The sequence below is a fragment of the Niabella aurantiaca DSM 17617 genome (genome assembly GCF_000374125.1).
Taxonomy (GTDB): domain Bacteria; phylum Bacteroidota; class Bacteroidia; order Chitinophagales; family Chitinophagaceae; genus Niabella; species Niabella aurantiaca.
Window position 1 is genome coordinate 461,372 of the sequence record NZ_KB893637.1, and the last position, 57,671, is coordinate 519,042.

At 50.4% G+C, this 57,671-nt stretch carries 41 protein-coding genes and 2 tRNA genes (2 of these 43 running past the window's edge); 28 read left to right on the forward strand and 15 right to left on the reverse strand.

What is annotated here, in order from left to right; all coding sequences use genetic code 11:
• The 10 genes from B160_RS0115610 to B160_RS0115665 form a co-directional block, all read left to right on the forward strand.
• Positions 1–52, forward strand: partial view of a condensation domain-containing protein gene (locus tag B160_RS0115610; RefSeq protein WP_040679931.1) — the end only. Its footprint begins 1,220 nt before the window's first position; the window shows 52 of its 1,272 coding nt (coding positions 1,221–1,272); the start codon falls outside the window, past its left edge; it ends in the stop codon at positions 50–52.
• 6 nt (positions 53–58) lie between these two features.
• A complete protein-coding gene (locus B160_RS0115615) occupies positions 59–586 on the forward strand; it encodes a hypothetical protein (RefSeq protein WP_040679933.1) in 528 nt (175 codons plus the stop codon).
• Positions 587–803: 217 nt separating this feature from the next.
• A complete protein-coding gene (locus B160_RS0115625; protein ID WP_018628873.1) occupies positions 804–1,370 on the forward strand; it encodes an RNA polymerase sigma-70 factor in 567 nt (188 codons plus the stop codon).
• A gap of 30 nt (positions 1,371–1,400) precedes the next feature.
• Positions 1,401–2,459, forward strand: a complete 1,059-nt coding sequence (locus B160_RS0115630) for a FecR family protein (RefSeq protein ID WP_018628874.1) — start codon at positions 1,401–1,403, stop codon at positions 2,457–2,459.
• A 227-nt stretch (positions 2,460–2,686) separates the two neighbouring features.
• Positions 2,687–6,127 carry a SusC/RagA family TonB-linked outer membrane protein gene (locus tag B160_RS0115635; protein WP_018628875.1) on the forward strand — a complete coding sequence of 1,147 codons (3,441 nt, stop codon included), beginning with the start codon at positions 2,687–2,689 and terminating at the stop codon, positions 6,125–6,127.
• Between the two features lie 21 nt (positions 6,128–6,148).
• Entirely contained in the window at positions 6,149–7,924 is a 1,776-nt protein-coding gene (locus B160_RS0115640; protein WP_018628876.1) for a RagB/SusD family nutrient uptake outer membrane protein, read from the forward strand.
• Positions 7,925–8,132: 208 nt separating this feature from the next.
• A complete protein-coding gene (locus B160_RS0115645; RefSeq protein ID WP_018628877.1) occupies positions 8,133–10,673 on the forward strand; it encodes a hypothetical protein in 2,541 nt (846 codons plus the stop codon).
• 72 nt (positions 10,674–10,745) lie between these two features.
• The gene (locus B160_RS0115650; protein ID WP_018628878.1) at positions 10,746–12,104 is read left to right on the forward strand and encodes an alpha-L-fucosidase; all 1,359 of its coding nucleotides are present in this window, start codon (positions 10,746–10,748) and stop codon (positions 12,102–12,104) included.
• A 559-nt stretch (positions 12,105–12,663) separates the two neighbouring features.
• The gene (locus B160_RS0115660) at positions 12,664–13,494 is read left to right on the forward strand and encodes a sialate O-acetylesterase (protein WP_018628880.1); all 831 of its coding nucleotides are present in this window, start codon (positions 12,664–12,666) and stop codon (positions 13,492–13,494) included.
• 23 nt (positions 13,495–13,517) lie between these two features.
• Positions 13,518–15,767: an alpha-N-acetylglucosaminidase gene (locus tag B160_RS0115665; RefSeq protein ID WP_026309809.1), complete on the forward strand. Its 2,250-nt coding sequence runs from the start codon at positions 13,518–13,520 to the stop codon at positions 15,765–15,767.
• A gap of 239 nt (positions 15,768–16,006) precedes the next feature.
• On the opposite strand, the gene B160_RS0115670 is transcribed toward B160_RS0115665, so the two are convergent.
• From B160_RS0115670 to B160_RS0115705, 7 genes are all read right to left on the reverse strand, one after another.
• A complete protein-coding gene (locus tag B160_RS0115670) occupies positions 16,007–17,347 on the reverse strand; it encodes a TolC family protein (RefSeq protein WP_018628882.1) in 1,341 nt (446 codons plus the stop codon).
• A gap of 88 nt (positions 17,348–17,435) precedes the next feature.
• Positions 17,436–20,540 carry an efflux RND transporter permease subunit gene (locus tag B160_RS0115675; protein WP_018628883.1) on the reverse strand — a complete coding sequence of 1,035 codons (3,105 nt, stop codon included), beginning with the start codon at positions 20,538–20,540 and terminating at the stop codon, positions 17,436–17,438.
• Positions 20,541–20,574: 34 nt separating this feature from the next.
• Entirely contained in the window at positions 20,575–21,618 is a 1,044-nt protein-coding gene (locus tag B160_RS0115680) for an efflux RND transporter periplasmic adaptor subunit (RefSeq protein ID WP_018628884.1), read from the reverse strand.
• A 128-nt stretch (positions 21,619–21,746) separates the two neighbouring features.
• Positions 21,747–23,426, reverse strand: a complete 1,680-nt coding sequence (locus B160_RS0115685; RefSeq protein ID WP_018628885.1) for a PNGase F N-terminal domain-containing protein — start codon at positions 23,424–23,426, stop codon at positions 21,747–21,749.
• Positions 23,427–23,639: 213 nt separating this feature from the next.
• Entirely contained in the window at positions 23,640–24,830 is a 1,191-nt protein-coding gene (locus B160_RS0115690; RefSeq protein WP_018628887.1) for a dipeptidase, read from the reverse strand.
• A gap of 216 nt (positions 24,831–25,046) precedes the next feature.
• Complete coding sequence (locus tag B160_RS0115700) at positions 25,047–27,431, reverse strand: TonB-dependent receptor (RefSeq protein WP_157558078.1); 2,385 nt, start codon at positions 27,429–27,431, stop codon at positions 25,047–25,049.
• Between the two features lie 136 nt (positions 27,432–27,567).
• Positions 27,568–29,127 (reverse strand): acyl-CoA mutase large subunit family protein, encoded by a 1,560-nt coding sequence (locus B160_RS0115705; RefSeq protein WP_018628890.1) that lies wholly within the window; start codon positions 29,125–29,127, stop codon positions 27,568–27,570.
• 182 nt (positions 29,128–29,309) lie between these two features.
• Here B160_RS0115705 and B160_RS0115710 point away from each other — a divergent pair, with 182 nt between their 5' ends.
• The 7 genes from B160_RS0115710 to B160_RS0115745 all read left to right on the forward strand — a co-directional run bounded on the left by B160_RS0115710 (position 29,310) and on the right by B160_RS0115745 (position 36,866).
• Entirely contained in the window at positions 29,310–30,464 is a 1,155-nt protein-coding gene (locus B160_RS0115710) for an acyl-CoA dehydrogenase family protein (RefSeq protein ID WP_018628891.1), read from the forward strand.
• A 650-nt stretch (positions 30,465–31,114) separates the two neighbouring features.
• Complete coding sequence (locus tag B160_RS0115720) at positions 31,115–32,701, forward strand: M60 family metallopeptidase (RefSeq protein ID WP_157558079.1); 1,587 nt, start codon at positions 31,115–31,117, stop codon at positions 32,699–32,701.
• Positions 32,702–32,887: 186 nt separating this feature from the next.
• Positions 32,888–34,108, forward strand: a complete 1,221-nt coding sequence (locus B160_RS0115725) for a glycoside hydrolase family 27 protein (RefSeq protein ID WP_018628894.1) — start codon at positions 32,888–32,890, stop codon at positions 34,106–34,108.
• 76 nt (positions 34,109–34,184) lie between these two features.
• Positions 34,185–34,853: a YggS family pyridoxal phosphate-dependent enzyme gene (locus tag B160_RS0115730; protein WP_018628895.1), complete on the forward strand. Its 669-nt coding sequence runs from the start codon at positions 34,185–34,187 to the stop codon at positions 34,851–34,853.
• Positions 34,854–35,087: 234 nt separating this feature from the next.
• Positions 35,088–36,020 carry an exonuclease/endonuclease/phosphatase family protein gene (locus B160_RS0115735; protein WP_018628896.1) on the forward strand — a complete coding sequence of 311 codons (933 nt, stop codon included), beginning with the start codon at positions 35,088–35,090 and terminating at the stop codon, positions 36,018–36,020.
• A gap of 129 nt (positions 36,021–36,149) precedes the next feature.
• Positions 36,150–36,599, forward strand: a complete 450-nt coding sequence (locus B160_RS0115740; RefSeq protein WP_018628897.1) for a DoxX family protein — start codon at positions 36,150–36,152, stop codon at positions 36,597–36,599.
• A gap of 123 nt (positions 36,600–36,722) precedes the next feature.
• Complete coding sequence (locus tag B160_RS0115745; RefSeq protein WP_157558080.1) at positions 36,723–36,866, forward strand: hypothetical protein; 144 nt, start codon at positions 36,723–36,725, stop codon at positions 36,864–36,866.
• A 132-nt stretch (positions 36,867–36,998) separates the two neighbouring features.
• On the opposite strand, the gene B160_RS0115750 is transcribed toward B160_RS0115745, so the two are convergent.
• The 4 genes from B160_RS0115750 to B160_RS0115780 all read right to left on the reverse strand — a co-directional run bounded on the left by B160_RS0115750 (position 36,999) and on the right by B160_RS0115780 (position 39,017).
• Complete coding sequence (locus B160_RS0115750) at positions 36,999–37,481, reverse strand: ribonuclease H-like YkuK family protein (RefSeq protein WP_018628899.1); 483 nt, start codon at positions 37,479–37,481, stop codon at positions 36,999–37,001.
• A gap of 39 nt (positions 37,482–37,520) precedes the next feature.
• Positions 37,521–37,591, reverse strand: a tRNA-Trp gene (locus tag B160_RS0115755).
• Positions 37,592–37,752: 161 nt separating this feature from the next.
• Positions 37,753–37,824: transfer RNA gene (locus B160_RS0115760), tRNA-His, on the reverse strand.
• Between the two features lie 647 nt (positions 37,825–38,471).
• Complete coding sequence (locus tag B160_RS0115780) at positions 38,472–39,017, reverse strand: YcxB family protein (protein ID WP_018628903.1); 546 nt, start codon at positions 39,015–39,017, stop codon at positions 38,472–38,474.
• A gap of 166 nt (positions 39,018–39,183) precedes the next feature.
• On the opposite strand from B160_RS0115780, the gene B160_RS0115790 reads away from it, so the two are divergent.
• A complete protein-coding gene (locus tag B160_RS0115790) occupies positions 39,184–39,612 on the forward strand; it encodes a GNAT family N-acetyltransferase (protein WP_026309811.1) in 429 nt (142 codons plus the stop codon).
• A gap of 152 nt (positions 39,613–39,764) precedes the next feature.
• Here B160_RS0115790 and B160_RS0115795 read toward each other — a convergent pair whose 3' ends face one another.
• Entirely contained in the window at positions 39,765–40,373 is a 609-nt protein-coding gene (locus B160_RS0115795; RefSeq protein WP_026309812.1) for a MiaE family protein, read from the reverse strand.
• A gap of 145 nt (positions 40,374–40,518) precedes the next feature.
• Between B160_RS0115795 and B160_RS0115800 the strand changes: the two genes are divergently transcribed.
• From B160_RS0115800 to B160_RS0115825, 6 genes are read left to right on the forward strand one after another with little or no spacing between them, the layout of a single operon-like run.
• A complete protein-coding gene (locus B160_RS0115800) occupies positions 40,519–40,926 on the forward strand; it encodes a hypothetical protein (protein ID WP_157558081.1) in 408 nt (135 codons plus the stop codon).
• A gap of 13 nt (positions 40,927–40,939) precedes the next feature.
• Positions 40,940–41,968: an HPr kinase/phosphorylase gene (locus tag B160_RS0115805; RefSeq protein WP_157558082.1), complete on the forward strand. Its 1,029-nt coding sequence runs from the start codon at positions 40,940–40,942 to the stop codon at positions 41,966–41,968.
• Positions 41,955–43,373, forward strand: coding sequence for a glycosyltransferase family 2 protein (locus B160_RS30725; RefSeq protein WP_018628909.1), 1,419 nt, complete (start codon positions 41,955–41,957; stop codon positions 43,371–43,373). The genes B160_RS0115805 and B160_RS30725 overlap by 14 nt, the downstream gene beginning before the upstream one ends.
• A complete protein-coding gene (locus B160_RS30730; RefSeq protein ID WP_018628910.1) occupies positions 43,370–44,047 on the forward strand; it encodes a glycosyltransferase family 2 protein in 678 nt (225 codons plus the stop codon). The genes B160_RS30725 and B160_RS30730 overlap by 4 nt, the downstream gene beginning before the upstream one ends.
• A gap of 5 nt (positions 44,048–44,052) precedes the next feature.
• A complete protein-coding gene (locus tag B160_RS0115820) occupies positions 44,053–45,684 on the forward strand; it encodes an ATP-binding cassette domain-containing protein (RefSeq protein ID WP_018628911.1) in 1,632 nt (543 codons plus the stop codon).
• Complete coding sequence (locus tag B160_RS0115825; protein ID WP_018628912.1) at positions 45,665–46,774, forward strand: nucleotidyltransferase family protein; 1,110 nt, start codon at positions 45,665–45,667, stop codon at positions 46,772–46,774. The genes B160_RS0115820 and B160_RS0115825 overlap by 20 nt, the downstream gene beginning before the upstream one ends.
• Before the next feature lie 332 nt (positions 46,775–47,106).
• Here B160_RS0115825 and B160_RS0115830 read toward each other — a convergent pair whose 3' ends face one another.
• Entirely contained in the window at positions 47,107–48,678 is a 1,572-nt protein-coding gene (locus B160_RS0115830) for a RagB/SusD family nutrient uptake outer membrane protein (RefSeq protein WP_018628913.1), read from the reverse strand.
• Between the two features lie 13 nt (positions 48,679–48,691).
• The gene (locus B160_RS0115835; protein ID WP_018628914.1) at positions 48,692–51,673 is read right to left on the reverse strand and encodes a SusC/RagA family TonB-linked outer membrane protein; all 2,982 of its coding nucleotides are present in this window, start codon (positions 51,671–51,673) and stop codon (positions 48,692–48,694) included.
• Between the two features lie 247 nt (positions 51,674–51,920).
• On the opposite strand from B160_RS0115835, the gene B160_RS29315 reads away from it, so the two are divergent.
• The 3 genes from B160_RS29315 (at position 51,921) to pnp (ending at position 55,369) form a co-directional block, all read left to right on the forward strand.
• Positions 51,921–52,250, forward strand: coding sequence for a hypothetical protein (locus tag B160_RS29315; RefSeq protein ID WP_026309813.1), 330 nt, complete (start codon positions 51,921–51,923; stop codon positions 52,248–52,250).
• A gap of 340 nt (positions 52,251–52,590) precedes the next feature.
• The gene (rpsO, locus tag B160_RS0115850) at positions 52,591–52,860 is read left to right on the forward strand and encodes a 30S ribosomal protein S15 (RefSeq protein ID WP_018628917.1); all 270 of its coding nucleotides are present in this window, start codon (positions 52,591–52,593) and stop codon (positions 52,858–52,860) included.
• Positions 52,861–53,185: 325 nt separating this feature from the next.
• On the forward strand, positions 53,186–55,369 hold the full coding sequence (pnp, locus tag B160_RS0115855) for a polyribonucleotide nucleotidyltransferase (protein WP_051107184.1): 2,184 nt from the start codon (positions 53,186–53,188) through the stop codon (positions 55,367–55,369).
• 218 nt (positions 55,370–55,587) lie between these two features.
• On the opposite strand, the gene B160_RS0115865 is transcribed toward pnp, so the two are convergent.
• Positions 55,588–56,016 (reverse strand): hotdog fold thioesterase, encoded by a 429-nt coding sequence (locus tag B160_RS0115865; protein ID WP_018628920.1) that lies wholly within the window; start codon positions 56,014–56,016, stop codon positions 55,588–55,590.
• Positions 56,017–56,200: 184 nt separating this feature from the next.
• Here B160_RS0115865 and mqo point away from each other — a divergent pair, with 184 nt between their 5' ends.
• A protein-coding gene (gene mqo, locus B160_RS0115870) for a malate dehydrogenase (quinone) (RefSeq protein WP_018628921.1) crosses the window boundary here: on the forward strand, positions 56,201–57,671 show its 5' portion. 62 nt of this gene lie beyond the right edge of the window; only the first 1,471 of its 1,533 coding nucleotides appear in the window; its start codon is at positions 56,201–56,203; the stop codon falls past the right edge of the window.

The window sequence follows — 57,671 nt, forward strand, 5'->3', positions numbered from 1 at the left end:
CCGGGATGCATTTATGTTCCAGTTGCAGCAGGCGGTGGCCGTTACCGGATGATTTTTTATGAACAATCTTTTTAAAGAAATAGCAGCATTGCCCGGGCAGGCCACGGTTGTGGAACCGCGGATATGGAAGCGCTTCCTGGTCAGGAATGCGGTGATCTATGCCTGTACGAATATCTGCTTCAACTCCATGATCCCTTATTTTAGTTTTGAGCAGCCCGCGGCCGTGCATCTTTTTAAAGGTGCGTATAGTATTGCGCGGTTTTTACTGCCGCTGGCGTTCATTATTCCCCTGCTTACCACCATAGACACCTGCAACAAAATGCGGGCATTGTTTCAAAAGCGCGCCACCTGCTTCTCATTTCCCGAAGGGTTCCGGTACAACCGGTTTTTGCTGAAGCAATCGTTGCTCAATGGCAGCCTTACCTTTGGGCTCACATTCGTGGTCATGACGGCCCTGCTGCTGGCTATGCCGGAAGGGTATACGTATAACGGGCTTGGAGCAAGCATTCTAATGGGCATCTATGCCGGGGCCCTGGCCTTATATTTTATGATGCGCGCCATCAACGGCTTTCTGAAGATCAAATGATCCATTTCCTGTAAACAGATGTTTTTGGCGCAGATGCGGACGCTGCTCCGGTCACTGGCGGACCCATCCGCTGAGGCATGTTATTTTGACACCGACCGGCGGTGCGGAAAAAAGGAACCGGGATCCGAAAAAAAGTTGTCGTTCTTTTAGGGGATTTTTCTAATTTTTGCCTCCTTGTTAATAGAGGCTGTTTCCTCTGTTTAACGATCCGCAGGCTTTGGAGCATGATATTAACATACAGATCTTACTGGAACAAATAGCGGTACTGGATGATAAAGTGGCGTTTGAACGGTTGTTCTATGCCTATTTCAAAAAGCTGCACCGGTTTGCAGATGCAATTGTAAAAGACCGGCATGCGGCGGAAGAAGTGGTATCGGATGTATTTATAAATCTTTGGAAGAACAGGAGCAGGCTGCTCGAGATAGAGAATCTGAATAACTATATCTATATCGCTACCAAGAATATTGCGATCCGGCGCAGGACAAAGTTAAGCGCCGCCCGGCAGTTTGGGATTGAAGAAATAACCATTGAGCCGGCGGTACTGGAAAGCAGCAGCCCGGAGCAGATCTTTCTGAATAAGGAGCTGGTAAGGCGGTATGAAGCTGTTGTAGATGCACTTCCCGCCCGGTGCCAGACCATTTACCGGCTTGCGCGGCAGGACGGACTACGGTATAAAGAAATAGCGGCCATTTTAAATATATCGGTAAAGACGATTGACGCCCAGATGGCTATTGCACTAAAAAAAATAACGCAGGCCGTCCGGTTTGTAACGGATGTAAAATAGCGCCGGGCGTTCTTTTAAAATAAAAGGTATATGTCGAGCTTTAGAATATGGCAATTAAGTGCGCGAAAGCTGACTCAGGATGCAACACTTGAGGAGCTGCAGGAGCTGGAGCAGCTGCTGCGGGATCATCCGGAGCTGGCATCTCAACTGGAGCTGCACGGCCTTTTTTTTAATGCTGGCCAGGGCACTGCTTCAACACAGGATCCGGAGGTAAAAGAGGCCTGGAGGCGCCAGCTGCGGGCCATGCGGGAAGCAGATCCCGGTACTTTTGTCAACACCCGGCAGAAGGGCAGGAGGCTTTGGTGGGCCGGGGCTGTTTTGGGAGTGGTTGTTTTAACCCTGGGTTATTTCTGGGCGCAGCAGCGCCCGGCTAAAGGAAAAGACATGCCGGATGTGCATGATATGGCCATTGAGTCCGGAAATACCCGGCACGAAGTAACCCTGCCCGATGGCTCCAGAGCAATATTGAACCAGAACAGCCATATCACCCTAAGCAAAGGGTTTGGCAAAACAAACCGGAACCTTCGCCTGGAGGGAGAAGTGTTTTTTGATGTGGTGCACGACGCGCAATTGCCATTTACGGTGCAGGCGGCAACCATACAGGTAAAGGTCCTGGGCACGGCCTTTAATGTGCGGGCGTATGAAGACGAGCACCTGGTGCAGACGGCGTTGATAAGAGGCGCCGTGGAAATAACCGATAAGATCAATAAGAAACTGCGGATCCGGTTGAAGCCCAATGAGAAAGTTTCCATACAAATAAACGATGCGAATAGCCGATCCGACCCGGCGGGCGATACCGGGATCCTGTTTAAAATGGAGCCGCTTCATAAAGAAGAGGCAACCGGTATGATCCCCGAAACTGCCTGGATACAGGATAAGCTCATGTTCAACAGTGAACCGCTGGCAGAAGTGGCCAAAAAACTGGAAAAGTGGTACAAAGTGTCCATTCTTATCGACAATGAGCGGCTTAAGGAGGAGCGGTTTACGGGAGTGTTTGAAAAAGAGACCATCGGGGAAGCGTTGACCGCCTTACAGGTTACCTACCCTTTTCAATACAGGATCACCGGTAAAACGGTGATCATTCAGTAAATGTGCATCAGCCGGTGCTACTGCTGTACCGGACGACATTTGCCCCTTATCGGTAACAATAACAAAAAAACAATAAATAACTAAAAAGGAGATGCGCCAACATCTCCTTTGAAGTAACAACGGAGAAACCATTATTACTCACTTTAACCATCATGCAAGTTATGCAAAAATCAGCACTTAGGAGAGGCAGTGCCTGCTGGCGGCCTCCTGTTAAATTGTTTTTAATTATGAAAATTGTTGTGGTCCTGCTAACCGTTGTTTGTTTACAGGCTTCCGCAAACGGGTACTCCCAGGAGCGGATCACCTTGTCGATGAAGGATGCCAGTTTTAAGGAAGTGCTTACGCAGATCCAGAAGCAGACCTCCTACCGGTTTATTTATCACGACAACGTGGAGCTCCGGAAAAAGGGCGCGGTAAACATTGACGTAGAAAATGTAACGCTGGGTTATGTAATGAATGCATTGCTGCGTAACTCCGGGTTTACCTATTCCGACCTTGGCAACGGGCTGATGGCCATATCAGCTGCCGGGAAACAGGACCGGCCGATTACCGGAACGGTCACCAACAGCAAGGGCGAAGCATTGGCCGGAGTGTCCATCCAGCTAAAAGGAAGCCCGGTAGGAACCATTACGGATGCAAACGGTCAGTTCAGTATGAATGTGCCGGAAGATGCAGTGCTGGTCCTGTCGGCGGTGGGCTATATTGCAAAAGAGGTTCCGGTTGGTACGGGAAACAATATCAATGTATTGCTGGAAGTTCAGGAAACCAGGATGGATGAAGTCGTGGTCGTAGCCTATGGGACGGAGTCGCGGCAAACACAGACCTCTGCGGTCTCCAGCATCAAGGCTTCTGCCATCCGCAACATTCCTTCTGCACAGCTGTCCACCAGCCTGGCCGGCAGGTTGCCGGGTGCCGTCATTATCCAGAATTCCGGCTTCGTGGGGGCAAACGCCTCTATTGCTGTACGGGGGTCGAGAACGGCAGCGCTCTATGTGGTGGATAATGTTGTTACAGACAAGGCCCAGTTTGATGTGCTGGACCCGGGAGAGATTGAATCCATCAGCATATTAAAAGATGCGGCCGCTGCGGCCATCTATGGCGCAAGGGCTTCCGGAGGGGTAGTGGTCGTAAAAACAAGATCGGGCAAAAAAGGGAAGACGGCTTTTCATTATCAGGGAATGCTTTCCACCAGTCGTACCATGTATCCCCTGCAGAACTGGACGCCGGAGCAGGAACTGATCTTCCGGAATGGAGTGGCCACTACCCAAAACCGGTTAAGTGCCAGTCCCAATCCTGATTTCAAAGTGCCGTTTAACCAGGAGGCGCTGGATTATGCAAAAACCATGCACCCCCAGAGCATTAATGATATTTTATGGAGAAACCCTTCTTCACAGCAGCACAGTATTGATGCTTCCGGCGGCAGCGACCATGTAAGCTATTTTTTCTCCGCCAATTATAGCGGCAATAAAGGCAGCTATGATAATACCAATTTTGATAAGTACACCCTCCGGGCAAAGGTAGATGCCCAGGTATCCAAAAACCTGAAAATAGGAACCAATCTCAGCTATAACCGGCGTTATACCGACCGTTTTTACTGGCCTTATGATGGCGATAACGGAGAGGGCTTTACCGTAGCAGATTTTTACAGGCCCACCTTTAACCTCTCCCGCCTGTATCCTTTTTATTCAAAGGCAGATGGTACGCCCACCACAGCAGAGGATCCGGATAGCTACGCCACCATTCAGCCCGGATGGGGCTTTAACCCGGCCCAAACGGTAAACTCGGTAAACTATCGCCATATCCTTTATAATACATTCAATGCAACGGTAACGGGCGAGTTAAAGATACCGCAGATCAAGGGCCTGTCGTTAAAAGTGCTGGGAAATTATCGCCAGGACAATTACTTCAGGAAAGATTTTGTGGGAGAATTCAATGTAAGCTACCGGGTACAGCCTGCAGGAGCTTCCGGCATCGATCTGTTAAAACTGAATCCATTGAAATTTGATGCGGCCAATACAGTGGTAAATAATTACGGCAAATCGTTTACGGGCATCGATGAATATATGTTTATGGATGAGCGCTACCAAACCAATGGCTTTTTGGATTATACCAGAAGTTTTGGCATGCATAATATCAGCGCCTTTGCAGGATTTGAGCAATACCAGTTCATGCGTAAAGCCGTAAACGGTACCGCGCAGGACCTGCTGACCTCCGGCATTGACCAGATCCTGGTAGCCAACACCGATGCGGCGCGCCGCAATTTTGGCGGCTCGGAGCTGAATCAGTCCCGCTTATCTTATTTTGGCCGCGCTAAATATGACTACGATGCGCGGTATATCGCCGAGTTCTCTTTCAGGGAAGACGGTTCTTATATTTTTCCGCAGGGAAAGCAGTTTGGCTTTTTTCCTTCAGTATCTGCCGGCTGGGTAGTGAGCAAGGAACGTTTTTTTGCAGTAAAGCCGATCAGCACTTTAAAACTAAGAGCCTCTTATGGTACTACGGGTTATGATGGGGTAGATGGTATCATCACCAATATTGCTCCTTACCAGTTTCAGAATAACTATAGTGTTAACAACGGGTATCTTTTTGCCGGTGGTAATATGCCGGGTTTAGCGCCGCAGAGCGTACTGCCCAATCCCGGTATTACCTGGCAGATCAACAAGACCATCAATGGTGGTATTGATGTCGGCTTTTTGAAGGACGCGCTCAGTATGAGCTTTGATTATTTTGTTACCAACAAATCCAAGGTGCTGGCATCAACCGTAGACCTGATCCCCGGTACGCTGGGTACAGGGTTGCCTACTACCAATATCGGGGAATTAAGATCAAACGGATTTGAGCTGGTACTGGGCTACGGCAACACCAGGGGCGACTTCAGCTATAATGTGGGCTTTAACATCAGCTATGCTATTGAAAAATACATCAGCTGGCCGCAGCTGTCTACACTTGCTGATTTTCAGAAACGCATCGGGCGGCCTACAGACGGGATCGTTACGGGCTATATATCTGAAGGCATCGTAAAAGACCAGTCGGTAATTGATGCGCTGCCTGCAGGGTATAAGCAATTTGGCAGACCCGTAATATTGGGTTCTGTGTTACTAAAGGACATCAACGGGGCAGGCTATGCGCCCGGACCCGACGGTAAGGTTGATAATAATGATGTGACCATATTGTCTACGAACTCCGTGCCGCGGACCACTTTTGGGATCCCGGTTGATCTGCGCTGGAGAAATTTCTCGTTAAATATGCTTTTCCAGGGAGTGGGCAAATATGATAAGTTTGTGCGGACCATTAACGGCATCGGGGCGTTTCAGCAGGCAGATCGTCCCTACTTCGATCTTTGGACCGATGCGTACTCACCGGATCTGAATCCCGATGGCAAATACCCAATGGCCAGCGGCTCCTTCAGCGATCCGGATCTGATGGGCGGTTCCTCTTCCTTCTGGATGCGGAACGGTGCTTATGGACGGCTGAAAAATGCGACACTCGCTTATTCCCTGCCGGAGAAACTGATCAGCAAAGCAGGGCTCACCGGTGTACAGCTGAGCTTTAACGCTACCAACCTGTTTACGATCAGTAAGTTTAAAGAGTATGACCCGGAACAATCGAGCCTCGATTCCTATCCCCTGTTCCGCTCCTATGCTTTTGGTTTGAATATATCCTTATAAATCTACATAATTACTATAGCTATGCAGCTTCATATACATAAAAAATATTTACTGCTTCCGGCCTTCATGGTGCTGATCCTTTCCTGCAACAGGAATGTGCTGGACGTTAAAAATTTAAACGCGGTAGAACCGAAACTTACATGGACCGATCCCAGGCTGGCCAATGCTTACCTGGCCAACCTGTACAACAGGATAATGCCCAACGGATGGCCGGCAGCCAGTAATGCATTATATGGCGGGTTACCGGTAGATGAAAGACGGGGCGTTATTAACAACACTACGATTCAGACGACCAGCCATCCCTGGTTAAGCTCATTTGAAGACAGCTATACCGATATCCGCCAGGTCAATATTCTCTTAAAGGAAATAGAATCCGGTACCCTGGATGTTACAATAAAGGACAAAATAGTAGGCCAGGCGCTGTTCCTGAGGGCCTTTAGTTATTTTCTTTTGGTAAGGGTCTATGGAGGTGTACCCCTGCTGCTGGAGCCACAAAGTTTAACGGATAGTTTAAGCGTGCCCCGGGCCGGTACTGCAGAGGTATTCAATGCCATCAATACCGACCTGGATAAAAGCATCCAGCTATTACAGGGACAAACCTTTGTAGACGGCGATAAAGGCCGGATCGGGCTGGGTGCTGCATTGGCGTTAAAAGGAAGAGTGGCCTTATACAAGGCAAGCCCGTTGTTTAACCCATCGCATCCCTATGATAATGCTTACTGGCAGGATGCCTATAATGCCAACCTTACCGCAAAAACACAGCTGGATGCAATGGGCTTTGGGCTGAACGCCGATTATGCAGGCATCTGGTCCACCGGTAACGAGGGAAACAAAGAAGCCGTTTTAACCGTTAAATTCACCGCTCCTACAAAAACAGACGGAAGGAATGAACGGGGCGCCCGGCCGCTTTCCCAGACAGCAAACGCAACAGGTGCTGATAACCCCGTATGGTCGATGGTAAAAGCCTACACCATGAAGGACGGGTATCCTGCCGGCAGCAGTCCTAAATATGCTTACAGCGATCAAACGTTCTGGCAGAACCGGGATCCCCGGTTTGATGCTTCCATTGTATGGAATGGCTCCATCTATGAAACGGGCGGTATTGCCGGAAGAAGGCAGTACGCCGACGATATACTGGCTACCGCCACCGATTCCTATTCCCCCAATCCTTCAACTGCTAACTGGAGCTTTACCGGGTTGTATGCCCGCAAGGGACTGCAACCGGAGCTAAAGGCCGCGGAAGTGGCGCAGAATTCCGTTGACTGGATTGAAATACGCTATGCAGAAGTATTGCTGAACCTGGCAGAAGCGGCCAATGAAACCGGTCATACTGCCGATGCGGTCGCATTGCTGCAGCAGATCCGGCAGCGGGCAGGGATCGAAGCAGGCGCGGGCAACAACTATGGCATTATCACTACAAACCGGGATGAAGTGCGGAAGCTGATTTACAACGAACGCTTCGTAGAATTTATTTTTGAAGGCCAGCGGTTCTGGGATCTGAAACGTTCGCGCACACTTTTAAATTTGAACGGCACCGTGCAGCAGGGGGTGGCTTCCACGCTGAAAGCCTCCAATTTGCCGGTGGATGATGACCGGAAAAATGCATATGGTTATCTGTCGGAAGACTTTAATTATACGGTCAATACGCTTTACAGGACTACGGTGGATAACGTTACATTTACAATAACAGATAATGAATATTTTGCACCCATACCCCTGGCGCAGATCCAGAAGAACCCCAATTTAAAACAAACGCAGGGATGGGGCGATGGCACCTTCAACCCTACGTTGGAATAACTTTGACGGTATCATACTCATCGCATAAACGGGCTAAAGGTTTTTAGCCGGGAAAGTGGCGCGGCGGCATGTCAGGATCAATTAAAAAACAATACCTTCCCGGCTAACTATTGGCTCGTAACTTTTCCGTCGGCCCATATTTTATTAGCGTGCGGCGAAAAGCTGCTATCGGCTGAAGCCTGAAGTAGTGCATAATAGTTTTTTGGTTATGAAAAAAATAGTCTTTGCTGTCATTATACTTTTCGGGGCCCTTGTGTCCAATGCGCAGGAATTACGTATTAAAAATAACAAAGTGCAGCGCGTGCTGCAGTACGATGGTGCCGTATGGCGCACCAAAAGGTTTTTGAGCCCCGATGGCCGTACGGTGCTGGAAGTCAAAAGCGATGAATTCCATATCCTGCCCATGAACAACAGCGAGGGACTGACCATATCCGGTTTTACAGCCGTTGCGGATCCAAAGCAATACCAGGCAGGCGATACCAGCTTTTGTGAAATTACCTACCGGCCCGGCGCCGCAGCTCTAAAGAACAGTGCCTGCCCGCAGCAGGTGATCATTATCTATTTTGCGGTGAAGGGGCAGCCGTTCACACGAAAAAAACTGCGGCTGCTATTTGACAGACCGGCAACGGTAGACCGGTTGGAGGTGGAACGGTTTATAAACGGGGATGAGCAGACCGGCGGCGGTCGCGGCGAGCCGGTGTTCATAAAAGATCAATGGTTTACCGGACTGGAATACCCGGCCGGGTACAGCCGCCGGGGCAACGGCAACCAGCCGGCGAGCTATGGCCGCTACTACGATTCGGTGGGCAATTACAGTTTTATAGACCTGGAAGGAAGGGATGTGGAGCCGCATCCGGCAAAAGGCATGGTACGCCTGATGCACTTCCCCGGTTACGCAGTAAGATCGGCAACCGGCTATGAAATCAACAGCAAGGTTTCCGTAACCGGCTATGCGGGAAAAAATACACCGGTGAAGCAGGCGTTTATGCAGTACCTGGCCACCATCTGGAAAAAACCGGTTTCTTTTCTCAACTATAATAACTGGTTCGATAGGTCGGCAAAGGACCTGAGCGGCGATCATTTTCTGAACGTTTACCGGAAATATAAAAAAGAGCTGGAGCCTTATGGCATCAAACTGGATGGCATGGTCCCGGACAACGGCTGGCAGAACCGGAAAAGCGTCTGGGAACCGTCCCCTGCTTATTTCCCTGGCGGAGACAATGACCTGGTTGCCCTCAGCAATAAACTAAAAAAAGAAGGAACGCACCTGGGGCTTTGGCTGTCGTTGAACGGGTACACCAATGATATGAAATGGGGGGCGGAAAATGGTTATGCCGTTGCCAAAAGCAATGCTTATTTTAAACAGTATGGCCGGTATTTCAGCCTCTCGGCAGACCGGTACAAAGCTGCCATCCTGAAGAGAGTGCCGGAGCTGGCACAAAAGGCAGACCTTATTTATTATAAGCATGATTTTAACGAGCTCTGTGATCCGGGCGAAGGCAATAATCATCCACCTACCGACCGTCATGGTCATGAAGCCAACCTGGATGTGGCGTTGCAGGTACTTACAGCAACCCGAAAGGCGCGGCCGGGTATTATACAGAACCTTACCAACTGGGTCTGGTTTTCTCCCTGGTGGCTGCAGTATGCAGACTATTTATGGATGCTTGCAGGCGATGACGGAAAGAACGGCAATACACCGGAGCTGTCGGAGAAAGCGTTATTTACCACGGACCGGGATACCTATATCTGGCGGATGTTTGGCAACCCGGCAGACCGGCCGCTGGTTCCCGTATCCCGTTTGATGACACATGGCATCCTGCAGACCTCGGTCAAGGAAAAAGACCTGCCGTTGCGCGACTGGGCGGATTACGTACTGATGCATTATGGTCGGGGCACATTGCTTAAAGAATGGTATATTTCCCTGGATGCCATGCGCCCGGAGCTGTGGTCGTCACTGGCAGGTATTTTAAAATGGGCCCGGCAGCATGAGCCACAGTTGAACAATGCCGTATTTGTCGGAGGCAGGCCCGATGAAGGAAACGCCTACGGCTACATCGGCTGGTATCAGGATAAAGCCGTATTAACGGCCCGCAATACGGCCCCGGTGCCGCAAAGGCTGGTCATTCCCTTTAACAGCGGAACCGGCTTTTACGGAGCTGCCGGCGCATCATACAGGGCGCGTATCACCTATCCCTATGAAGAGGACTACCCGGTTGCATTCATCGCAGGAAAAACCATTGAAGTGGTGCTGCCCGGCTATGCAACAATGGAGTTTGAAATTGAAAAAGGGCGGCCGGTAAAAAACAGCAGAACGGAGCCGGCAGCGATCCGCTTTCAGGTGCAGGAGCACCGGGGCGACAGTATGGTGAGGATAAAGCTGAAAGTGCCCGGGGATATTAGAGCGGGCAGCGAATTACAGGTGATCGGTTATCCGCATCTTCCGGACCTCTCCTTGAACGGTCAGGATGCCGCACCGCAGCGCAGCGCTGTTTCCCGGCTCAATCATTTCGCCAGCTATGCCGTTGCCGGGATGAAGAGCAAAAAAGCGGTTCCGTGGGGCATGGCCGGGTATTCTTTATTGCCTTATGCCGGGAAGGAGCTCGAACTTACATTCAGGAATGTATCGGGAACGTTTCATGCATATATTGCCGCCGAGCAGGAAGTGAAGGTATCAAAAACGGGCAGCGGAAAAAACCTGTTGCCGGTAGTGCAGGACCGGAGACGGCAAACCCTGCAATTGTATTAAAACAGGTGGCACTTTTCTTTTATATTGCCCAATCCCATTTTTATGTATCTGACTGAACGATTATTGATAACAATGAAAAGGCTGATTTTACCGGTAGCTATGGCGATCAGCAGCGTTGTGTTATTTGCCCAGCAGACAAAAAAAGTAGTGTTGCCTAATGCGCAGCAACTTCAATGGTCTGCTGCCGAGATCGGGGCTATCATTCATTTCGATTTGGTTAATTACGTGCCCGGTTATAACTGGCGCAACTGGGGCACGCACCCGTCTGCAAAGGTTTTTAATCCTTTAAAGCTCGATACAGACCAATGGGTACGTGCGGCAAAGGCCGCGGGCGCTACTTACGTACTGTTGGTTGCGAAGCATTGTTCGGGGTTCAGCCTGTGGCCCACCGGCGCTCATCCGTATAGTGTAAAAAACGCTCCCTGGAAAAACGGGAAGGGTGACATTGTAAAAGATTTTATGGCCAGTTGCAGGAAGTATCATGTGAAACCGGGTATTTATGCAAGCGCCTCGGCAAATGGATATTGCTATGTTGATAATCCCGGCCTGGTACAAAAAGGATCCCCCTTTACACAAGAACAGTATAATGCCATTGTAATAAAGCAGCTTACGGAGTTATGGAGTAATTATGGAAAATTATTTGAAATATGGTTTGATGGAGGTGTACTGCCAGTAGAAAAGGGGGGACCTCCAATTGCTGCATTGCTAAAGAAACTGCAACCGGACGCCATCGTATTTCAAGGGCCTGTAAAGGCAAAGAACCTGGTAAGATGGATTGGTAACGAGGAGGGGGCGGCGCCCTATCCTAACTGGAGCACGTCTGACGCCACCACATCCGCTACGGGAACAATAAAAGTGGATCATATGCAGGGGGATCCAAACGGAAAGATCTGGTGCCCCGGCGAAGCAGATTTTCCTTTACGCACAGGTTGGCAGGGGGGATGGTTCTGGAAGGCGGAGGGACAAAAAATGCTGTCCCTGCAGCAGCTGCTCAAAAACTACTATACCAGTGTAGGTCGCAATGCCAATATGCTTTTGGGCATTGTGGTAGATACGAGTGGCCAGGTGCCGGCGGAAGATGTGGAAAGACTTACCGAATTTGGCAATGCGGTTAAAGAAAGGTTTGCCCGTCCGGTATTTGCCGGCAAGGCAAAAGGAACAACAGTACTGCTGACCATTGCTCCCAGGCCTGTTACCCTTAACTGCATAGTGCTGCAGGAAGATATAGCACAGGGTGAGCGCATACGCCGGTATGCAGTAGACGCCTGGATAAACAATAGCTGGAAGCTGATTGCAGAAGGCAGTTCCATCGGGCATAAACGCATACAGGAATTCACGCCGGTTCATACAACTAAAATAAGGTGGCGGGTGACTGAAGCTGTTGCTCCCCCTGTTTTAAAGAACATTGCCCTGTATGACATTAAAATGTAGGTGTTGTTTAAACGTTCCGGATGGCAACAAACGGGCTGTGGTTGTATCAAAGGCCTTCTATTGGTGCTAAAAAGACCGGATCTTTTGATAGCAAACGGGGTGCGGCGTGCCGCAATCATTGTAACAAGAACTCCCGGAGCCTGCTCTTAGCCGCAGCGTGGCGGGAATCTTTTTGGGAAAGGTTTACATTACGGGTGCGCTGCACCTCCATGCATCTTGTGTTGGTTGCGAATAATACGAAAGTGAATGATAATTCAGGCCGATACCATCCCGTATAATGCCGATGTGATAGCCGTTCAGGCGAATGGAATGGGCCTATTACGGATATTCAATCGGTATAAGCGCAACGCCGCGCTGCAGCTTTGCTTTGACCATTGAATTCTTGAAATGAACCGGACGCACATGCGATCGCAATCGGGATTCCGGTATCTAAAAGAATGATCTGTCAACAGATCCCGAAACACCCGTCCGTCTGCTTGTAGGGGTGGGAGATTCGGTTTTAGAATGACTTTAGAAAACGCAGCTTCCTGATGCTGTTAAAAAATAAAAAAATAAGCAGATGAAACAATTGCATTCGGGGTTTCTTTTAGCTGTCATGTTGCTGCTCAGCTGCGAATCGCAAAGATCCACGCAACAGGGCGTTCCAAAACATAAAAATGATTTTCACATTTTTATATTGATGGGACAGTCGAATATGTCGGGATATGCCTACCTGCAACCGGGCGACAGCATACCCGTTCCGCATGTTTTCAAGCTGCCTACCATCTACTCCGGCAGATTGAGCTGGGAGCCTGCGGCGCATCCGTTGCACAACCGGTTACCATCGGACCGCTTTGGGTTGGGGCTGCCTTTTGCAACAGCATACCGGGCACATCACAGGAACGTTTCCGTTGGACTGATACCCCTTGCTTTTGGCGGGGCCGGGATTGACCAGTTGAAGAAAGGCACCCCGGTGTATGATGATTTTCTAAAAAAGCTGGCATTTGCCCGGGAATCCGGCATTATAGAAGGCTTGCTCTGGCACCAGGGTGAATCGGATACGGTAGATGAAGAAAAAGCGAATAGCTATGCGCATAAATTGCTTCAGTTGGTAAGGGACATAAGAAAAGAAGTGGGCAATGAGGGTTTGCCTGTTATAGTAGGTGACCTGGCGGAGTTTTATGGTACTTCCAAAGAGCACAATAAACCGGACCGGGTAGCAAGGATCAATAAAATACGGCAGGTGCTCCGGAGCCTGCCGCAAAAAATAACGAATGCCGCCTTTGTGGAAACCACCGGCTGCACTTCAATAGACGATCACTATGTACATTTTGACAGAGCGTCTTATATCCTGTTGGGTAAAAGATATTTTGAAGCTTTTTCTAAACTAAAATCATCACTCAATCCATGACCGGATATTTTAAAAACAGGAATATGTCATTCAGATTTAAAGTTCTTACGTTAATTGTTTTAAGTATAGTTGCCGTTGCGGTTGCTCCGGCCCGGGGTTTTGACACGCAGGCTGCGGAACGCCTGATCCGGCGGGTGGTGCCGGCTCATGCCCAACAATTTAGGGTGGCCGCCATACCTGCAGACAATGGGAAAGATGTGTTTGAAATTGAATCCGGTAAAGGGCGGATCGTGCTACGGGGCAATAGTCCTGTTGCAGTAGCGTCCGCGCTTAACTGGTATTTGAAGTACTATTGCCATGTGCAGCGCAGCTGGTGTGGCGATCAGATGCGTTTGCCGGCAAAGCTGCCGGTAGTTCCGGAAAAAGTGCGGCAGGTGACCCCCTATGCAAAAAGGTCATACCTGAACTATTGTACCTTTAATTATTCGATGAGCTGGTGGAACTGGGAGCGCTGGGAGCGGGAGATCGACTGGATGGCCATGCACGGGATCAATATGCCGCTGGCCGTTACGGGACAGGAAGCCGTATGGCAACGTACCCTGCGCCGGTTTGGAATGAGTGATGATGAAATACGCGCCTTCCTGGTAGGACCGGCATACCAGGCCTGGCAATGGATGACCAATATTGAAGGGGTTTACGGACCCCTGCCGCAGCAATGGATCAACCGGAGCATTGTACTGGGCAAAAAGATCCTGCAAAGGGAGCGGGACCTGGGTATGACGCCGATATTACAGGGCTTTACCGGTTATGTGCCCCGGGCATTGAAGCGGCACCAGCCGCAGGCCGACATTGTGGAAAAGCCGGTATGGTTTTTTGTAGGAGGTCCCACGGCGCAGTTGAACCCGGTGGATCCGCTGTTCAGCAAAATGGCAAAGGCCTTTATCGAAGAGCAGACACGGCTGTTTGGGACCGATCATATTTATGCGGCGGATCCCTTTCATGAAGGCAAACCGCCGGTGAGCGGTGATGATTATTTAACAGCCGTTGGGAAAAAGATCTATGAAGCCACTGCCGCCGCCGATCCGGAAGCCATCATAGCCATGCAAACCTGGAGCATGCGTAAACCCATTGTAGAGGCGATCCCGGCCGGCCGCATCATCATGCTGGACTTGAACAGCCAGAAATGGAAGGGGAGCCAGGCTTTTTGGGGGCGTCCCTGGCTGGCGGGTATCATCCATAATTTTGGAGGCAATACCGCCATGGGAGGCAATTTAAATGAAGTAATGGAGCGGTTTCCCCGGTTGCTGAACAATAAAAGTGAAACCCGCAATTTATCAGGCATCGGGATGTTCCCCGAAGCCATCGGGCATAACCCCGTTATTTATGAGGCCGCCAGTGAAATGGCCTGGCACGCCCGGCAGCCGGATACCAAAGAATGGCTGTACGGTTATCTCCGGGGCCGCTACGGCCGCCTGGATGATGCGGTGAAGAACGCCTGGGACCTGCTGCTGGAAACCGTTTACGGCCGGAAAACGGGGGTGGAGACCTTTCGCGAATCTGCCATTTGCGCCCGGCCGGCCCTGACGGTATATGGCGCTTCACCCAATGGCGCGCTCAACAGCCGGAAGAATTATCATTTTCAAACCCTGTGGACCGCTGTAAGATCCATGATGGCGGCTGGTGAAGTTACAAGGCGCACGGATACCTATAAATACGACCTGGTGGATCTGATGCGGCAATGCCTGGCCGATCTGGCGATACCCATACAGGCAAATATGGGAAATGCATACCGCAACAGCAAACGAGACAGCTTTGCTTTTTACAGCCACCAGTTTCTGGAGCTCATGGATGATTTTGATGGGCTCCTCGGCACCCGTAAAGAGTTTTTGCTGGGCAAATGGCTGTCCGATGCAAGAGCCATCGGTACTACCACCGCCGAAAAAGACCTTTATGAAAAAAATGCACGGGGCCTCATCACGATCTGGGGACCTTATGATTCCAGCGCGATCCAGTATGATTATTCCGCCCGTCAATGGAACGGGTTGGTCCGCACTTTTTATAAACCACGCTGGGAAAAATTCATCGCAATGCTTCAGGGCGAATTAAAAAAGCAGCCGGATCAGCGGTACCGGGAGGTCAATATTAACCACCGGTTCCGGCGGCCCCGCAATAACGCCAATGACTTTTACCGGATGATCTCGCAATGGGAATCCGACTGGGTTACCCGTCCGGGGGTGATCACACAAACGGCGGCTTCCGGCGGCGAGCTGAGAACGGTACAGCGCTTTTATCGCAAATGGCACCCCGTGGCATCGGCACTCTACCGGCCATAGTCCGCAGGCCGGCACGACTCCCGCGATATTCGTATTTAGAGTTTGATGTTTGGTGTCCGATGCGTATTTGTCCGCCCGGATTCTTAGCTGACTGCTGAAAGCTGAAGGCTGATCGCTGTTCCAGGTTTAAAGTTCCACGTTGGATTCCCGTTTGGGACCTGATGCGTATTTTTCCGTTCGGGGTTTTTAGCTGACTGCTAAAAGCTAAAAACATCTCATCGCTCAACGCTCGAATCTCATTACTTCCGCAACAATGCGCCTTTCAGCCGCATCAGTTCCGTTTCCGACAGCTTGGTATTGTACCGGGCCTCGATCAGCCGGTCGTAGGCCTGAGCCAGGCTGAGCTGGGCTTCGCGCAGCTGTACTAAAGTGGCCATGCCCAGCTTATAGGTCTGGAACACGATGTCCACATTCTCTTTTGCCAGCTCAATATTTTCTTCTTCCAGCTTCAGCGCCCGCTTTTGCTGATCGTAGTTCTTATAGGAATTGAGCACCTGCATATTGAGGAGGGAGCGTTGATTGTCGTAGTTGAGTTCTTCCATTTTCAGGCCCCACTGACTTTGCCGGATATTTCTCCTGGCGGATAGCTGGTTGAAGATGGGAATGCGGGCTGTGAGCCCATAGTTGTACCCGTGACTCTGATTGAACAGGGTAGAGAAGGGATTGATGACCTTCTTGTTTTCCGTACGGGTAAAATTATACATAGAGCTGAAGGAGATGGTCGGATAAAGATCCGCCCGGCTCTCTTTTACAGTATAATGGGCAATATCGATCCTTGCTTTTGCCAGTTGCAGCGTGGGGCTGCTTTGTTCAATGCCTTCCAGGACGCCCCCCAGCGAAAGATCATAATTGAGAGGGATGGTATCCGGGATGTCAAAGGCCGTACCGCGGATCTGGCTGTTCATGGCCTGAGCCAGCTGTTCTTTCAGTTGCGCTACCTGAACCTCCTGCTGCATCCGCAGGGCTTTCTGGCTGTTGAGATCAACCTTGCTTTGCAGCACATCCGGCTTGGCGCCCGTACCGATGTCGAGTTTGTTCTGCGCCAGTTTTGCCCGTTCGTTATTCAGCTTTATCTGTACTTCGGTTGCTTCCATCTGCTGCTTACCCCTTGCAATGGCGTAGTAATTGGTGATCACGGCGGCAATGGTGTTCATGACCTGTTCCCGGATGGTATATTCGCCGGCTTCCAGCAGCGCGGCTACCTTATCGCGGGTGGCAAACATTTTCAACCCGTCGAACAGTACCCAGTCAAGGGAAACGTTGGCCTGCACATTGTTGCTCCGGATATTATTGGATTTTCGCTGGGTGCCGTCGGCCAGTGTTTGCTTTTGACTGTTATTGGTATTGGTAAGGCCGGCGTTCCCGTTTACCGAGGGCAGGAATACCATGTTGCGGTAACTGTAATCGATGGCCGCAATAGTAGAGTCGTTCTTTGATAGTTGAATCTCGTAATTGTTGAGCAGGGCAGTTGCGATCGCTTCTTCCAATGTAAGCAGCCGCTGTGCACGAAGCGGCCCGGAAAATATCAATGCCACCACAATGATGCAGCATATCTTTCCTGTATAAAAATAGTTGTTCATGCGTTCAGGCATTTTGATTAATGAATGGCCACTGCGATCGTTACGCAAAGCGAGCGGTTGCGCACAACTTCCGGGTCTGAGCAACGGGTTATGCATTTGACGGAGCCTGTTTGCTTTCTTCTGACCGGAGTATTTCATCAAATTCTTTATTCTTTTTATTAGCCGACAGGTAGCTGTAGACGGCGGGGATCACATACAGCGTCAGGATCAGTGAAAAGATGATCCCGCCTACGATTACGATCCCGAGCGGAATACGGCTTGTGGCGGCGGCGCCCAGCGACAGGGCAATGGGCAGCGCACCCAGGGCCATGGTCATACTCGTCATGAGGATAGGCCGCAAACGCTGACCTGCTGCAAAGATCACCGCATCCGTCTTCTCCATATTCTTTTTACGGCTCTGGTTGGCAAATTCCACGATCAGGATCCCGTTCTTGGTTACCAGTCCGATGAGCATGATCATCCCGATCTCGGAGAAGATGTTGAGCGTGTGCCCGAAGATCCAGAGCGAGAGCAATGCGCCCGCCAGGGCCAGGGGAACGGTGATCATGATGATCAGCGGATCGATAAAGCTTTCAAATTGCGCGGCCAGGATCAGAAAGATCAGGCCCAGCGCCAGTAAAAAGGCAAAGCTTGTATTGCTGCTGCTTTCCGCAAAGTCGCGTGCTGAGCCGCTCAGGGAAGTGGTGAACGACTCGTCCAGCATTTTCTGGGCGATCCGGTTCATTTCCTTTACCCCGTCGCCCAGGGTATGCCCTTCGGTAAGGCCGGCGGATATCGTGGCGGATTTGTACCGGTTAAAATGGTAGATGGTGGGCGGCGTTGTGGACTCCACCGCATTGGTGATATTGTCCAGGCTGATCAGCTGCCCCTGCTCGTTGCGCACAAATATTTTCTTCAGGTCTTGCGGGTCGTCCCGGTCGATGCGGTCTACCTGCGCCATTACCTGGTATTGTTTGCCGCTCCGGGTAAAATATCCCAGTCGCTGGTTACTGTAGGCGGTCTGCAGGGCCTGCGATACATCGCTGACCGTTATTCCCAGCTGCGCGGCCTTTAGCCGGTCCACATAAATCCGTATCTCCGGTTTGTTGAATTTAAGGTCTGCATCCACCTGTTGCAGGATATTGCTTTTGTTGCATTCGTCCAGGAACTTGGGCAGCATTTCCGAGAGCTTTTCAAAGTCGTTGTTCTGGATCACGAATTGCACGTCCTGGCCTCCGCGGCGGTTTACCTGGATGGTCTGGTCCTGTATCGCAAATGCTCTTGCCTCACTGTATTTGGATACATGCCGGTTTACATAGTCCACGATTTCCTTTTGCGACCGGCTGCGTTCATTTTTGGGCACCAGGCGCACCCGTACCATACCCGAATTGGCACTGCCGCTTCTGCGGGAACCGGTGATGGAGAGCACGATCTCCTTTTCGGGAACGGAGTCGATCAGGAACTGCGATACCTTGTCTACGTATGTGTCCATGGCATAAAAGGAAGTGCCCTCCGGTGCCGTAAGGTTTAACCGGAACTGGCTTTTGTCTTCCATAGGGGCCAGTTCCGACTGTATGTTCCGGCCGATCAGTATAATAACGAAAAAGCACGCCACCACAATGATCCAGGACACCCAGCGTACCTTCATAAATGCTTTTAACGACCGCTCATAATACTGCTCCATCCCCCGGAAAAAAGGCTCCGTTTTGTTGTAGAACCAGGAGTGCTTATGAACATTTTTCTTGGTAAGAAACACGTTCAGTACAGGGGTCAGCGTAAGGGAAACGAAGGCCGAGATCAGCACCGCTCCGGCTACCACGATCCCGAACTCGCGGAACAGGCTGCCCACAAATCCCTGCAGGAAAATGATGGGGAGGAACACCACCGCCAGGGTAATGGAGGTGGCAATGACCGCAAAATAGATCTCTTTGGACCCTTCCAGCGCCGCTTTTCTTTTGCTCATGCCCTGCTCCAGCTTTTTAAAGATGTTCTCCGTAACAACAATGCCGTCATCGACCACCAGCCCGGTTGCCAGTACAATGGCCAGCAGGGAAAGTACGTTGACGGTGTACCCCATAATGTACATGATAAAGAAAGCGCCGATCAGGGAAACGGGGATATCGATCAGCGGACGTATGGACAGGATCCAGTCGCGGAAGAACAGGTAAATGATGATCACCACCAGCCCGATGGCGATAAAGAGTGTTTCCTCAACCTCTGTGATCGATTTTTTGATGTATTCGGTCTGGTCCAGTGCTATATTCAGTTTTATATCGGCTGGTACTTCTTTTTTAATCGTTTCCAGTCGTTTATAAAATTCATTTGAAATGGAAACATAGTTGGCACCGGGTTGCGGGATCACCGCCATGGCGATCATGGGGACGGCGCTTTCCTTTAAAGCAGATTCTTCGTTTTCGGGTCCCAGCACCACATTGGCCACATCCTTGACGCGGATATCGGCACCGCCTTCGTTCTTGATGATGATGTTTGCAAATTCTTCTTCGGTGTCGAGCCGTCCGAAAGTGCGGATGGTGAGCTCGGTATTTTCGCCGGTCAGTTTTCCGGAAGGCAGCTCTATGTTTTCCCGCTGCAGGGCCAGTCGTATGTCGGCGGCCGTAATATTGAAGGCGGCCATTTTATTCGGGTCCAGCCAGAGCCGCATTGCAAAGCGCTTTTCGCCCCAGGTGTCGATGCTGCTGACACCGGGGATGGTCTGCAGCCGGTCCACGAGGCTATTGATGGTATATTCGGTAAGTTCCAGCGGGTTTTTGGTGCTGCTTTGCACCGTCATTGCCAGGATCGGCTCCGCGCTGGCATCGGCCTTTGTAACGGCAGAAGGCTCTTCGAGGTCGGGCGGAAGCTGGCGCTGGGCGGCGGAAACCTTATCCCGCACGTCGTTGGCCGCGGTTTCGAGGTTGGCGCCTACTTCAAACTCCACATTGATGTTACTGCTGCCGTTGCTGCTGCTGGAAGTAATGTTCCGGATGCCGGCAATACCGTTGATGGCGTCCTCAAGAGGCTCGGTGATCTGGCTTTCAATGATGTCTGCATTGGCGCCGGGATAGCTGGTGCGCACGCTGATATTGGGCGGATCAATGGCCGGGTAATCGCGCACGCCCAGGAACTTAAAACCAATGAACCCAAATACGATGATCACCACGTTCATGACAATGGCCAGCACCGGTCTCCTCAAACTTAGCTCTGAAATATTCATCAATAAAGGGGTTGATGATGTTCAATCACCTTTTTCAGTTAACGATTTTATTTATGCTCACTTTTGAATGGGGTTTTGTTGCCATTACCCCGGTTACCAGAACGGTATCACCCGGTTTTAATCCCCCGGTGATCTCTACGCGGGCAGAGTCGCGGCTGCCGGTCTCCACATCGGAAAAAAGCGCTTTGCCGTTGTCAACCAGGATCACCTGCTTACCGCGGGCGGTGGGCATAATGGATTGCGTGGGAATAAAAATAGCATGATCCTTTTGGGCAAACCCGATCCGTACTTTGGCAAAGGCACCGGGGATCAATCCCTGTGTGGCTCCCGTTACCACGGCTCTTACGGTTAAGCTCCGGTTGGTGACGGATACGTTGGATTCGGTTGCCATTACTTTTGCGGAATAGGTTGCATTGTTCCCTTCCACCGTAAAGCCAACGATCTGCCCGGGCTTTATCTGGGTGGTATATTTTTCGGGTACTACAAAATCAATTTTGAGGGTACTGGTCTGGTTGATGGTGGCAATAACGGTTGCCGGTGTCACATAAGCGCCGGGGCTGATGGCCTTTAGGCCGATTTTCCCGTTAAAGGGGGCGCGGATCACGGTACGGGAAATTTCAGTGCGCACCAGGGCGATGTCTGCCTGGATGTTCTGAAGCGTAAGCAGGCTGTTATCATAATCCTGCTTGCTGATGCCCTGGATGCCAACCAGCTGCCGGGCGCGGTCTTCATTGGCCTTGGCAATATTGAGCTGGGCTTCCAGTTTTTTCAGTTGTGCCTGCAGGTCGCCATCATAAACTTTCGCAAGTACGGTTCCGCGCGGTACATACTGCCCTTCGCGGATGTTGAGCAGGGTAAGCCTGCCGGAAACTTCGGGATGGATCTCCGTCACTTCATTGGCTACAATGGTGCCGGGCGTTTCGATCGTTTCGGAAAAGGATTCGGTTTTGACAATAAATGCATCTACTTTGGCCGCAGTTCTTTTTTGACCGGCCGGTACTGATTTTTTCTTTTCATTGCAGGCCAGGGCGCTCCATACCGTCAGCAGCAGGAGTAAACAAGTTGGGATCCGGTTCAAACGAATGGTTTTTAGTTGAGTAATAAATAAGCTGTTTAAATTCTATAAGACTCTTTTACAGCGAAAACCTTGCGTAAAGAAAGGGTTTTTTCGTTCCTGTAAGAACGAATGTTCGGTATTTCCGGATATCAGTCTGCAACCAGTATGCCGGAAACATTCCAGGCGCTGAAGCTGGATCCCTCCGGCTTGCCCTGGGGGATCTTTACCTGAAGGGTATAATCGCCGGCTTCCAGATCGCCCAGATGGATCCTGAAGGGGTTGGTTACGGTTCCCGGGCACCAGTTGGAGCGGCTCAGATCAGAAGAGGAAAGCCCGTTGCTGAAGTTGCCGGAGGCCGGGTTGAACAACCGGTAGGAGCCACAATCGGCCCGCCAGGGCACCAGGTCAAAGATGACCCGTCCGTTGAGCAGGATCGTATTTTGTTTCGGCACAAATTCGTCGCCGTTGCCCCATCCTCCATGGCCGGTTGTGGTATAAAGCAGGGACGCGTTTTTTAAGGGCGCATCGATCCGGAAATGCACTTCCAATCCTTTTTCGCTGTCAAACATGGTGGCATATTCCTGCCCGGCCATTTCCATAATGTTCAGCGTATTGAACAGCGGCATGATTTGTTGTTTCGGTTTGTCGGGACCGCCCCTGTGAAGGGTGAGGTTGGCGGTTATTTTGTGCCCGCCCTTATCATAGTTCCCGATGAACACGCCAATATACACTTCCTTATTGCTGAGCGCTGCCGCAAAATCTGTAATGTCCTGGCGGTAGGGAACCGCCTCCTGCCATTGCTTTCCTTTAAGCTGTATATGGTTGAACTGTTTGATACCAAAAGGCGTGAAAAAGCGCATGAGCTCCAGCGGAGGCGTATAATCCGGCGTGGCCACCACACCCTGGTACGTTTTCCCGTTGCCATTGGTGTACGCGGGAAGGGTTTTGACCCCGTTCTTTAACCCATCAAGGAAGGATTGTTTTTTACCGGTGGGGATCAGGAATACGGTCCCTGTCCGGTCATAGGCATCGCCGTTGGACTGTTCTTTCAGGTCCAGGAACACACTCGAATTGCTGTCGATGGCCGGCATTTTTATTTTTTTTACCACGATGGTACCATTGGCAAACCGCAGTACATCTCCGGCTTGATTACCGGCATCTGAAAAATTGATGACCTGGCCGGTAAACAGGGGAATGGTGGTAAAGCGGCTGTTCCAGATGGCGTCCCGGTAGTTGAGCAGGTCGGTTTGTTGCGGCTTTAGCAACAGAAAGGCCGGCAGGCTGATCTTTTGTTTTTCGATCTTCTCTGCCCGGATGCTATTGTTGCCGTTCCTGACCTGCTCCAGCACCAGGCCCAGGTTTTGCCCCAGTATCGTTGGTGCGCCTTTTACCGGAAGCTGATCGGTGTACCACAGTTCAATCGTATTGGAGTTTACGATGATCTTTGCCTTTTTGCAGCGATAGCCCAATATATCTTTGGTCGCCGCCTGCAGCTCAAACTGCTGGGTCCGGAAAGCCGTATCTGAAGCCGTAATGCTTTCCCGCTCATTCAAAAAGGCATACAGCTCCTGCCGGTTGCGGGTGCGGTCTATAAGCGAAAGCTCAAAAGGATAGGCGGCCTTCCCCGTAAAATCCCGCTCGGTGGTGACCAGTGTTTGGCCGGGCGCTGCGAACACCCAGGTCTTGTTTTGCTTTTTCGGGGTCTTTCCGTTAAAGCTGGATCCGTAGGTGATCTTGTAAACGGGAACACCGGCAAATTTCACCTGGGCATGTCCGGCGATCTGCATACCGGTCAGTACTGTTAAAAGCAGAAATGGTTTTATTTTCATGATCATAAGATTCAGGGGTACAAAGATAGTTGCAGGGGGGCTTGGGTGCGTTCTAAAAAGTGCAGAACATTTTTTGCGGGGAGCAACGGCCGGCCTGCACGTCGTCCGGGATTAAAAGCAGATGTACCCGTCCGGATAAGGGACAAATATTTTATGCCACGAATAGGGGTAGCGGCGCCGGAAAGCCCTTTCACAGCACCTGTTTCATAGCGATCAAAAACTGGCGCGGATCACCCGTAGTATATTCCCGCCGAGTATTTTCCGGATCGATCTTTTTGTATAGCCCCGTTTCAGCAATTCGAGGGTGATGTTGGGATAGGTACTTACATCCTCCAGCCCAATGGGCACGGAGCCGATACCGTCATAATCCGATCCGATACCCACATAGTCATCACCCACCAGCTTTACGATATAGTCAATATGATCCACCACATCCGAAATGGTGGGGCGGACGGCTTCCAGTTCTTTTTTAGTATAGGTGTTCCATTGCCGGAGGGCCCGCAGGGAATCCCCGGTCTGCCGGGAAACGGAATCCACAAAGTGTTTTTTTGCCGGTTCTGAAAACGAAGTGAGCTTTTCATCAAATTTCCTGCTGATAAAACCCGAATAGAAATTGATGCAGACGACGCCGCCGTTTTTGGCCACGGCCCGGATCTGGTCGTCCTTTACATTGCGGAAGACCGGGCAAAGGTTGTAAACCGAGCTATGTGATAAAATAACGGGTTTGGTGCTGGCGGCAATGGCATCATAAAAGGTCTGCTCCCCGGTATGGGAAAGATCTACCAATACCCCAAGCTGATTGAGCCGCCGTACGACGGATCTCCCGAAGTCGGTAAGTCCTTTATGTTTCAGGGTATCGGCATGCAGGGTCTCGTCCAGGGCACTGGTAGCCCAGGAATTGCTGTTGTTCCAGGTAAGGGTAAGATACCGCATGCCTCTTTTTTGCAGGGCGTCCAGCTTGTCAAGGTTGTCCTCGATCATGTGGCCGCCTTCCACACCGATGAGGGCCACCAGCTTTTTTTCGTTGATCCCTTTTTTTATTTCTTTATAGCTCCCGGCCAGCATCATTTGCCGCGGATGGCGGCGGACCAGGGCCTCGAGGGAGTCGATCTGGTCATTGGCGTCAGCATATACACCTTTCGGATTACGGGCAACCGGGCCTGTGAACACAGAGAAGAACTGTACATCCAGGCCGCCTTTTTTCCACCGGATAAGGTCTGTGTGCCGGTCTGGCTGCGATTGGGTAATATCCCTTCCCTCAACGATGGATGCGGAGGTTACATCATTGTGGCCGTCGATGAGCACGGCTTTATTATGGATCCTTCCGGCTTTTTGTGCAGCTGCGGAGAAGGAGAGGAGCAGGAAGCAAAGAAGCCCTCTTGTTTTTAAACCCGGTAGATTCATGTTGTTGATATGGATAGGAGACCATAAAGGCACTAAGGTACGAAGGTACGCGGAGATTTTGGTTTTTGCCCCGGCGCGGCTTCGCCGTTTTGCTTTAAAATGCAGAGGAGGCAAAGTCCTGAACCGTGAGGTACCTGAGGTTAACGCAAGGTTATTTAATAATGCTTAATAGCACATAACAGACCGGTTTTGTGTATTCTTTGAGACCTCCCGTTCTTATATCCGCTCCCGCTCTTCCTGGTTGCTGTTGGTATGCTCGGTTGTCTGAAGCTCTTTTTTCCCAAATTTAAAGATCAGGGTCAGCGAAAAATTCCGGTTGAGCTGCAGGACGGCGTATTTCTGCCGGATGCCGTTCACCACCGTAGTATAGGAAGCGCCGCTGGTACCAAAGACATCCTGCAGGTTGGCGTTGAGGGAGAGCTTGTCCTTCATCAACTGCGCATTCAAACCGAGATCAACATTGTAGTAGGCATCGGATTGGTTGACGAGCGTTACTTCCGGGAACTGGTACCAGAAGTTCAGGGCGGCAGACAATGTTTTGCTGCTGTTTAAAAAAAAGTTATTGCTGCTGGATGCATAGGCGCCCCATCCCTTACGCCCCTCAACATAATCAAGCCGGGATCTTCCGCTGGTATAATACAGGCTGAACAGGTTGTTACTTTGCCACCAGGGGATGGTTGAAAAATTATAGGTTTCGGAAATCCCGAAACGGGTGCTGTTTACAAAATTCTTGGGGGTGCGCATTACAAAGTTGGTGTCTACCCGTGCAATGGTAATGTCGTCGAACCCGTTATTGGTAAGGGCTGCAAAGAAGGCGTTGGTAAGCTTGTTTTTATAGTTGTGCTGTAACTGGAAGTTGCTGTTGTATTCCGGTTGCAGAAAAGGGTTGCCTTCATAATAACTATATGCGGTCAGCAGGGAAATATAAGGGTTCAGGTTCCAGAAGGTGGGGCGGCGTACCCGCTTGTTATAGCTGAGCGCAAAACTGTTCTGATCATCCTTTTTGAAATTGACCAGGGCGTTCGGAAATAATTTTATGTAATTGTTTTTATTGCCTTGTTGCCGGGTATAGGAATAGCCGCTGGTTTGTGTCAGCTCCCCCCGGAGGCCGGCCTGGAAGGTCCAGCTGCCGGATTCCCGGCTGCCGTTCACATAAAGGGCCTGGGTATTTTCCGTGTATTTATATTCATTGCTCAGCTGGCCATCATAGTTTTTGTCCGTTCCGGTCACCCGGTAATAACGCATATTGTTGTAGGTGTCGATGAAGTTGATCTTGCCGCCCCATTGCAGCTTTGCAACGCTTGTGGGAAATTCCATATCCGCCTTCAGTGCATAGATATTGATGTTCTGCAGGGTGTTGTTATAAAAGCGGGCGGTGGAAGGGTCCACCGGTTCGCCTTCGGGTGTAAAAGTCCGGGCGGTGACATCCGATTCATCAGTACGGTAAAAGGTAAGGTAGCTGCCGTCCACAGAAAGGGTTTTCCCGCTGGTATCCAGCTTTGTTTTATAATACAGGTTATAGGATTGTGTTTTGGCCAGTGGTATATAGGTGGCATAAGTGGTCAGCACCGAATCGGTTTGCCCCTGCCCGTTGTAAAAATGATTGCGCACATAGTCGGCGCCTCCTTCAAAGTACCGGGAGAAGCCGGCACTGAACCCGATCTGGGACTTTTGGGAGAGCCGGTAATCGGCCCCGGCAGTGATCATTACGTCCTGCCATTTGTAATCGCCGGTATCGCTCATGATCCAGGACCGGTCAGGGTAATATTCTTCCCAGCGGAAGCCGTATTTATGCCGGGTGCGGAACATATTGGCATTGGCATACAGGCTCCATTTTCCGGAATTGTAATTGATATTGCCCGTAATATCCATGCCCGGGTGGCGCTGCCAGTGTTTGTAGCTGGCCTGGATGCTGCCATTGTATCCCTGTTGTTTGCTGCGTTTGGTAATGATGTTGATGAGGCCGGCATTGCCGGCAGCATCATAGGCGGCAGACGGGTTGGTGATGATCTCGATCTTTGATACATTCCCCGCAGGGATGGACTTCAGGTAATTGACCAGGTCTTTCTGGGAAAGCTGGATCAGGCGCCCGTCCTGCATCAGCTGCACTTCACCCTTGCCAGGAATAGCGATCCGGTCGCCGTTCATCTGGAGGCCCGGGATCTTTCCCAGGGTTTCTGCAAGACTGTTGCCCACAATGGTCATATTATCGGCCAGGTTCACGACCGTTTTGTCGGGCTTTATTTCGATCAGCCTTGCTTTGCTGGTTACGGTTACATCTTTTAAAAGGGTACCGGCGCGTGTTAAAATGATGCTGAGCACAGTGTCGCCCTGCAACTGAAGTGCCAGCGCCTGGTCCCGGTAGCCGATAGCAGAAACCTGGAGCAGGTATTTTTCGCCTGTCCGGGGAGCATCGATGCGAAAATGACCGGAAGCACCGGCGGCAATTATTTTTGCAGCCTGGCTGCTGCTGTAAAATTCAATGGTAGCGCCTGCAAGGGGCGTGGCGGCTTCATCGCGGATGGTTCCGCTGATGGAATGCTGGGCAAAACAAAAGGTATTTATCAAAACAACACTGAGCAGTACTATGATCTGTCGCATCCGCCAAAAATAGGGAAACCTGAAAGATATCTGGTATTTGAGAAATGAGAGTTGAGAATTGAGACAGAGATTGATGCCGCTTCCTGATCCTGGGCCGGCATGCTCACATTTCCACATTTTCAGATTTCCCCGGGTATCATTGATACTCGCCAAACACATCCACCAGCGTACCGGCAATCTCCCCTAAGGTGCATTTGGCCTCTACCGCTTCAATCACATCGGGCATGATGTTCTCCGTTCCGGAAGCTTTTGAGCGCAGCACAGATAAAATACGGTCGCATTCCGGTTGGTTGCGGTTATTGCGGAGTTGTTCCAGCTTTTGCCGTTGCAGGGCGCCGATGCTGTCGTCTACCTTGAAGATGGGGGTGGTATTGGCTTCCTCCGCCTGGAAGCGGTTCACGCCCACGATGATCTTTTCATGGGTCTCAATTTTTTGCTGATACTCGTAGGCGCTGCGGGCGATGGCCTCCTGCATAAATCCTTCTTCAATGGCTGCTATGCTGCCGCCCATGGCATCGATCTGGTTGATCAGCTCCTGTGCTTTCTGTTCCATTTCGTGGGTAAGCGTTTCCACAAAATAAGAGCCGGCCAGGGGATCAACGGTGTCCGGTACGCCACTTTCAAAGGCAACGACCTGCTGTGTCCGCAATGCGATGCGTGCCGCTTCTTCCGTGGGCAGGCTCAGTGCCTCATCAAAGCCGTTGGTGTGCAGCGACTGTGTGCCGCCCAGTACTGCCGCCAGTGTTTGGATGGTGACCCTTGAGATATTGTTCTGCGGTTGCTGGGCCGTTAAGGTGCTGCCGCCGGTTTGTGTATGAAAACGCAGCATTTGCGCTTTGGGATCCGTAGCACCCAGGTCCCGCATGATCTGCGCCCACATCCGGCGTGCGGCGCGGAACTTGGCCACTTCCTCAAACAGGTTGTTGTGCGCATTGAAAAAGAAGGAGAGACGTTTGCCAAATACGTTTATGTCTAAGCCCTTGTCCAGCGCGGCTTTTACATAGGCTTTGCCATTGCTGAGCGTAAACGCAATTTCCTGTGCTGCGGTACTGCCCGCTTCGCGGATATGATAACCACTGATGGAGATCGTGTTCCATTTGGGCAGCTCTTTGGCGCACCATTCGAAGATATCGGTAATGATGCGCATGGAAGGCTTGGGCGGGTAACGGTAGGTGCCCCTTGCGGCGTATTCTTTTAAAATATCATTCTGGATGGTACCGGATATCCTGGACAGGTCCGCTCCCTGTGTTTTGGCCTGGGCCACATACAGCGCCAGCAATATAAATGCCGTGGCGTTGATGGTCATGCTGGTAGACACTTCCTCCAGCCGGATGCCGTTAAACAGCTCCGCCATGTCTTCAATGCTGTCGATGGCCACGCCTACCTTGCCTACTTCGCCTTCCGCCAGTGAATGGTCGCTGTCATAGCCGATTTGTGTGGGTAGGTCAAAGGCCACGCTTAAGCCCATTACCCCCTGCGACAATAAATAGTGATACCGTTTATTGCTTTCCGCTGCCGTGCTGAAGCCGGCATACTGCCGCATGGTCCACAGCCGGCCGCGGTACATATCGGGCTGTATGCCGCGTGTAAACGGGAATTTTCCCGGTAGCTCCTGCTCCTGTTGCGGTGCGTCATCAGCCGTGTACAGGGTATTGACCGGTATGTTGCTGTCTGTATAGATCTTTTTTTCTTCCATGTTTTATTTTGATTCGGGATCCTGGATTCTTGATTCTTGTCACTGATCGAGTATCAAGCATCCCGTATCGAGTATCAAGTATCCTGACTTGTTTCGTATCAATTTCAGGGCCGTAAATATATGAACACTTGTTCGTTTCAGGAAACAGTCTTTTATATTTGTGCAAATAAAACGATGCAGGCATGGATTTTCAATTGTCAGAAGAACAGAAAATGATTCAGCAGGCCGCCCGGGATTTTGCCGTCCGGGAATGTTTGCCGGGAGTGATCGAACGCGATGAGCAGCAAAAGTTTCCCCGGGAGCAGATCGAAAAGTTAGCCGACCTGGGTTTTTTGGGGATGATGGTAAAGCCGGAGTACGGAGGCGCGGGGCTGGATACGGTCAGTTATGTGCTGGCGATGGAGGAGATATCAAAAATAGATGCCAGCGTAAGTGTATGCATGAGCGTGAACAACAGCCTGGTTTGTTACGGGCTGCAGGAATATGGAACGGAAGAACAAAAACAGCAATACCTGGTACCGCTGGCGCAGGGTAAAAAAGAGGGCGGGCTGTATATTGGTGCGTTTTTGCTGAGTGAGCCGGAAGCGGGCAGTGATGCCACCTCGCAGCAAACCACAGCGGAAGATAACGGCGATCATTACCTGTTGAACGGGACCAAGAACTGGATCACCAATGGCGGCAGTGCCTCGGTGTACCTGGTGATTGCACAAACCGACCGCTCAAAAGGATCCAAAGGCATTAATGCATTTATCGTGGAAAAAAGCTGGCCCGGTGTAACGGTGGCCGCTAAAGAAAATAAAATGGGCATCCGTGGCAGCGATACGCATACCATCCTTTTTTCGGATGTGAAAGTGCCGAAGGAGAACCGGATCGGGGAAGATGGGTTCGGGTTTAAGTTTGCCATGAAAACACTGGCGGGAGGCCGCATCGGTATTGCTTCCCAGGCACTGGGCATCGCAGGTGGCGCGTTTGAGCGGGCAAGGGATTATTCCAAAACAAGGAAATCTTTTGGTACCGAGATCATGCACCACCAGGCCATTGCATTCAAGCTGGCGGATATGGCCCTGAAGATCGAGGCGGCGCGGTTGTTGTGTTTAAAGGCAGCCTGGGAAAAGGATCAGCATCTGAATTATGATATCAGTTCTTCGATGGCGAAGCTCTATGCTTCCGAAACCGCCATGTGGACGGCCGTAGAGGCTGTGCAGGTGCACGGGGGATATGGTTTTGTAAAAGAATACCATGTAGAACGGCTGATGCGCGATGCCAAGATCACCCAGATCTATGAAGGCACCAGCGAGGTACAGCGGATCGTGATCAGCCGGGGAATTTTGAAGTAGCGCATTTTATGCCTGTATTCCCTTTGGGGTTCCCGGTTCAAAGTTTAAGGTTAGACCTGCTTTTGACACTCGATGTAACTGCTCGAATCTCGAGTCGTCTGAGAAGCTGTTTAAAAACAACATTTTGATGTTCCTTATAAGCGCCATCGGCACGGCTCATCATGCCCCGGGCCCATGGCTCTCTGTTGTTCTTTTGGACTTATAAACGGGTTGAAACCCGTTCTTGCCGGATCTTTCGAGGCCATGCCTCTTTTGCTAAAATGCTCGTTGAACCCCGCTTTTTACAGATGGCGGCTACGGCAAAGCCCAAAGTAGCGGCGATAAAAAGCCCGTACCTTTCTTGTGACGATAAGGATGCTCCCGGATCGTTTTTAAACAGCTTCTAAGAAAGTGTTTAAAGTTCCGGTTGGATGCATTTTGATGCCTGATGTACCTTTGGGCGAACGTCTATCACCCGGGAGCAGAGGGAAGATTATTGGAATGTAATGGAATTTTCATTTCCGCATTTCCACATTTTCAAATTTTCAAATTCCCCAAGGCTTTCGTCTGACTTCTATTTTGATCTGAACAATCGTTTGCGCATTTTTTAGGGGCACGATCCACGGGCCGGAGCGGAAATAATCTGTATTTTACCGCGATCATCAAATTATATGAATATGAGAATCGGGCTGCTTACCATTTTGTATTGCCTTTTAAGCTGGACCATTGCCGGCGCACAAACTCCGGATATTGCACAGGTGGAAAAAGACCTGAAGGTTTTTAAAACGCCCCTGGCACTGGAGCTGAAAAAACGGGTAAAGAAAAAAGACATCGAAAAGATAAAGGATCCGCAGCTGAAGGCCGCGGCTTTATTGATGGCCGATAAGAAATATGAGAGGGGCTACCGCGTAGCCGACTACCCCGCATGGCTGAAACCCACTACCCTGGGACGGGAACTGACCATCGGGGATGGCTATAGCAAGTATGAGGGGATCACCGGTATCTATCTTCCGGTGGGCCGGCAGGTGGTGCTGGTGGATGGCATTGCCGAAGGAAAAGAAGTACGGCTGCTGGTGCCCAACTGGAACCGGCGCGCACCGGAGGGAGTGGAGCCTACAAAGGACCCCGCGGGCTGGGGGATCAAACGGCAGGTATTTCCGCTGAAGAACGGCGTGAATATCATCGAACTGCAAAAGCACGACGGACTGGCCTATATTGATTATTATTCCGATGAGCCGGAAAAAGAGCGGCCCATCCGGGTTCATTTTGTGAACGGGAGGGTCAATGGCTATTTCGACATTACAAAAAACAACGATGCCGACTGGAACCGGCTGATCGATCATGCGGTTTACCCGGTGATCGACGCCCGGGGGCGGCATATCCAGATTGCCTATCCTGCTGAAGACTGTAAGAAATATGCTTATGGCAGGGGCGTAGAGCTGATCAGCAATTATGATTCGCTGGTATATCGTCAGCACCGCATCCTCGGACTGATCAAATACAATAAAGTGCCGAAGAATCATATACTGGCACGGGTAAATTACAACTATTATATGTTCCGCGATGGAGATGGGGTAGCTTATATGGGCACCAAGCCCGGCAATGCCATGCCGCTGGTGGTAGATCCTGCCCGCGTGATCAAAGGCGATCCCTGCTGGGGCTTTAGCCATGAAGTGGGACATGTGCACCAGCTGCGGCCTTATTTGAACTGGGGCGGACTGGGAGAAGTGAGCAACAACATCTTCTCGCTTTACGGAACGACCTCTTTTGGAAACAAAAGCCGGTTATCCGAACAAAAAAATTATCAAAAGGCGCGCGACAGCATCATTGCCCGCGGGATCTGCTATTTGCAGGATAAGGATGTGTTTAACCGGCTGATCCCTTTCTGGCAGCTGCAACTGTATTTTACCGGTCCGGGTGGTTATGCGGATTTTTATCCCGATCTTTTCGAAGCCTTCCGTCAGCAGGGAGCGGCAGAAAGCAATAAGGAACACCGTTCCGGAGGCTGGGGCAACCGGGGGAAAAATCCTGCGCTCTATCAGCTGAATTTTGTAAAAACGGCCTGCAAAGTGGGAAAGACGGACCTGACGGACTTTTTTGATAAGTATGGCTTTTTTTATGTGGGCGAATTTAAGATCGGCGATTACGGAAACTATGATTATGAAATGACCGCGGAAATGGTGGCGGCCTGTAAAAAGGAGATCGCAGCGATGAACCTGCCCAAACCCAGAACAGACCTGACCATGCTGGAGGATTAACCGCGAGGATGGGAATCGGTTTTCAGCCATCAGAGTTGAGCATTCAGAATTGAGAACTGAGAATCCAGCGTTGGGAATCCGGAATTGAGAAACAGGTTGAACATGAAACCTTAAATTTCAAGCCCGGAATAACCAGCGGAGCGTTGGGCTGATTATAGATTTTTGAATGTCTTTTAAGAATTGCGAATGAAAAAACAGCTCCTTGTTTGGGCCGTGTTATTGATGGTGTCAGGAATTTACGGGCAATCCGAAAAATCAATCCAGGGACATCAAACGCCCATGATGGGATGGGCCAGCTGGAACCATTTCCGCGTTCATATCAATGAGCAGATCATCCGGGCACAGACGGATGCAATGGTGGCTACGGGAATGAAGGCTGTGGGCTACACTTATATAAATATAGATGATGGTTTTTTTGGAGGCAGGGACGCGGCGGGCAATATCAAAAGCCATCCCCTGCGGTTTCCCGGTGGCATGGGCGCATTGGTGGCATATATCCATTCAAAGGGACTGAAGGCCGGCACGTATAGCGATGCCGGCATCAATACCTGCGGTTCTTACTGGGATAAAGATTCGATCGGGATCGGCATGGGGCTGTATGGGCATGAGCGGCAGGATCTTGAGCAGATGCTGAATAAATGGCGGTTTGATTTTATAAAAGTAGACTGGTGCGGTGGCGAATGGCTGGGCCTGGATGAACAAACAAGATATACAGAGATCGGCCGGCTGATCAAAGCCATAAAACCGCAGGCGGTGTATAATGTATGCCGTTGGAAATTTCCCGGTAAATGGGTGGCCAATGTGGCCAACTCCTGGCGGGTGTCCGGCGATATCCGGGAACAGTTTGCCGCCATTGCAAAGATCATCGATCTGAATGCGGATCTCTGGCCCTGGTGCGGACCGGGTCACGTCAATGATATGGATATGCTGCAGGTGGGGCGGGGAATGAGCTTTGAAGAAGATAAAGCACATTTTTCGATGTGGTGTATGCTGAATTCACCTCTGCTGGCCGGGAATGATCTTACAAAAATGTCGAAAGAAACACTGGGCATCCTGACCAATAAAGAGCTGATCGCCATTAACCAGGATCCGTTGGTGTACCAGGCGCGTCGCCTGCGGGATGACGGGGATCAGGAAGTATGGGCCCGCCCGCTGAAACATACCATGAGCGGGGAGATCGCGGTGGCGCTCTTCAACAGGGCGGAGCAGAAAGCGAGAATAAAGTTCCATCCTGATTCATTGAGCATCGATGCAAAAAAAGGATATACCATGCGGGATCTGTGGAATAAAAAATCCTATGCCCGCACTACGGATAAAGAGCAGTCCTTTGAAGTGCCGGGACATGGCGTGGTGGTGTTGCGGATAAAGGGTACTTCACTGCCGTATAATGTGTTTCAGTATAAGTGAGGATTGAGATTTGAGAAACGGGGTTTGGTCTTTAGGATTTAGAGCCTGGAATTTGATAAATCTGTACTTTTACCCTATGTCGGTAAATGAAAACAATTACAAAGCAATACTCGAAAAAACAAATGCGGCCGTTGCCACACTGGTGGCGGTTTCCAAACTGAAACCGGTTAGCGATATACAGGTCCTTTATGATCTGGGCCAGCGGGATTTTGGTGAGAATTATGTTCAGGAGCTGGTAGAAAAACAGGCGCTGCTGCCGGGCGATATCCGTTGGCATTTTATCGGCCATCTGCAATCCAATAAAGTAAAATATATAGCCCCCTTCGTACACCTCATTCATGGGGTGGACAGTGAGAAGCTGCTGCTTGAAATTGATAAGCAGGCGCGGAAAAATAACCGGACCATCCATTGCCTTTTGCAGGTGCATGTAGCACAGGAAGAAACAAAGTTTGGTTTTGACGGGGCTGAAGTTACTACCCTGATCGACCGGATCAGTTCCGGCGCATTAGTGCTGTCCAATGTTGCGATTAAGGGCCTTATGGCCATGGCCAGTTTTACGGATGACATGGAAAAGCTGAAGCAGGAATTTGCAGCGATGAAAGCCCTTTTCGAAGAAAATGCCGAACGTGGAACTTTAAAGTTTGAAACCTTATCTATGGGCATGAGCGGTGACTATGAGCTGGCGTTGGAGTATGGGAGTACAATGATCAGGGTGGGGAGCCTGTTATTCGGGGCCCGCGGATGATCGGCCATCAGCTGTTAGCACAAGAGCATTCAGCATAGAAGAGCCTGGAATTGTGAAATGTGCATCATCAGCGAACGGACCCTAACCTGGAACATTGAAACCATCCGTTGCAGCCGTCAGCGATCAGCATTTAGCTTTCAGCTAAGGATCCGGAACTGGGAAATGTACATCAGTCAGCTAAGGATCCGGAAATCATAGAAATTGTTTACATTTGGTATAGAAAAACAATCATCTATGAAACACCTGTTACCTGCACTGCTGCTGCTGACCGTTTGCTGGTCCTGCTCAAAGGAACACCCCCGGAACGGAGGTAGTTCTGAAGATACAACACAATTAAAAAACTATTCCAAAGATCTTATCATTGCCAACTGGAACATCGAATGGTTCGGTTCCGGCCGGTTTGCCGGTGACCCCGATGTTCAGGAAGCAAATGCAGGTAAGATCCTGCGCTATCTTGAAGCCGATCTGTACGGGATTTGCGAGGTGGTGGACACGGCCCGTTTTGGACGAATGATCCGGAATTACCTGGGGACCGAATTTCGTTATATGATCAGTCCTTACCCGAGGATCGATCAGAAGCTGGCATTTGTGTACAACAAAAATATTTTCCGGAATGTTCGGGTGCGGCCTTTTATGAGCCAGAGCGCTACCGCTGCCGTCCGTTTTGCTTCCGGGCGGTTCCCGTTTTTGCTGAGCGCCGATGTGGCGGTGAACGGCAAATGGCATCCGGTCTGTTTTATATTGCTGCATGCCAAGGCCGATGCCGATACAGAATCCTATAACCGGCGAAAAGCGGGAAGCGCAGAACTGAAGGATAGTATGGATCTGTACCTGAACGGACGGCATTGCATGGTTTTTGGCGATTTTAATGATCAGCTGAATGGCAGTATTCTGAACGGCCGTCTCTCCCCGTATAAAAATTTTCTGGATGACAGCGCGAGGTACCGGGCCCTGACCCTGCCCTTAAATGCGGCAGGCTATCAATCCACCCTTTCTTTTGCAAACTCGGTCATCGACCAGCAGCTCGTTTCCGGTAAAATGCGCCATTGGTATAAAGACCATTCGGTTCAAATAAGAACGGATGTAGGAACGGTCGTACCGGATTACCGCGAGCGGAGCACTTCCGATCATTATCCCGTTACATCGGCATATGCCGTAACGGATTGAGCATGGCTTTTATCGGTAGCCTTCCTGAAGTCATTGATTTGCCGCTACTTAAATTTTAAAAGAAGGTTGCGGGAAGTTGTAACTTTGTATTGGTTCTTTGTTTGATTATTCACCTTAAAATACAGCAATATGACATTGATGCAACGTATTGAGTTCTGGGGTGAAAGGCATCACCCCGCCTGGATGGATGTGATCCGCATTGCGTTGGGATTGTTCCTTATCGCAAAAGGGATCCAATTCATCAACAACTACAATGTACTGATGGACCTGATGCCCAAATGGATGTCGTTCAGTTCATTTATGATGATCCTTGTAGGGCATTATATTGTGGGCGCGCATATCCTCGGGGGTGTTCTCATTACATTGGGGCTGTTAACAAGGGCCGCCTGTCTGATGCAGATCCCCATACTGCTTGGAGCAGTCTTCTTTGCAGGGCAATCCGGCAATGTGCTGCATCCTTTTTCCAACCTGCTTACGGCAATTGTGGTACTGTTGCTGCTGGTCTATTTCCTGGTCGCCAGTAATGGCCCCTGGTCGCTGGATGCCATTCATGCAGGGGAAGAGGAAAAGAAGCGGTAAGGGTCGGCACAAAAACGGGTTTATTGCCGGCTGTAATACGCTGATCGTAAGCGTACCAGGAGGTCGTTGGCGGCGGTTTATACGTATCTGCTGAAAGAGTTCCGGAACCGCTTTGAACCATTTATGCTGAAAGATTTGCCTGGTCCGGGATATCAGCAGCTCTTTCAGCGGATCGAATGCCTTGCTTCCATCGACCTGGCCTATATACAGGGTGCTGGGCAGCCCGCCAAATTCGTGGAGGTACAAAACTTTTGTATTGATGAATGAATCGCCAAAGAGTTCATTGGTGTTGATTACCTTTTGTATTGATTCCTGTTCCATTTTTTTGTGTTTAAACTTTACGACCTCACAAAACAGGAGGTCATAAAGTAGCTGGATATATGTGTTTTTCGCAACGGCCTATTGAACGATTTTGTCGGCGCAGCTGGAGCTGGCAAATGCATAAGGTTTTGCTTTACAGGTCCAGCCCATACCGGAAACATAGCCCATAGCTTCACGAAGCGCTGCGTTGCTTTTATATGCTGCGGAAGTGTTGATATCCACATGCAGCTCGGGAGCGATGCCGTGCTGTTCAAAGACGGCATTCAATTGTAAGGTCAGCTGAACGGTCTTATCTACCTCCAGTAACATCCGTTCCCGGATGCTCATTTTCCTGCGCAATAACTCCTTTTGCAGAAAAAGAAAGGCGCCCTTTCCTTTTCGTACGAAAACGATCACGGTAGCAAACTCAATAACCGCGCCTTTTACCTGGCTATCGGTGCCCAGGCATACCTGTATGGTATTGCCGGCTTCCTGTTCCGCCGTTAATGCTTTGTTTACTTCTTCAGCAAGCGGTCCGCGCAGAAATGTTCCTCCGAACCGCTGCCATTGCTGTTGTTCCATCGGTTTAAATTTTAGTCGTCGATCTGTTTGTTTTTTTAGCATGAGTTACAGGAATCGAACCTGTGTCGGCGGTTTTGGAGACCATCATATTACCACTATACTAAACCCATATGCCGGCGGTGCCCAAAGGACTCGTCCCGTCTTCATCGGGAGGCATAGATAATATAATTAAAATAGTACGGCCTTCAGATTTGAACTGAAAACGCTCGTCCGCTACTTACCTTTCAGAAAGAAAGGGGAATGAGCATGTTACCCTTACACCAAGCCGTATTGGTTGACCCCGGGACTCGAACCCTGTTCTCCACATCCACAATGTGGTGCTTTACCTGTTAAGCTAAGGCCAACATAAACACCCCGCTGCATCTCACGGGTGCGTTTTCTCCTTTTTCTGCAACTAATAAGTTACCGTAATCTTACAGAAGCCGGATCATCGATCCTCGTTCCTGTCTGATCCGTTATGGTATCGTTTGTTTTATTTCTGCCGGTGATTCTTTCTGCCACCGCTACCAGCAGAATAATTATATAAATGATGTTCATCCTGTACCTCCTTTTACTATTAAAAAACCCGGTCTTTCTGAGACCGGGTTTCCTGTATCATGCTGCTGTTTTAAGCAGGATGCCAATATGAAAACTCCGGTCGTTGTTCTTCTGATTTACGAAAGTGCATAGCTCCGCCATCTGGCCGGCAGGAGAACAGTGCCGTTGTTGTAAATCGATGAGCTGCGTTTATCCGATTCATTTTATTCTGTATAAACAAAAACCCCGCAATCACTTGCGGGGCCTGTATTCTATTAAAAAGATTTTTTAATTTTCTGCAGCAAACGCCCCGCAACGGGTATTCAGTCCTACCGGGCTGAACCACGCTTTTGTTTCAATATGTAAAAAATTGCGTTGCATTGTTTTTGTTTTTTATTTGCGAGTGCAAAGGTGTTAAACCTTTTTTATATGGCAAAATTTTTTTTAATATTTTTTTTGAATGCGTAAAATTGCTCATCTCCATTTCCAATGCAGCTCTTCGATGTATTCGATCTGCAACCTGCCGCAGCGCTGTTTAAGTTCATCTGTTAATGCATGTATGTCATCTGCCGCTTTTTTTGGAAGGCTCAAATACGCGCCTGTTTTTAATTTAAAATAAAAATAATCCCCGGTCTCTGTTATGTTTTCAATCTCAGATGAATGGATGGAGGATGTACTGCCAGAATCCGTGGTTTCAATAGCGGCATCCGTCAGTTTTAGTGTAATTGGTCTTCCGATCCTGTTCCTGTAAGCGTCTTCAATAAATTTATCATAGTGATCCCTGTATTGTACTCTTTGATACAGTGGGTAGAATAATAAACTAAAGATGCCGAAGATGAAAAAGTAGCGGGCCAGAAAGGTATTGCCACTTTGATAGAACAGAAGGCCAAGCAGCGCCATCACAGCTGTAACCATTAGCCATGATCTTCTGCGCTTCTTTTTTATTCTGACTGTTTTGGATGCAATAAAAAGATGGTTTTGAAGGAAATCGTTCTGGTTGGGTTGATAGGTTAATATCATTTTATGGATCTTTCTGTGATTGGTAAAAGAAATCGGATGTAAATTTATCAAAAAATAATGGAAACCCGGGCGGATCTATATTACGGCAAGTGTGCTTTTTAAATACAGGACGGAGCATCCGGCGCCGACTGATCCCTTTTTTATAGCCGGTGTTCAATGAATAAAGATGATCACAGTTGAACAAATAGAAATGGCCCACCCGCTTTACAAACAGGAACAGGAGCTGCGAAACCGCATCCTGCTGCGTCCGATCGGTTTGCCGGATCATGGCTGGGAAATGGATGATCACAAAGCCTGGCATTTTGTAGCGGTGGAAGGTGACAGGGTGGTCGGGTGCGTGATCCTGGTGCCGCTTCAGGACGGAGTGGCACAACTAAAGCAGATGGCTGTTGAAACAGGAAACCAATCCAGGGGTATCGGGAGGTTGTTGGTTGATGCATTGCTGGCGTTTGCAAGGACGCGGCAACTGCAGGAGATCATTTGCCATGCGCGGGATACCGCGATCCCCTTTTATATAAAGAACGGATTTGAGATCTATGACGAACCATTTGTAGAAGTGGGTGTACCGCATCATCATATGCGGATATTTTTATGAACGCAGTGATATTCGCTATACGAAGTCTGAAGTGTTGTCGGAAGCCCGCCGTCCGGATCCCTGGAGGATCTTTTAGGTTTACAGGTTACGCGGGCGTTCACAGCCGAAAAAGCTGCTTTATGAAAGCCCGGGATATCTTTGAGGGATCAGTATCAATGAATGCGGTCTCCCCGTACTTCCATTTCCTGCATGACCGCGGCCTCATGTGCCAGCCACTCCGCCCAGCGCTTCCGTACTTTTTCTTTGGGCAGGTATGCTTCCGCCAGTTCTATAAAGAGGGTATAGTGCCCGGCCTCGCTTTCCATAAAGCGCCGGTAAAATTTGCTCAGGTAGGCATCGTTCAATCCTTCGCTCAGCCGCTTAAAACGTTCGCAGCTCCTGGCTTCGATCATGGCCATGGTCAGTAGTTTGTCAAGAAAAAATTCATCGGGGCTTCCGCCTTTTGCCTGGAACTGCAATAGTGCATTTACGTATGCATCTTTTCGCTGGCGCCCCAGTTTCAGGCCTCTTTTTTCCAGTTCCTGCAATACCAGCCGGAAATGCCCCCATTCTTCGGTTACAATAGGGGCAAGGGCTTTCACCAGTTGCTCCCGGTCGCTGTAGCGCTGGATGAGGGAAATGCAGCTGGTGGCCGCCTTTTGCTCGCAATAGGCGTGGTCCGTGAGGATGGCTTCCAGCGATATCTCTGCAAGATTTACCCAGCGCGGATCGGTGGGAAGCTGCAGGCCCAGAATGTTTTTTGTGTCCTGTGAAAGTTCCATAGGCAGCGAAATTAAAGAAAGTTTGTTTACGGTCATGGGCATTCAATAGCTCCCTAAAATGGGTGATTTTGCCCGAATTGTGGCAGGTTTCTCCTGTTTATTCCTCATTTATCCCTATTTTGAGAAAAAATACCGCTTTTGCTTTATGTTTATACTGAACCCACGCCTCGCTGCTGACATATTTGACGGCGAGTACATTATTGCCAACTTGGATACCGGACTTTATTACAGCGTACAGGGCCTGGCTGTTTCATTGCTCAACGCACTTCCTTTTGAAGATGAAAAAACGCTGTTCCGTTTTTTTTGCGAAGCGTTGCCGCAGCATGCCGGCGCAATTGAACATGGGCTTGCTCCCGTTTTTCAGCAGTTGCTGGATGAAGATATTATCCGGAAAGCGGAAGGTACCGGCGTCGTCGCCGGGGAGCTGCCGGATGCCCCGGTTGCATACGAGCCTCCGGTGTTTAACAGGTATGCAGACATGCAGGACCTGCTGCTCCTGGATCCGATCCATGACGTAGATGAGGAGGGTTGGGCCGTACAGAAAGACGCTTAAAAACAACATGGTTTTGCAGCTTACGGAATATTTTTCCCGTCTTCTTTCTTTATTTGAAGCATTGCCGGCCTATCACACTGATTGTTTAACGCTGGCCGGAAGAGGAGTGCGCCTGCATACTCCCTCGGATGTTTTACGTGGCCGGTTATTGCCGGCGATCTCCCATTTGCTGGTTGAAGGCGGCGGGGCAGAAACGGCCCTCACGATCTGGTATGCAGTAGATGCGGATCTGCCCGGTAAAGTAGCGGCGCCGCCCTGGCCGGGGTTCAATGCCCAGGGGTTTAACACGGAGCTTGACCAGGAAGCGGTCCAGATCTTTTTTCAGCCCTGGCAGCGGCAGGTTTTTTTGTATTCCAGAAGCAAGCGTACAGGAATTTACTGGGCGCAGACGGCCGCAGATCTTCCCTGGTGGGAAGCGAGCTTTCCTTTCAGGATCATTTTCCATTTCTGGACGCGGGACCTGCCGGCCCAGCTGGTTCATGCCGGGGCTATGGCCAGGGAAGGCAAAGGTGTGCTGATCACCGGTCCCAGCGGGTCAGGAAAATCTACCTCCTGTCTTACATTGCTGCGCGCCGGGTATCAATACCTGGGCGATGATTATGTATGGGTGGAACTGGGTGGCTGCCCGCATGTGCACACCCTCTACCAAACCGCCAAAGTAGCGCCGGATAACCTGCGGGAGCGCTTCCCGGATTGGCTGCCGCATGTGGTCAATAAAGAATTACTGGGGCAGCAGAAAGCCATTTTTTATATCAGGGAGCAGTGGCGCAACGCGTTTATAAACGCTGCTGCGCTCAACGCCGTTTTGCTGCCCAAGGTCATGCCCCAGGAACGATCCGTATTTGAACAGATCAGACCGGCGCAGGCGTTGCTGGCCATGGCGCCGACCACCTTGCATCATTTGCCCCATCATCGTGAGGCCGCCTATCAAAAGCTGATGAAGATCAGTGCTGCGCTGCCTTGCTTCCGCTGGAATTTGGGAACCAACAGCAAATTGTTTGAACAGTCATTCGATCAACTGTATGCCGATGAATTATCCTAAGGTCAGTGTTATCATCCCTACATATAATAACGGCGCCGAGCTTTTGCGTGCCGTGGCGAGCATTGCGGGCCAGGACGCCGTCCGCAGAGGACTGTGCGGGCTGGAGATGATCGTGGTCAATGACGCGTCTGCACCCGCAGCCGGGCCATTGCTGCAACTGCTCACGGAGCGGTACCCGCAGTTGAAGCTCCTTTCCCACACCGTTCAGCGGGGCCCTGCAGCAGCCCGGAACACCGGTATCCGGGCCGCCCTGGGGGAGCTGATCAGCTTCCTGGATGCAGACGACGAGTGGCCGCCGGACAAACTCAGCCTCCTGCTGCCTTTACTGGAAGACCCGGAAGCAGATGTGGCGGGCGGAAAAATAAAGTATGTTTTCCGGGAGGGTACTCCGGAGCTTTCTATGAAGTATGAGGATGATGAAAAGCGGTTGAGCCATGTGCACCTCGGTGCGCTGCTGGTACGGAAGCGGATCTTTCAGCGACCGTTCTTTTTTGATGAAAGCCTGGGCTTCAGCGAAGATATAGACTGGTGGCTCCGGTTAAAAGAGCAGCAGGTGAAGATCGTGCTTTTGGAAGCAACAACGCTTTTATACCATGTACATGGTAATAATATGTCTGTGCACAAAAACATCGCGGAGCTGCAGCTTCTCAAAGTGTTGCACAAAGCTGCCCAACGCAGAAAAAATAACGGGAAAATGAGCCATATACCGCAGCTGAAAGATTACCGGGTACAGAAGGAAGAACCGCTGATCAGCATTGTTCTTCCTTTATACAATGGAAAGGATCTTGTTAGTAAATCGATCGGGAGCGTGCTTGCCCAAACTTATACTCATTGGGAATTATTGGTGGTTGATGATGGATCTGCTGACGGTGGTGCCGGTTTTATCAGGGATCACTTTCCCCAGGCCAGGATCATACCGCAGGCCAATGCGGGGGTGGCGGCGGCCCGGAACAGGGGCGTCGGGGATGCGCGCGGGGAGATCGTTGCATTCCTGGATCAGGATGATGAGTGGATGCCGGAAAAGCTGCGTGCGCAATGGGAGGTGCTGCAGCAGGATCCGTATTGTGCATTTGTTACCTGCAATCAATATTTTGCCTGCGCAGATGGTGTGGTACTGCCCGCTAATTTTAGCGGGCAGCTCCAGACGGAACACCGGGCGCTGGTGCCCAGCGCGCTGCTGATCAGGAAGCAGGTATTGCTGCAGGTACAGGGTTTTGACGAATCGCTGGATGTGAGCAGTGATTTTGATTTGATCCGCCGGCTTCGGAAAGCCAATTTCCGGGAAGCGAATGTGGATCGCCTGCTGCTCCGGAAATGGTATCATGGCGGAAACGCCAGTCTCAATAAAGAAATAATGCGCAAGGAGATATTGGGTTTGCTTCACCGACAAATCAGGAATAAATGAATGGTCCGCTGATTGATGTTATCATTGCCGTGTACAACGGACAGCGGTTTATCGGCGAGGCCATTACATCGGTGCAGGCGCAAACCTGGAAAGCGCTGCACATCATCGTCGCCGATGATGGCTCCGAAGATGATACGACTGCTGTTGTTGAATCGCTGATGGCCGGGGACGACCGCATCCGGCTGTTGAAGTGCCCGCACCGGGGGGTGTCTGCCACGCTCAACGCAGCCCTGGCACAGGGGAGCGCGCCTTTTATCGCCTTCCTGGATGCCGATGACCTGTGGGCGCCGCAGAAGCTTGAAAAGCAGATGGCGGCGCTGGAAGCCGGTACTGCAGCGGTTTGCTTTTGCCTGATCCGGGAGTTTGAAACCCTCACCAGGAAGGCTGCCACTACACAGCAGGCCCGCCCGGCGCCGCTCAAAGGGTATTCGAAAACCGCCTTTTTGGGCGGGAGGCGGCTCTTTGATACTTATGGCGGTTTTAGCGAACAAGTAGCCATAGGTGATTTTGTTGAATGGTTCAGCAGGATCTTAAGGGCTGGCCTGGAGCTGCGGATGCTGGACGAGGTGCTGGCCTACCGCAGGATACACGATCGTAACAGTACGCTTGGTGTAGCCAGGAAATCTTTTTTGGAATTGATTAAAAAACATTTGGATGAAAAGCGAAAAGACTGACCTCCATGCCTGAAGACCGGGTCAATAAATATCTGCGGTGGTCCGGCTTTCTCCGGATGATCCCGAAAAAGCAGTTGGTATCGACAATGGCCTACGGGATCTTTCGGATACTGGCTGCAACCGCATGGCCTTATTTCCTGTATCGCTATCTTAAAACGGATGCGCTGCCGCATTTGGGTGAGCTGCTTCCCGGTGTGCTGGCGGTTTTGCTGTTGTTCATCGGCAGCAGCGTTGCGTCCTACCGGCAGTCTGAGATCAATATTGTGTTGTTGAAAACTTTTTCACTCGAACTTACGGAACGCATCTGGAAAAAAATAAATGCGCTCGACTGGCTCACCTTCCACCGGAAGAACCGGGTGTACTATTTTGATATGATGATGGTAGAGGCCTGGCGCTTGCGCGGTGCGATGGGAGCGGTGCTGGAGGTGCTTGCTGTTAATGGTATCGTTGCAGCGGCGCTGATCGTTGTCATGGCACTGATCAGCTTTCCGTTGTTCTTATTGTGCATCGGAGCGCTGGCGGTTCTTGGGGGGCTTCATCTTTATGCTATGCGAAAGCAGCGGCCCGCTATTCAGCGGTTCCATGATGCCTGGCGCAGGCAGCATCACTGGGTGGCCAGGAGCGTTGATCAGTTCGACCTGGTCCGGATGGGCCGGGGCTATGCGCGGTCTGCAGACCAGAACCATGCGGAAACCGACAGCTTCCTCGAATCCAATTCAGAGAAGCTCCGCCAGCAGTCGCGGTGGCGGATCGTCAATCAGGCTGCAGGCAATGTGGTGCGCGTCCTGATTTTCCTGGTGGGTATCTTTTGGCTGCAGCAGGGGTATGTACAGTTTGGCGAGCTGCTTCTGGTGCTGTTGCTGGTAAGCATGGTGCAAAGCAACCTGATGCAAGTACCCGGTGCCGTAAGCCAGCTGCTGGAAGGACAGGACGCAGCACTTACCCTGGCTTCATTTTTCGATCTTGAAGAAGAACGCATTGCGTGCCCGCTGCCTTGCGATAATCAAAGCATCGGACAAATATCCTTCAGGGGAGTCGGCTATTTTTATAACGAAAAGGCCGGAATAAAAGGATTGGACCTCGACCTGGTGCGGGGGAAGATCTACCTCTGGCGGGGCCGGAATGGCAGCGGAAAGTCTACAGCGGCCCATATACTCCTGGGCCTGCTGCGGCCACAACAAGGATGCTTATTGGTAAACGGAGCACAGGCAGACTGGGATGTATTAAAAACCTTGCGTCCCCGCTTTGGGCTTTTGGATCAGGACGCACCGGTATTTACGGGCAGCATAAAAGAGAATGCCACTTTTGGTCATCAGGAGCCCGAAAAAGCCTGGGCGGCATTAAGCGGGTCCTGGTTATCCCGTTTATTGCCGGCCGGCAGCTGTGCCGGGGAGCGCCGTGTAGGGGAGCGGGGGGAAGGGCTGTCCGGCGGCGAAGCAAAGCGTATTGCCCTGATCCGCGAACTGTTGCGCCCGAGCGAGCTGCTCATTCTTGATGAACCGCTTAATCATCTGGATGCATACAGCATTCGCATGCTCAAACAGGAGCTTGTCCGGTTAAAAGAAAACCGGATCATCATTATCATCAGTCATCAACCCGGTTTTGAATATATTGCCGATGAAACCCATTCTTTCTGATCCCATTGATAACCTGAGCGTGGCACAGACCATGCTGGTGCGTGCCTGCCTGGCCGGCGACAAAGCCACGCGCACCGCTTATGTCCGTGCCTGGGAGGAAGAGGTACAGATCATGGATCTTGATTTCAGCTCTTCGCGCCTGGTGCCGTACCTGTTGTACAAAAATCAGCAGGAGGGGATCAGGTGCCTGCACGACAAGCGGCTGAAGGTGATCTACAAGTACTGGTGGCTGCGCACACAGCATATCAGCAACCAGCTCTCCCGGGTACATGCGGCCTTCCTGGCCGGGGGGATCGGAGTGGCGGTCATCAAAGGCGCCTCCATCAAACAATATTACGAACGGGCGGAGTTAAGACCGATGAGCGATTTTGATCTGCTGGTTCCGGTGCAGCAGCTACCGGAGGCGATCGGCGTATTGAGGCGGCTGGATTTTATTCCCGAACCATTGGAGGCGACCTGTTTAGAAGAAAAGCCCGGGCTGTTGCTCGATTTCGGGCATGCGATTTCCTGTACCAACCGCAACAATGATACGTTTATTGATCTTCATTGGAAAATAGGATCCAACTGCACCAGACGGTTTACGGATCAGCTATGGGAGCACCTGGTTCCCCACCCGGCTTTACGGGCGGCCCGGAAGCCGGCACTGGCTTATGAGGTGTTTATGATCCTTATCCATGCGGCGGATATGGCCAACAGGGACAACCTGAACTGGATCGTTGATATGGCCTCGCTGCAGGAAGTGATGAACGATCTTGTCTGGCGGGAAGCCCGGCAACTGGCCATTGATGAAAAAAAGGAAGACCTGTTTGACTATTCCTGCAAGGTATTGCGGCAATTTGATGTATATGCTCCCGATCCCGGGGCGATAAAAGTTCCCAAAAGGTTGTTTTATAAAACCATGACCAAAGAGGGCTTCATTCAATGGGTATGCAATGGCCCGCGCACGGTAAAGAACCTGATGTATATCGTAGAGCGCCTGTATCCCTATGCAAATATCTGGAAGCGGTACTATCATTTTGTAAGGAACATCAACTATGTTTTTGTTTCCAGGCGGATCCGGAAACGCGTGGGAACCTTGCCGTATGACTGACCGGCCATGTCCGCTGTAACCGGGGCTTCTTTTTATGAGCCTCCGGCATGGGTTGCGAAAATTATGTCAATAAAAAAGGACCGTTTCAAGAGTCAATTATAGCATGCTGTCATACCGAACTCCCGCCCTGGCGCCGGGCAGGATACGCTGTGTTTATTGATCCGCATGTATAATGAACCGGTAGCAAAATGATCTTTATAAATTTATTGGCCGGTCAATGTGGACGCTGAGCGCGGCACGGGCCATGGTCAACGCTTTCAGACCATTTAAGATGACACACATTTTAATAAGATGAATACCGGTTCATTAAAAATGATATCACCGGGCTTTTATCAATAGCCCGGGTTTTGTTTCAGGTTCGGGTTCACCGGGATCTGCTGGCTCGGGATGGGGTAAACCAATGTTTTGGGATCCGGATCGGCAGCTTTTTCCTGCCAGGCCTGGAGGAATTTACCAAAGCGGATCAGGTCCTGCCTTCTCCAACCTTCCCAATATAATTCCCGGGCACGTTCGTCGAGCAGCGCATCCAGGTTAACAGAACCCAGGGAAACAGCGCCCCGTTTGGCACGGATCCCGTTTACCAGTAACAATACTTCCGCCGGCGTACCCGTAGCGCCTCTTAAAATGGCTTCGGCCTGCATCAGCAATACATCGGAATACCGGTAAACGACCCAGTCGTTATTGCGCTGCCCGTTGCTGGCATAGTCAAATGCGTATTTCATCGGGCGGATGCCGGCGGTTTCGAGGGTCGCTCCTGAAGTCCTTATGGATACCTCGCGTGTAAATACCAGCGGAGCATTGGACGGATTTCTTGCCATCAATGGCTGATTGGTCTTCCAGTCGTATTGCTGCCCGGCGAAGAAGCCCACATTCTGACGGTGGTAACCCTTTTTCCGGTTACTGGTGGTATCTGCGGGATAATCATAATAAATACCCCTTCGCTCATCGGTAGCTCCAAACTTGTCGTAGTAGTCCGACAGGGTACACCAGCCGTTCCAGCCGCCGGGGGTCATATTGTAGTGCGCAATGGTATTCCAGGTCCGGTCTACGTTTCCGCCTCTTACACCGTTCTGATTGAACAGGGTAAAAATATTTTCGGTGGATTTAACGTCGTTGTCCGGCGCAAAGTTATCGAAATACTTCCCGGCTGGTGAAATGCTGTACTTGCCCGACGCGGTGATCTCTTTGGCCAGCGTCACTACACGATTCATGTCTGCAACGTCAAACTCTGGTGATTGCCGGTTTATGAAAGCACCTTTGTTTAAATAGACCTTCATCAAAAGCGCCCGGGCTGCATTCTTGCTGGCTACGTAGGCCGACTTGGTGTCTCCCTGCGGAAGACTGGGCATGGCTGCGGTAAGCTCCTGAATGATAAAATCGATTGCTTCCGCGGGCTGCATCACTTTTGGGGCGATCTTGTAGTCTTCCAGCGAAGCGCCTTCCCGGATGGGGGCAACCCCAAACAGGTCGATAAAGTCAAACAGGGCCATCGCCCGGATGAAACGGGCCTCTGCTTCCTGCTGGGGGCTCGGGTTAAATCTCAATACATTCGTGGCGTTGAAAACGAGCGTGCCGAGGCTTACAAAGGTATTGTTCATATAACCGTTATCCGCATTCCAGGTATGCAGGTGTATGGACCGGTGCATGCCGTTATCATCCCAGTCGCCGCCGCGCGTGGGTGCCATCGCCGCATCGGTGGATATTTCCTGCAGCACCCACCGCTGCTCCTGCTGGTAGGGAGTGTTAAAAGAGCTGTATGTTGACGTAAGCAGGGCTGCGGGATCCACTATACCGCCGCTGCCTTCTTCCAGTTCGCCCCTGAATTCTTCGTTGAGCTTGGTGCAGGAAGCTCCAAAGATCAGGACGCCCAGTATTGTTGTATAGATTAAATATTTTGATTTCATATTCGTTGCTTATTTAGAGCGAAAAATTAATTCCTAATAAAATGGTCCTTGCCGGGGGATAGGGCAGGTATTCGATACCCAGGGAAGCGATCCCCCCGGTAGCGCCATCCGTGTTTACCTCCGGATCAAAGCCGGTGTATTTGGTGATGATAAATAAGTTTTGACCGGTTAATGAAATATTGAAATTCTTCAGCGTGCTGCCGATGTCTCCTACTTTGTAGCTAAGGGTCATATTTGCCATCTTCATATAATTGCCTTTTTCAAGATAGCGGTCGGAAGGAGCGGCGGAGTTGGAAGGCGATTCTTTTACCGCCGTATTGAAGAATGCCGAACCGATATTTCTTGCGGAAAGATTACTGATCCCCAATGTGGTGGCGGCCGTATTGTTGAATAAATAGTGCCCGAATGCCCCGTTCATATTGGCTCCCAGGCTGAACTTTTTATACGTAAGGGTGGTGGAGATACCCAGCAGTGTTTTGGGATTCGGGCTGTTTAGGTAAAATTTATTGGTAGCCGGATCATTGGTGGTGCTGATGCTGCCATCCAGGCCCCTGTACATGCTCATGCCTGTGCTGGGGTCGATGCCTTCGAACCGGGCAAGGTACCAGGCATTCAGGGGCTGGTCGTTGACCATCCGCTGTCCGGTTACACCCGAAAAGCCCTGCCCCCGCAGCGCTGCCGTTTCGTAATAGCCCAGCAGACCGTTTACACTGTTTTTGAGAAAAGTGGCATTGGCCGAAACATCCCAGTTCCACCCGTTATTTCTGATCACATTTCCTGTCAAAGCGATTTCCACACCCTTGTTGATGATCTCGCCTTCCAGGTTTACCCAGATGCGGCCGGCGGGTCCGGGCGGTGCCAGGGTTTGCTCAAACAGCGCATCTGTGGTGGTCTTGTTGAAATAATCAATGGAGCCATAAAGCCGGTTGTTGAACAGGGCAAAATCGATACCGGCATTCAATGTGGTGGAGGTCTCCCACTTCAGATCATCGTTTTTGATATTGGTTTGGTTATACACGCCCGTGCCAAAAACGAACCGGTTGAGGGCCGCCCCGGAAATGAATTCCTGGTTGCCGGTCTTTCCCCAGCCCAGGCGGAGCTTTAGCTGGTTGATACGGCTATTGCTTTTTAAAAAATCCTCTTCTGCCAGGTTCCATGCAAAAGCAAGGGATGGAAAAACAGCATACTTGTTGTTTTTACCAAATTTGGTGGATCCGTCCCTTCGTACCGTTGCTGTTAAAAGATACCGGTCCAGGTAATTGAATGCACCCCTCAGGAACTGCGACTGCAGCTGGTTGGTAGGACTTCTGTAAGAGGCGATCTCCCGGGTGGAAACGGTGGTGTACTGTAAATAGTCCCAGTAGTCCAGTCCCAGATAATTAAAGCCTCTTCCATAGCTGGCATTGTTGTCAAAGTCATAATCCAGGTATTCATAACCGGCAACGGCATTAACGCTCAGGTCCGGGTTGATCTGCTTGTTGTAGGAGAGCGTATGGGTCATCTGCTGGTTGGTTTCCGCATTGTTTGAGATGAATGCTTCTTCATTGTTCACGTTGTCCGGGTTGATCAGCCCGGCGCGGAACATGCCCCGGCGGCTTCCCACCTGCCGCATAACGCTGTACATGAGCTTATACTCCAGGTCATCGGTTATTTTATAATAAGGTGCGATGTTGGCAACAATGGTATTGGTTACGGCCTGGTCCTTGAAGGCTTCGATACTGGCTAAGGGGTTTCTGGTTGTGGTACTTACAAAGGTAAGATTCCCGTTCTCATCCCGAAGCGGACGTGTGGGGTTCCATTGAAGGGCCTGGGAGATCACGTTTCCCTGTGAGCCTACCATGGCGCTGATCGGGGCATATTTATTATTCATTTGTGTAATAAATAATGAAAAGTCCAGCCCCAGTCTTCTGCTCTCAAGAAAACGGAAATTTCCCGTAAAGTTTGCGGTGTACTTTTTTAACTGGGATCCGATAATGATCCCATTCTGATTCATATATCCTCCGGACAGCCGGTACTTGCCGTGCTCGGTGCCTCCGGATACATCGGCATAGTAATTTTGGGTGATGGCATTCCGGGTGATGGCTTTAAACGCATCTTCATTGCTTCCGAAGTCGGCAGTGCTGAGGTCATCAGGAGTATAAAATTTCACTGCTTCCCGGAATTGGTTGGCATCCAGTATTTGCGGGTATTCCCGGATCCTGGAGGTTCCGACGGAAGCTCCGGCTGAAATAACCGGTTGCCCTGCCTTGCCTTTTTTTGTGGTGATCAGTACCACGCCGTTGGCACCGCGGGAGCCGTAGATGGCCGTAGCGGAAGCGTCTTTTAATATATCCATACTGGCGATATCGCCGGGGTTCAGGTAGGTAAGGGGGTTGCCCCGGTCAGAAGAGAAATCGCCTCTCCCCGCGGGCAGGGGTGAGTTTCCGGACATCGGTATCCCGTCCAGTACAAACAGGGGATTGTTGCTCGCCCGGATGGAGGAGTTCCCGCGGATGCGCACGGTTACGGTACCACCCGGTTGCCCCGTGTTATTGATCACCATCACCCCGGGCGTTTTACCCTGGATGAGCTGGTCGGGGTTGGTCATGATCCCTTTGTTGAAATTCTTTTCGTTAATGGTAACCATCGCGCCGGTAAGATCTTTTTTGCGCGCAGTACCATAGCCGATCACCACCACCTCGTCGAGCGCCTGCTGGGCGGGTTGCAGCATCACGGCCAGTTCCCCATCGGTAATGGCAACATCCTGTGTGGCAAATCCGATAAAAGAGACCTGCAATGTTTTTGCATCCGGGGAAACATGGATGGAAAATGTTCCGTCATCTTTGGAAAGGGTAGCCGTTTGAGTACCCTTTATTTCAATGGTGGCTCCTGCCACCGGCTGGCTCTTGTCATCCGTAACCTTGCCCGTTATGGTTTTTGTTTGGGCAATAGCAGGGGAAAATGCAAGTAACAGCACAAAAGCCCAAAGGCTTGTTGCAAGCGATTTGATTTTCATACGCATTCCTGTTGATTCGTTAATTCGATTTAGTTTTAAGAGGCCCTCATGTATAATTTATTATGTACTGAATACACAATATTTGTTAAAAGTATCTAAAAGCAGTTGTTTAAAAAAATATTTACCCTGGTTTTTTTACAAAAAGGGGGAATACAAATCTTTTCGTGGCTGTCAGGAGTTTTTATTTTGTCTTGCCGTCCTGTTGCGTTGTATAAGATATGACCGTTATATAAATAAATTACTGGTTATGATAAACAGGATCTGCTTTGCCTTGATTGGCGTTATGTTGTTTTTGAGTTGTTCAAAGAAATTGGATGTAAACGAGGATATGACCTTTACGCAGGTGAATGGCAGCGGGTATGGCGAATACTCAGGTCCCATGCATATTGAGTTGAGATCTGATGGCCGCGCATTCTTTTATCCGGGAAGCGGAGATATCGTATGGGATGGATACTATAAGATCAAAGGGGGAAAGCTGAAGTATAAGGACCCGAACCGTGAGACCGGCTATACCTTCGAAATTATTTCTGAAACGGAACTAAAGGGCGAAAGAGGGGAAGTTCTTAAAAAGGAATGACTTTGAACAGCCGGGGCTTGCTTACGGAGATCTTTTGTATTCACAATTTTGTCAGGTTGTATATCCAAATTTGGAATTGTTGCCGGGATAAACGGTCATTCGTTACGGCACCCGGCACCGTTCCGCTGAAAACAGGGGATCGGGACTGTTTTGAAGAACGGGCGCTTGCAACGGCATATTGATGGTAATCAATTTTTTATGTTAGTTCCAGGTTTGGGAACCATATAAAGAATTAATTTATCCGCGCACATAATTATTTGTAATTTCCGGTTAATACGTTACCTTTGCAGCCGAAATTATTGAATAGAAAAAAATCGGATGACCGTTTAAAAGTTTAAAGATGCCAATCACAAAAGAAAGAAACGTAGCTATTTTTACCGAATTTGGCGGTAAAGCGACCAACACCGGTTCCATTGAAGGACAGGTGGCTCAGCTGACTGAGCGTATTGCGCAGGTAAGCGCCCACTTAAAAGAAAATAAAAAAGATTTCTCATCCCACCGCGGAATCATGCAGCTGGTTGGTAAGCGCAAACGCTTGCTGGCATACCTGCAGAAACACAACCTGGAAGGTTACCGCGCATTGATCGAAAAACTGGGTCTGAGAAAATAAGATCGCCAACCCAAGGGGTATTGGTGAATGTTTTATCCGGTTTTTGATTGTTGCAATCAATGCTATTATAATATCTATTCCCAATGTCCGGCGGATGTTGGGAATAACTTTTTTACCCCTTCCCACTTGTTACAAGTGATGATTTTGCCAGACAGAAATGCTACAACCCATCCTGGTACAGGAAAAGGCAATGGTTGGATAAGCTGAAAGAACATGCCGTCTTATTGCCCGATAAGGCACCGGCCTGCAAGCCGGGGCGGCTGCAAAGAAGATCGCACTGCTGTTGCCGGGTTTATTATTAATTAAAAATTTTCAATTTTATTTTATGTTACAACAACCTATCAGAAAGGTATTCGACATAGGCGATGGCCGGGAAATAACCATAGAGACCGGCCGCTTGGCCCGCCAGGCCGATGGATCCGTAACGGTATCCAGTGGCAAATGTATGATCCTGGCTACCGTGGTGGCCAACAAAGAACCGAAGGAAGGGCAGAGCTTTTTTCCGCTGACTGTAGACTATCAGGAAAAATTTGCTTCTGCCGGCCGCATCCCGGGGTCTTTCTTTAAAAGGGAAGGGCGCCTGAGCGATTCGGAAGTATTGATCTCCCGGTTAATCGACCGGGCGCTGCGTCCGTTGTTCCCCGAAGATTATCTGTGCGAAGTGCAGGTGTTGGTTACCCTGATCAGCAGTGATCCTGAAATACTGCCCGATGCAATGGCTTGCCTGGCGGCTTCGGCTGCACTGGCAGTTTCCGATGTGCCGATCAAAGAGATCATCAGCGAAGTTCGGGTAGGACGTGTGGACGGTAAATTCAAAATTAACCCCAGCCGTACCGAGCTGGAAAATTCCGATATTGACTTCATCATTGCCGCTACCGAAAAGAACCTGATGATGGTGGAAGGCGAGGCTGAAGAATGCAGCGAAGCCGACCTGGTTGCAGTCCTGGGAGTGGCACATGAGGCCATCCGTATTCAGATCAGCGCGCAGGAAGAACTGCGTGCGCTGAAGGGTGTAACGGGCAAACGGGATTATACAAAACCGGCACAGGATGAAGCCATTCGCGAAAAAGTGTATGGGTTTGCCCAATCCAAAGTGTATGAAATTGCTAAAGGAAAATTAAGCAAGCACGATAGAAGTGATAAATTTTCAGGAGTTTATGATGAGTTAGTTGCTCTTTTTGAAGAGGCGGCAACGGAAGAGAATCCATTTACAACGGAAAAGAAAAGGATGGTGGCCAACTATTACAGCGATCTTCAGTATGATGTGGTGCGCGACATGATCCTGGATGAGCGTGTGCGGCTGGACGGGCGTTCCCTTACCGAGATCCGTCCGCTGGATATGGAAGTGGATGTATTACCCTCGCCGCATGGATCAGCTTTGTTTACACGTGGTGAAACCCAGTCTCTTACAACCGTTACCTTGGGTACCGGATTAGATGAGCTCCTGGTTGAATCCGCAGCAAAATCAGCATATACCAAATTCATCCTTCATTATAATTTTCCTCCGTTTTCTACCGGTGAGGTAAAAATGATGCGCGGCCCCGGCCGTCGGGAGGTAGGCCACGGAAACCTGGCAATGCGCTCGCTGAAACAAATGATGCCCAAAGAAGGAGAAGATTTTGGTTATACCGTACGGGTGGTGAGCGATATCCTGGAGTCGAACGGTTCCAGCTCAATGGCCACTGTATGTGCCGGATCACTGGCGCTGATGGATGCCGGAGTGCCGCTTCCGAAGCACGTTTCCGGAATTGCAATGGGACTGATCACCAAAGGTGAAAAATTTGCGATCTTAAGTGATATCCTGGGTGATGAAGACCACCTGGGCGATATGGATTTCAAAGTGACCGGTACTCGCGATGGTATCTGCGGTGTACAGATGGACATTAAGGTAGACGGGTTACCGATGGAAGTGATGCGGCAGGCTTTGGACCAGGCGAAGGCGGGTCGTCTGCACATTTTAGAATCCATGTACAACGCCATTCAGGAAGCACGTCCGGAAGTGAAGTCACATGCACCGCGCGTTGTGAAGATGTTCATTGATAAAGAATTTATCGGTGCGGTGATCGGGCCAGGCGGTAAAGTGATCCAGGAAATGCAGCGGGAGACCGGAACAACCATCAACATCGAGGAAGTAAATAACCGGGGTGAGATCAGCATTTTTGGTGTGGAAAAAGCAGCAGTTGAAAAAGCGGAGAACTGGATCAAAGGCATTGTAGCTGTACCTGTAGTGGGCGAAGTTTACGATGCAGTGGTAAAAGGGATCAAAGAGTTTGGCGCGTTCGTAGAATTCCTGCCGGGCAAACAGGGACTGGTGCATATCAGTGAGATCAGCTGGAAGCGTTTGGAAACTCTGGAAGGAGTGGTGAAGGAAGGAGATGCGATGAAGGTGAAACTGATCGGAACAGATCCGAAATCCGGAAAGTTCAAGTTGTCCCGCAAAGCACTGATCCCCCGTCCGGAGAAGAAAGAAGGTGGAAACAATGTACCTCCGGCCCCTGAAAACAACTAGTATCTCGTGTTCGACAATATTGCTAAAACCTTCGCTCCGGCGAAGGTTTTTTTATTGGGCTTAGCCAGCGGGAAGTTGCGGATCCGGCAGTTTACAGAGGTGACCGGACCATAAATTTATAAAGATCATTTGATGCTGGTTCATTATGATTTACCGGCTCGGATTCATAAGGTGGATCTAAATAACAGGCTGGTTATTAATGATAAAGAAAGGATATCTTAAGTGAATTTTTGTTTTTCGATGACCGCAACGGTCAACCGGCTTACACAGGTGAGCTGGCCGGCATCATTGTAAATACGGATATCCCATACATGGGTCTTATTTCCAAGGTGAAGCGGCGTACAAACCGCCCGCACCCCGCCGGAGGCAACCGGTTTCAGGTGATTGGCGTTCACTTCCATTCCCACTGCCATAAAACGATCGGTATCTATCACAAGACTGCTGGCATAGGAGCCAACGGTCTCTGCAAGTACTACCGACGCCCCACCGTGCAGGATGCCGTAGGGCTGACGGACCTTTGAGGTAACCGGCATGATGGCGGTAAGACTGCTGTCGGTCACTTCGCTAAAGGTAATATCGAGGTAGCTGCCCATATAATCCGGGGTCATATTCAGCTGGCGCAGGTCAACGGGTTTTTTCCAGATCATCTTTTTTTACCCAATATAGTTCATTACGGATTTTTGGCAAAGAGCAACGGGCGCAAGAGGGTTGGATAGAACGATTATTCCTGCCTTTCCGGAATAAAATAAAAAGTATAACGTTTTCGAAAGTGGTATTGTCTTCGGTTCTTTTTAATTTTGCGCCACATTTTAATGCATAAAATAGCGGAACGTGGCTAAAAGAAAAGAAATAGAGACCGAAGTGGTATTGATCGGTGCCGGGATCATGAGCGCAACCCTGGGCGCTTTTATAAACGAGCTGGAGCCAGGGCATTCCATCCATATTTTTGAACGTCTGGGCAAGGTGGCCGGCGAAAGTTCCGATGCCTGGAACAACGCCGGTACCGGTCATGCTGCCTTGTGCGAACTGAACTATACCCCGGAGAAGGAAGACGGGACCATCGAAACGAAAAAAGCGCTGGACATTATTGAGCAATTTGAGCAGTCCAAGCAGTTTTGGTCGTACCTTGTAAAGGAGGGGCAGATCGGGGATCCGAAACGTTTTATCCGTACGGTACCGCATATGAGCTTTGTACGGGGAGAAAATGATGTGCACTACCTGCGCAAACGGTATAAGGCCCTGCAGCAATACAAACTGTTTCAGGGAATGGACTACTCCGAGGATCCCGAAGTGATCCGGAACTGGATCCCGCTGGTAGTGGAAGGCCGCGATTCCTCTGAAAAGATAGCCACAACCCATACCGACCTGGGCACCGATGTGGATTACGGCGCGCTGACGAATATCTTTATCGGCAATATGGTAAAACGGGGAAATACAGAATTGCACCTGCTGCATGAAGTGTATGACCTGATCCGCCAGGACGATGGCCGCTGGAAGGTAAAGGTGAAGGACCTTTCCTCCGGCGAAAAAGCGATCTATTATTCCCGTTTTGTATTCATTGGGGCCGGCGGAGGATCGCTGCACCTGCTGCAGGACAGTGATATCCCGGAGAGCAAGCTCTATGGCGGGTTTCCCGTTGGGGGACAGTGGCTGGTATGCAGCAACCCGGAAGTGGTGAGCAAACACCACGCAAAGGTTTATGGACAGGCTTCGGTAGGAGCGCCTCCCATGAGTGTGCCCCACCTGGATACCCGTGTAATGGGAGCGGAAACCTCCATCCTGTTTGGCCCGTTTGCAACCTTCTCCACAAAATTCTTAAAGGAAGGTTCTTACTGGGACCTCTTTGAATCCATTAAATACTGGAACATTGTTTCGTTGATGCGGGTAGGACTGAAGAATTATGAGCTGGAAAAATACCTGGTCCAGCAATTGAGCCTGTCGGTTGAAGACCGGATTGAAGCGCTCCGGGTATTTTATCCGGAGGCCAAAACGGAGGACTGGAAGCTGGAGGAGGCCGGTCAGCGCGTGCAGATCATTTATAAAGATGCGGAAAAAGGCGCTTCCCTGCAATTTGGAACAGAGATCGTCACCAGCGAGGACAGGACCATCGGAGCGCTGTTGGGAGCTTCCCCGGGAGCTTCTACTGCCGTATCCATTATGCTGACGCTGCTGGAGCGCTGTTTCCCCGACCATTTTCACGGGAAGTGGAGCGAAAAATTAAAGAGCATGATCCCTTCTTTGGGACAGAGCCTGGAAGAAAATGATGCGTTGCGCTACCAGGTAAGAACAGAAACCTGCGACC

What these genes read in the sequence shown, in the direction of transcription:
- rpsO (WP_018628917.1), top strand. Translation starts at nt 52,591, where the DNA reads ATGCCAATCACAAAAGAAAGAAACGTAGCTATTTTTACCGAATTTGGC.
- B160_RS0115700 (WP_157558078.1), bottom strand. Translation starts at nt 27,431, where the DNA reads ATGCGACAGATCATAGTACTGCTCAGTGTTGTTTTGATAAATACCTTT.
- B160_RS0115830 (WP_018628913.1), bottom strand. Translation starts at nt 48,678, where the DNA reads ATGAAATCAAAATATTTAATCTATACAACAATACTGGGCGTCCTGATC.
- B160_RS29315 (WP_026309813.1), top strand. Translation starts at nt 51,921, where the DNA reads ATGATAAACAGGATCTGCTTTGCCTTGATTGGCGTTATGTTGTTTTTG.
- B160_RS0115665 (WP_026309809.1), top strand. Translation starts at nt 13,518, where the DNA reads ATGTCATTCAGATTTAAAGTTCTTACGTTAATTGTTTTAAGTATAGTT.
- B160_RS0115865 (WP_018628920.1), bottom strand. Translation starts at nt 56,016, where the DNA reads ATGATCTGGAAAAAACCCGTTGACCTGCGCCAGCTGAATATGACCCCG.
- B160_RS0115720 (WP_157558079.1), top strand. Translation starts at nt 31,115, where the DNA reads ATGAATATGAGAATCGGGCTGCTTACCATTTTGTATTGCCTTTTAAGC.
- B160_RS0115710 (WP_018628891.1), top strand. Translation starts at nt 29,310, where the DNA reads ATGGATTTTCAATTGTCAGAAGAACAGAAAATGATTCAGCAGGCCGCC.
- B160_RS0115630 (WP_018628874.1), top strand. Translation starts at nt 1,401, where the DNA reads ATGTCGAGCTTTAGAATATGGCAATTAAGTGCGCGAAAGCTGACTCAG.
- B160_RS0115800 (WP_157558081.1), top strand. Translation starts at nt 40,519, where the DNA reads ATGTTTATACTGAACCCACGCCTCGCTGCTGACATATTTGACGGCGAG.
- B160_RS0115735 (WP_018628896.1), top strand. Translation starts at nt 35,088, where the DNA reads ATGAAACACCTGTTACCTGCACTGCTGCTGCTGACCGTTTGCTGGTCC.
- B160_RS0115790 (WP_026309811.1), top strand. Translation starts at nt 39,184, where the DNA reads ATGATCACAGTTGAACAAATAGAAATGGCCCACCCGCTTTACAAACAG.
- B160_RS0115690 (WP_018628887.1), bottom strand. Translation starts at nt 24,830, where the DNA reads ATGAATCTACCGGGTTTAAAAACAAGAGGGCTTCTTTGCTTCCTGCTC.
- B160_RS0115685 (WP_018628885.1), bottom strand. Translation starts at nt 23,426, where the DNA reads ATGAAAATAAAACCATTTCTGCTTTTAACAGTACTGACCGGTATGCAG.
- B160_RS30725 (WP_018628909.1), top strand. Translation starts at nt 41,955, where the DNA reads ATGAATTATCCTAAGGTCAGTGTTATCATCCCTACATATAATAACGGC.
- B160_RS0115670 (WP_018628882.1), bottom strand. Translation starts at nt 17,347, where the DNA reads ATGAACAACTATTTTTATACAGGAAAGATATGCTGCATCATTGTGGTG.
- B160_RS0115730 (WP_018628895.1), top strand. Translation starts at nt 34,185, where the DNA reads ATGTCGGTAAATGAAAACAATTACAAAGCAATACTCGAAAAAACAAAT.
- B160_RS0115615 (WP_040679933.1), top strand. Translation starts at nt 59, where the DNA reads ATGAACAATCTTTTTAAAGAAATAGCAGCATTGCCCGGGCAGGCCACG.
- B160_RS0115740 (WP_018628897.1), top strand. Translation starts at nt 36,150, where the DNA reads ATGACATTGATGCAACGTATTGAGTTCTGGGGTGAAAGGCATCACCCC.
- B160_RS0115650 (WP_018628878.1), top strand. Translation starts at nt 10,746, where the DNA reads ATGAAAAGGCTGATTTTACCGGTAGCTATGGCGATCAGCAGCGTTGTG.
- B160_RS0115675 (WP_018628883.1), bottom strand. Translation starts at nt 20,540, where the DNA reads ATGAATATTTCAGAGCTAAGTTTGAGGAGACCGGTGCTGGCCATTGTC.
- B160_RS0115750 (WP_018628899.1), bottom strand. Translation starts at nt 37,481, where the DNA reads ATGGAACAACAGCAATGGCAGCGGTTCGGAGGAACATTTCTGCGCGGA.
- B160_RS0115835 (WP_018628914.1), bottom strand. Translation starts at nt 51,673, where the DNA reads ATGAAAATCAAATCGCTTGCAACAAGCCTTTGGGCTTTTGTGCTGTTA.
- pnp (WP_051107184.1), top strand. Translation starts at nt 53,186, where the DNA reads ATGTTACAACAACCTATCAGAAAGGTATTCGACATAGGCGATGGCCGG.
- B160_RS0115635 (WP_018628875.1), top strand. Translation starts at nt 2,687, where the DNA reads ATGAAAATTGTTGTGGTCCTGCTAACCGTTGTTTGTTTACAGGCTTCC.
- B160_RS0115825 (WP_018628912.1), top strand. Translation starts at nt 45,665, where the DNA reads ATGAAACCCATTCTTTCTGATCCCATTGATAACCTGAGCGTGGCACAG.
- B160_RS0115725 (WP_018628894.1), top strand. Translation starts at nt 32,888, where the DNA reads ATGAAAAAACAGCTCCTTGTTTGGGCCGTGTTATTGATGGTGTCAGGA.
- B160_RS0115780 (WP_018628903.1), bottom strand. Translation starts at nt 39,017, where the DNA reads ATGATATTAACCTATCAACCCAACCAGAACGATTTCCTTCAAAACCAT.
- B160_RS0115660 (WP_018628880.1), top strand. Translation starts at nt 12,664, where the DNA reads ATGAAACAATTGCATTCGGGGTTTCTTTTAGCTGTCATGTTGCTGCTC.
- B160_RS0115645 (WP_018628877.1), top strand. Translation starts at nt 8,133, where the DNA reads ATGAAAAAAATAGTCTTTGCTGTCATTATACTTTTCGGGGCCCTTGTG.
- B160_RS0115745 (WP_157558080.1), top strand. Translation starts at nt 36,723, where the DNA reads ATGCTGAAAGATTTGCCTGGTCCGGGATATCAGCAGCTCTTTCAGCGG.
- B160_RS30730 (WP_018628910.1), top strand. Translation starts at nt 43,370, where the DNA reads ATGAATGGTCCGCTGATTGATGTTATCATTGCCGTGTACAACGGACAG.
- B160_RS0115705 (WP_018628890.1), bottom strand. Translation starts at nt 29,127, where the DNA reads ATGGAAGAAAAAAAGATCTATACAGACAGCAACATACCGGTCAATACC.
- B160_RS0115640 (WP_018628876.1), top strand. Translation starts at nt 6,149, where the DNA reads ATGCAGCTTCATATACATAAAAAATATTTACTGCTTCCGGCCTTCATG.
- B160_RS0115820 (WP_018628911.1), top strand. Translation starts at nt 44,053, where the DNA reads ATGCCTGAAGACCGGGTCAATAAATATCTGCGGTGGTCCGGCTTTCTC.
- B160_RS0115795 (WP_026309812.1), bottom strand. Translation starts at nt 40,373, where the DNA reads ATGGAACTTTCACAGGACACAAAAAACATTCTGGGCCTGCAGCTTCCC.